The following is a 57671-nucleotide window of genomic DNA, read 5'->3' as shown; positions in this document are numbered from 1 at the left end:
GCGATGATACGTTTATTCACGAGTTAGGCCACAATTTGGGCTTGAACCATGCTCATGAACAGTACAATGGCGAACCCCATCTTTCAAATGGTACAGAGCAAGATGCGTATGGTTATGGGGTTCAAGGCCAATTTGCGACGACCATGGCTTATGGTTTCTTATTTGGTATTCATAGCCGTTCTTACACATTCTCTAACCCAAGCAAAGTGTGTAAAGGTCAAGCATGTGGTGTCACTGACTACGCGAACTCGGTGCGAGCGATTGGCCTGAGCGCGCCACACATTGCGGCGATTTATGCACGTCCAGATGGGAGTAATGACGGAGGAACGTCACCCACTGAGCCGACTTCACCCCAACAAGCCATCTATGATTTACAAGGGCCTTTTGCCATTCCCGATCATGCACAAGGAGAGTTAGCACTTCCGATTAATGTGACTTATCAAGGAAATGCGGAAACGGCCACTATTCAACTTGATATTGAACACCCATTTGTGGGTGATGTTTCAGTCAAGTTGTATGCACCTGATGGTGGCTATTGGAACTTAAAATCGTATAACCAGTATGATCGCAACACGGCTTATCGTGTTCGCTTTACACTCAGCGGAATGCAACAAATGAACGTGCAAGGCCAGTGGCGTTTAGTCGTGGCGGATCACTATCAAGGTTTAACGGGTGTATTAAATTCGGCACGCTTATCCTTTGAATAAAGGTTTGCTGTGATGTTGACCCTGCACCTATGTGCAGGGTTTTTAATTACTGGCCAAATTGGGTGGCTTTGAATTGATTCAGCAATCGATGGATCACATAGGTTGTAAGTAATGTGGCGACAATAGCAAACAAAATACTGCCGACTCGGTACAGGGCACTGAAAATTAAATCATTGCCCGGCGTCAAATATTGACCAAACAAGATCCCTAAGGTAGTCAATGAGCCAAAGCCGACCCCTGAACCGCTGGATTCTTTTACATGCCAGTAGCTAAAGAGCATCGCACCTATCCACAGCAGCGGAATAACAAATAAAAGCTGACCTGACCAATCGTAGAGCAGCAGTTGGACCGCAATACCGAAAGTGACACCAAGCAGAGTACCCATCGCGCGTTTGCGTGCGTAGCCTAGCGCTCCGTTCCAATGCATCGGGAAAAGTAGCAACAAGGTTGTGGCTTGCGCGGACATTGAATCTTGCAGATCGAATATTTGAAACACAACGAAAGAGAGTGTGGCAATGGTTGCGCCCATGAGCGCTTCATGGCGCATACGATGTGACTCTTTGGCCACGCTTGCATGAGCGGGAGGTTGCCTTTTCTGTGCGTCGGGAATACAGAATGTCACCAGATAAGCGACCATTACCGAAAGCAAATTCGCGATAAAGTTGCTGGTAATCAGATCGTTAAGATCAGTTGTGGGGTAGCTTGCAAAGTGCAGCATGATGCTCAAGCTCAATACGCTGTTCGCTCCAAATAAGAATAAGCTGCCTTTCGACATACAAGCAAATTTGTAGAGAAACAGTACAAAAGCGATCATCGTCATCAGTGCCGGATGAGCGCCAAACAGCCCCCCGAGAATGGCCACTTCTAAGCCACAAACGACGGCGGAAGCAAGCAGTTGCTTTGCGGCGTGCGCATTCATGACGGGCACCATGCCCAGTAACAGCATCGGTGTTACGGTAAAAAATACCCCGTAGTTCCAACCCAGTAGTTTACAAAAGGTAAAACCAAGCGTCGCACCTGTTGCTATTCTGACGCATTGGCGAAAGTCATTTTCAGATAATGGATGATCCCAAAGTCGCATTTTTTACTCCGCTTAATAGATGTAGTGCAGAGTGCTTAGAAACTGAATTTGCATTTTTGCCAGCCAAGCAAACGGGCCACTTTCTGGTAGCAACTGTACCGTCGCACGAGCACCTGAAGACAATGTTGACATCGTTTCATCGAGCGAAAGGTGCACACGCATGCGTTGTGCATCACGCACCCAGCGATTAGATTCTGTTGGAGTGGCTAAACGCCCATTCGCATCAAACTGACCAGTGCTTACCCCAGCATCAAGGCTACGAATACGCGCGGTAAAGACTTCGCCGGGTTTGCTGTCAAAAGCAACTAGGGCGCGGCTATTGTCTGGGAAATGGCGTAAGCTTTTTTCTCTAAAATCAGCAATCACGTCTACATCCGTCGCTACCAACGCAACTAACGGCATACCTGCTGCGGCGTAGGTGCCCGTTTCAAGCTGTAAGTTGGTAATGACACCATCTTGCTCTGCTAGCGTTTGTGTGTAGGCAAGGTTTAGCTTGGCTTGCGCCAATTGGTTCAAAGCGGCGCGAATGCTGACGTTACTTTCGTCACTATTACCTCGACTGACGTGCAATTCTTGCAGGTGAGCTTGCGCTGCAACCAAATTGGCTTTCGCGGCGGTAGCGCCACTTTGTGCATCGTCTTTAAGTTGTTGAGAAGTCCCATTGCGTGCAAACAGAGTGTTTAATCGGTTAGCTTCGCGCAACTTTTGATCGGCAACGATACGGCTTGCCGTGACATTAGCTTCTGCGGCTGCAATCGATGCATCCAATTGAGCGTTACCTTGTACCGCACGTTCATAATTGAGTTGGGCCTGCTCTACCGCCAGTTGATAGGGTTGTGGGTCGATGGTGAAAAGTACTTCACCCTTGTGTACGGTTTGATTATTAGTGACAAAAACATCACTGATTTGACCATTAACTCGGGGAGATATTTTGGTCACAGTCCGCGTTGCCATGGCTTGCGGTGTTAAAGGCATAGCCAAATCGGCCACCAAAAAATAGGCAAAGAGCGCCACAAAAGCGACGATGGAATATTTGATCCAAAGTGCAAATTTTTGATCAGGTGTCATAAGTAATTATTGTTCCTTTGAAGGTGTTGCTATCGGTTTGCTGAGCGTATCTAGAGCGTTGTGTGAGATTTGTTCGAGCGTAAGAGTCAGTTGGCGCAATTGTTGATCGTCAATATTACCCAGTAAGTTTTGGCGAACTTGCAAAATACGGGTTTCCATCTGCTTGATAAGAGCACGCCCGTTACTCGTCAAACTGACGATTCGAGCGCGCTTATCGTTGTGACAGCAGTGACGTTCGATCAGCGATTGTTCTTCGAGCTGCTTTAAAGTTCGCATCAAAGAAGCCAGTTCTATTTCTAACGCTTCGGCTAAGGTTTTTTGACTGACGTTGTCACCGAGACGCTGTAATTTCCACAATGCGGTCCAACGAGGATGGGTAAGGCCCAAGGGTGAGAGTTCTCGGTCCGCCACCATTTTCCATAAGCGTGAGAGACGAGCAAACTGCTCAGCGAGTGATAATTCTTTCAGGGTGTGCGTGTTTTCAATCATAACGAGTCACATATTACTTAGCGTGCTAAGTAATATAATTTAGTTAGCGCGCTAAGTAAATAGCTAATGACGAAGGCTGACATTTTCATACAAACTCAGGACAGCACCCCACAATGAAACACTGTACATTATTTTCAATGAGCGACTCCCCAATGTTTGAGGCTGTCCTAGCTGCTGAAATTCTGGTCCATACTATGATAATTGAAAATAAACTCGACTACCTGTTTAGCCTGTCTGAACTCTCCGAAACGATTTACCCCAATACCAAAGGCTGGTCTAAAATCAGGAAGAATATCCGTTTTTGTTTATGGGGCGTGACCAATGCCTATGCTCTAAAAAGTATGCTGAGGCTGTTTTCGTGCTCCGAGTTAGCGGAGGTATTGAAGCAATGCCCACAGTTTTTGGAAAAACCATTAAAACCTTATCTCTGCGTCAATTGGTCTGCCAAAGAGCGTACATGGCACATTAATCAACATTTTATCTACTTAGTTGAACAGTTTGGCTTTAATGCTGCGAAGTTTTTCTCAGAATCAGGCTTCTCTATTTTTGATTTTTACGACAAAAATGGGGCGAGTTATTCATTAAGCCTGTGCAGTGGAGAGATAAGAGAAGGCTCGTTGGGGCTGCAACTGACGGATGAAAAAGGGCAGAAAATTTACTCGATCAGTTTCAATGTTTCTGATCAAGGGCGCAGTATTTACATTGGTTCACTACAAGGTCCAAGCAGTGGTGTGACCGATCGTAATCAAATCATTAAAGATTTGACGCGCACGACTCACGGCTTAAGAACTAAAGCACTGATGGTTGAAATGATCATGACGCTAGCGCGTATTTTAGGGGTTGAAAACCTGTATGCGATTTCTAACCGCGGCCATATGTATCAAGCGTTGCGTTATATTGGCTCAAAGCGCAAATCAGTAAGCTTTGATTACGATGAACTGTGGACAGAGTACGAAGCAGAGAAAATGAGCAAATATTTGTACCGTTTGCCAACCACGCCAAACCGCAAAGGTGTTGAGACGCTAAATCGCAATAAACGCCGTCTATATACTAAACGTTATGAGTGGTTAGCCGAGGTGGAAACAGCCATGTCGGGCCGTATTGAACAGTTGAAACTTATGCCCAAGCATTTCGTGGTTTGATGGATCTACAAAATTAGAGGCTGATGTTATGGTTCAAAACGTCACTGTAGGCAACGCTTCAAACTCAGGTTTCGCAAAATAGTAGCCTTGCATGAGTTCAATGCCAAGTCGTTTTAGCCATAACATTTCTTGTTGAGTTTCAATACCTTCGGCGAGTGGACAAATCCCTAGCTCAATGAGCATTGCGACAGTATGACGGACGATTGCTTGCTTCGTGATGTCTTGATCGATATTACGCAGCAGTGACATATCTAATTTTACTATTTTAGTTTGGAAGTTAACCAATAGCCCAAGCCCGGCGTAGCCTGCACCGAAATCATCAATCGCGGTAGTAAATCCTAGGTTGGAGTAATAAGCGACGATCCGTTTTATGTGCGCTGTGTCTACGATTTTTTCCACCTCAGTAAATTCAAACATGATCCGTTCTGTCGGGAAACCGAACTGCTTTGCTGCCTCTAATGTGGTGCGGATACAGCGCTCTGGTTGGTAAACGGCATTAGGTAAAAAATTAATGCTCAAAATACCTGACAGTTTTAGTTTAGCCGCGAGTTTAATCGCTTTGATTCGACAAAGTTGGTCAAAGCGGTATCGGTTGTCATCACTGACTTGTTCAATGATGGAGTAAGCCGATTCATTATTCAGACCTCGTACGAGTGCTTCGTAGCCAAAGATGGTGTTATCTGCAACGTTAACTATGGGTTGGAAAGCCATGGTGAAGTCAAAAGGCAAGCTTTGTTTTTCTGAGCATTGCTGGCAAATACGTTGGTCCATATGGACTTGCTGTTGTTGCATAATCACTCACTGATATTTAATCGAATAGCATGATTATAGTTACTTGCAGCGTGCTCACCAAATTGCATAAATCAAAACGTGACCAGTAAACCGACGAACTACAGCTCTTCAATATGGTGTAGATAGTATTGAGCTTGAGCTAAGATTGCTTGTTGAGTGGCGTTTTCTGTGTTGTCCCAATTTTTATAAATCATGCCTATCCTTGGATTTTTGGCTAACCGTTCACGATGAGTGAGCATGAACTGCCAATATAAACTATTGAATGGACATGAATTTAGACCACTACGGCTCTTTACTTGGTAGTGACAATCTTTGCAGTAATCACTCATTTTATTGATGTAAGAGCCGCTTGCGGCATAAGGCTTGGTAGCAACAATTCCCCCATCAGCAAACAGAGCCATACCTCGGGTATTGGGCATTTCTACCCATTGCAATGCATCAATATAAATACCTAAGTACCAGTCATCCACCTCATCCGGCTCGCAACCTGATAGGAGTGCAAAATTACCCGTGATCATCAAACGTTGGATATGATGTGCGTAGGAAAATTCCAGTGATTGAGTTACGGCTTGTTTAACACAATACATACGAGTATCCCCTGTCCAATAATAGTGAGGAAGAGGTCGTTGAGCGTCAAGGGCGTTGTGCTTGGCGTATTGGGGCATGTTCGCCCAATAAATGCCTCGAATGTACTCACGCCAGCCCAAAATTTGCCTAATGAATCCTTCGATTTGTGCTAAATCCATCGTATTGTCATTCTCAAATCGCATGAGTGCACTTTGAATGACTTCTGCAGGCGATAGTAGTTTGCAGTTGAGTGCAAAAGAGAGCCGGCTATGGTAGAGGCTCCAACGGTGTGGGCTCTTTGCCGTCATTGCATCTTGAAAGCGACCAAACAGCGGCAAGCCGTACTGACAAAAGTGGGCCAATAATGACAGTGCTTGTGAGCGGTTAATCGGCCATAACAATGAAGGAGTATACAGGCCGAAAACGTGAATATTATGATGCTGTAAACGGTTATAAATTGCACTGACATCGTTTTGAAAGCTAAGTGGTTTGGGTAGGTTTTCTATGTCTTGCACGCTGAGCTTATTGCGATTTTGGTGATCAAAATTCCAACGTCCACCCAAAGGCATTTGATGATCATCTTGCAGAAGAATACCGAATCGCTTACGCATTTTGCGATAAAACGGCTCCATAATAGTGGTTTTGTTGGTATTAAAATGCTGAGTGATCTCGTCAAAAGGCAATAAAAAGTGTTCAGTATCAAAACAAGTCACTTGTGCATGAGAGAGGTTTAGCTCCTGCAACTGTTGCCAAACTCGGTATTCATCAGGTCGCTGATAGTGAAAGTATTCTGCGTTGATCTGATGACACAGATCACTAATCAATGGTGGTAGCTGCAAATAATCGGCAGTTTCATCAAGGGTCAAGTAGAGAACCTGATGTCCCTCACTTTGCAATAATTCGGCAAAAGCTTCCATCGCGGCAAAAAAGGCGCAGATTTTTTGAATGTGATGTTTTACATAGCCTGTTTCTTGTTTAAGTTCAGCTATCACGTACAGTACGGAATCATCCGTTTTGTTAAACCAAGAGTGCTTGATATTGAGCTGATCGCCTAGGATCAAGCGTAAGGTTTTGTACGTTCGCATGCTGTATACCGTTGAGATTGGTTATCGAACATCTTCTACGTTCCAATCAAAAAATCGATCATTGTTGCCGAATAACAAGCGCTGTCTTTCTGTTGCGCTTTGAGAGCCAATTAAGAACAAACAGAGCGATAACGTGAATGTGAGTAGGCTAACATCAATTGAGTGGCTTTATTGCCGAAGGATGAATGATCATTTCCTCTAAACCGCCGCCGTTATGTACTTGAGTGAATCCTTGCTCGAGTAAATAGGCCATGGCTTGGCCCGATCGATTGCCGCTGCGGCAGTAAACCACAATCGGTTGTTGTTTATCGATGTGAGAAAAAGCACTGCTAACAGTATCAAGTGGGTAGTTTAGCGCACCTTCAATATGGCCAGCTGCAAATTCTGCTGCGGTTCGAACATCGACTAAAAGCGCGCCATTTTCAATCCATTGCCATGCTATCGTTGAGCGCTCTGATGCCAATGCATCTGGGGTATTGGAGATCAGGCCTACACACAATAACGCTTTGGTCATCAGTGACTTTAACATGTTAGTTTCCTTCTTTTGGCTTAAAAATTAGCCTTCAAATGTGAATGGCGTTAATCAAGGGATTTCTTAAATCTCAACGACGCGACGATAATCCCACCGACGGTAAAGCTCAACATCCATAGCGCATCTCGCCATAGATCCATGAGGTTAGCACCGCGCAACACAATCCCGCGGATCATGCGCATAAAGTGAGTCGCAGGCAACGCTTCAGAAATCCACTGCGCTGCGACTGGCATGCCTTCGTAGGGAAACATAAATCCAGAAAGTAAAATCGAAGGCAGTAAAATAAAAACAGTCATTTGCATGGCTTGCAGTTGAGTGGAAGCAATGGTTGAAATCACCAAACCTAAGGTCAAACTGGCGGCGATAAACAGCAGTGTACCGAAGAGAATTTGGCTGATCGCACCATTAATGGGCACGTCAAAAATAAAATGCCCTAAGCCCAAGATGATGAAGACCTGAATTAATCCGACAAAAATATAGGGCACAATTTTGGCGACCATAAGCTCAATAGAGTGAATTGGCGTGGTGATCAGCAGTTCTAAATTGCCGCGCTCTTTTTCTCGCACAATCGCGGCACTGGTGAAGAGGATCATCGTCATGGTTAAAATGACCCCCAGTAAACCGGGTACGATATTGACCGCAGAGCGGCGAGTGGGGTTATAAAACAGCGTGACTTCAAAGGTTTTGACGGTAGCTGGACGAATGTCAAAATCAAAATCGGTCAGCGGCATGGATTGCAGACCTAAAATGGAGGCACTGATCATCGTATCGGAGCCATCAACAATCCACTGACCTAACACGCGTTTTTGCACCGCGCGCTGGGTGAGATCTTTTGGCAGGATCAGCGCTGCTCTCACGTTACCTTGTTCAATCGCATGTTCAGCTTGCTCTGCTGTGGCAAAAGTGTGTTTGACGCTCACAACCTGTGTGGCTTTGACTGACTCTACAATTAACCGTCCGAGGGTACTTTCACTTTGATCAACGATGGCGATCGGAATATTGCGTACGTCAGTATTGATGGCAAAGCCAAATAGCAACAGCTGGATCAGTGGGATCATCACTACCATGCCAAACGTAATTCTGTCTCGCGAGAGTTGGCGTATCTCTTTCACCATCACCGCTTTCATTCGAAACAGTGCTTTCATTGACGCCCCTTGCCAGTCACAGTGACAAAGACATCTTCCAAACTTGGGCGAGCTAGATTCATCTCAGCTTCAGCCAGTTCAGGGAAGGTTGTTTTTAGCCACGCGATAGGTTGTGTGACTTGTTGATGAATAAGGATCCGCAAGCGGATGCCAAGTTGCGCAGCAGAGCGAACCTCCGCCCGAGCCATGACTTTTTCTTTTAATTGGCGCAAATTATGGGCTCGGACTTCGACAATGTTGACGCCCATCGTGTTCATTAAGGTTTCTGGCTCACCATCTGCACGAATTAAACCCGATTCCATGATGGCTAAACGGTGGCAGCGTTCCGCTTCATCCATGTAGTGAGTGGTGATCAAAATGGTGGTGCCTTGGTCTGAAAGATCGAACAATTGTTCCCAAAATTCCCGTCTATTTTCAGGATCGACCGCCGACGTTGGTTCATCCAAAAACAGCAGTTCAGGTTTATGCATCGTGGCTGCTGCTAGTGACAAGCGCTGCTTTTGGCCGCCACTCATCCCACTTACGCGTTGTTTTCGGCGCTGATCAAGCCCATAAGTGCACAACTGTTCATTGAGTCGTTGTGCCAATGCTTTGTGCGGCATACCAAAAATTTGCCCAATAAATTGTAGGTTTTCCTCGACGGTTAAATCATCGTATAACGAAAATTTTTGTGTCATATAACCAATTTTTAGGCGCAATTGCTCGGATTGTTTTGGGATCGCTAACCCCAGCACATCAACACTGCCGGAGGTAGGGCTTAATAAACCCGTGAGCACGCGAATTGTGGTCGATTTGCCACAACCATTTGGGCCGAGAAAACCGTAAATGGTTCCTTTGGGGACACTCAGATTGATGCCTTCAATCGCAGTGAAATCCCCAAATCTTTTGACCACATTACGGGCGTGAATGGCGAGTTCAGTCACTATTTTTGCCTCGCTAAATCGACTTGCGCCGGAATGCCAGAAGGGAGCGATTGCGCGGATTCGGGCAGATCCACTTCGGCTAGATACATTAAGCGGGCGCGTTCATTTTCGGTCAGTGCGTAGTAAGGCGTGAAAGAGGGTTCCGTTGCCACCCAACGCACAGTGCCTTGCAGCGGCTCTTTTATACCGTCGATATGCACTGGAAACTGTGCGCCCGGCACGACCGCTAAACGATGTGGTGCGGGAACGTAGACGCGAGCATAAGGGATGCGGCTGGCTTGGATGATAGCGACAATGCCGTTGTTTGGGACGCGCTCACCCAAGTTGTATGGGAGGTTATCCAAAATTCCATCGCGGGTTGCGACAATGGTTAACTCGTCGAGCTTTTGCTGTTGCAGTGAGACGTCGGCTTTGGCGGCGGTCAGCGCCGCTTGCGCTTGTTCAATATCTTCAGGGCGAGTGCCAGCGGTGAGCTTAGCAAACTCTTCTTTTGCAGAATCGAGTTCGGCGCGAGCGGCATCACGCGTGGCGGTGGCGCTGTCTTTTTCTGATTGGCTGAGGAGCTTTTTACCAACCAGTTCTTCCACACGTTTGAAGTTTTGCAACGCCTCTGTCAGTTTGGCTTGCGCGCGATTGACTTTGGCTTGTGCGGCCGCCGTGTCTTCTTGGCGTTCACCATTGCTCAGTTTGAGCAAATACGCTTGCGCTTTAGCCGCCTCTGCGAGTGCATGGGCCAGCACCGCCTGCTGATTTTTGGTATCCAGTCGAACCAATACTTCGCCAGCATGCACTGCGCTGCCTTCCGCGACAGGAAGCGCGCGAATGATCTCATTGGCGGTGGCGGAAAAAGTGATGCGGTCTCGCTCTAAAGTGCCCAATGCTTGCGCGCTATTTTCCGGCGAGCAAGCATTGAGAGTTGACAGTAAAAGAGAGATAAAGGCAATGCGGTGTTTCATGCTCATGGCGAGAGGCTCGGTTAACTTATTGTCTTCATACTAGAAGTTTACCGCCAGCGCCTCAAGCTACATGGTTCATCAAAAGTAGAGGATGTGATTAGCCCCACTTTAATATCGGCCATTGTTGGGGCTGAGCGTATTGGATGAGACGCGTGCATGGGTTGACCAAATAGGTGAAATCGGCGTGTAGACACAAAGGTAAATCATTGATCGAGTCAGTGAAAAAATGCACTTGACCCACGTATTGTGGGCGCTTAGCTAGCCATTCATTTAAGCGAGTGACTTTACCGTCTCGGTAGGTGGGTGTTCCCAAAATATGCGTGGTGTAATGGTTGTTCTCTATGACCATATCGATACCCATCGCCTCTGCAACGCCTATTTTACGAGCGACGGCTTTAACCAAAAAACTGACCGACGCCGAAATAATGAGCATTTGAATACGCTCGTCCGTTAACTGTTTAATGAGTGCTTTGGCTTGAGGAAATAGCCTAGGTACGATGCGTGTAGCGACACAATCGTCCGCTAAGCGCTGGACTTGCTCTGTGGTCAGGGTGAGCAAAGGTTGCATCGCAAAATCGAGGTAATCTTCCATGTCCATTTCACCGCTGGCATAGCGTGACATGATCAGCCTATCCTGCGTGACAAAATCAGGGTCGCTCGCTATGCCCTTATCGGCCAAATATTCGCTCCAAATCATTGCGCAGTCGCCGTCAATCAATGTGTCGTCCATATCAAAAACGTATAGAGGTGTCGGCATCTATTTAGGCTCTCACAGGTTGTATTTCGTTAAGGTTAAACAGTAATTCTAGCTGACTGCCAGTGGCAAATAATCGCTCTGATGAACGATTGAGTAAATCGACCGTGAGCTCGCAGCCTCGCACATCCACATGGTAGCGAATGACATTACCCAGTAATTGGTGATGCTTGATGGTGCCATGTTGCGGCGCAGAAACATGGGCACCATAGCTCCGCCCAGCTTCTTTGACGTAGATGGATTCGGGGCGAATAGCCACTTTCCAAGCCGTGTCTATGTTAAACAACTGCTTGGCGGTGGCCGCCTCTACTAAATTGTAATGGCCCATAAAACCAGCCACAAACTCATTGGCTGGCTGAGTATAAATGCTTTCTGGGGAGCCTTGCTGAACGATTTCACCTTGGTGCATTAAAAAAATACGATCAGAGAGAATCATCGCCTCTTCTTGATCATGGGTTACAAATACGGTGGTGAGATTGAGCTCTTTTTGAATATCACGGATCTGCTGGCGCAAGTGTTTGCGAATTTTGGCATCCAGTGCTGAAAGGGGTTCATCAAGTAGCAAAATACGCGGTTTGACCACTAAGGCGCGAGCTAAAGCGACGCGTTGGCGCTGTCCACCCGAGAGCTGGTTGGGATAGTGTTTTTCTTTCCCTATCAGCGAAACCAGTTCGACCACTTTTTGTACTTCGCGCGCGATGTAAGCTCTGTCTTGCCCTTGCATTTTGAGGCCAAAGGCGATGTTTTCAGCCACCGTCATATTCGGAAACAGAGCGTAGGATTGAAACACCATTCCAATGCCACGTTGCTGTGGTGTTTGGTTAGTGATGTTTTCACCGTTGACCCAAATTTCGCCGTCATCGACGGGATTTAAGCCAGCCAAACTGCGCAATAAGGTCGATTTTCCGCAGCCGCTCGGGCCAAGTAGCGTGACAAATTCCCCTTGCTCAATGGAAAATTCAATCCCTTCAAAAACGGTATTGTTGCCAAAACGTTTGGTGAGGTTGGCGACGTGGACGTAATCAGAGCGAGAGGTTGTGTGGGTCGTGGAATTCATTGAGTGGATCCTCGGCTAAAACGACTGGCGAGCCAAGTCAGTAAAAAGATAAATAGGAAGTAAGTCATCACTAACGCGGAGGTGAAGTGACCACTAGTCTGACGCATGTTGTAGAGATAAATCTGCAAGGTTTCATAGCGCGTGCCGACCAGAATGTTCGCAAATACAAACTCGCCAAGTAGAAAAGAGAAGGATAGAAACAGCGAAGCCATCAACCCTTTTCTAATGTTTGGCAGTACGATCAGTAAAAAAGCACGGCTGGTGCTTGCGCCGAGCAGGTGCGCGGCGTCCATGAGATCGTGTAGATGGATCGCCTCAAAACTGTTGGCAATTGCACGGTACATAAACGGCAGCGCAATGGTGAAATAAGTGCCAATCAAAATCCAAGGTGTACCCACAATTGGAAATTGGCTATCGGCGTACAGTTGCAGTAATCCAACTGAAGAGACGACAGGCGGCACTGCAAAAGGGATTAAAATCAGCAGGTTCATCACTTTATCGAGACGAGGGAAATAGTAAAACACCACGAAGATCGCCGGAATAATCAAAACCGCGCTGAGTGTCAGAGAAGCGATGCCAATCAGCAATGAGCGGCCAAATGCATCGAGAAAGCGAGGGTCGGTCAGCAGTTTGAGATACCAGTCAAAGGTGAAGCCATCGGGTAAAATCGTTGCGCCCCAGCGTGAAGAAAAGGAATAAACCAAGGTGGCTAAAATGGGCAGCAACATCACTCCCACGATGGAATAGACCACACTTTTATGAAAGGTGATTTTATCAAGGGTAGGATTAGCGTTTTGCATGGGTGTTCCTTGCGCTATAGCTTTTCGCAATTAGCCACTGATTGATCACAGTAATGAAGGCTAAAATTAGCATCAATACCACGGAAATGGCGGCGGCCAAATTGGGCTCTAAGAACAGATCTCCCGCCACTAAACTGGCAATGCGTACCGTAATGACGTTGTAGTTGCCGGATGTGAGTGCGTAGACGCTGGCATACGCGCCCATCGCATTGGCGATCAGGATAATCAAGGTACCGAGTAGGGCTGGTGAAAGCACAGGCAAGGCGATTTTCTGCCAATATTGCCATCCGTTGGCGCCCAGAGTAGACGCCGCCGCTTGCCAGTCATCACTGAGCGCATCAAATGCAGGATAGAGCAGCAGCACGCCAAGAGGGATCTGAAAGTAGATATACATCGCCAGAAGCCCCCATTTGCCATACAGGTTGAACTCTTCAATCAAACCGTATTGCTTTAGCAGCAAAGTCAGTGCGCCGTTGACCCCAAGAATAATAATGAAAGCGAATGCCAAAGGGACGCCAGCAAAATTACTGCTCATATTGGTAAAGGCGATCACACCATCGCGCAGCTTGCCATCGACTCGGCGTAAGGAGGCGACCAACATTGCCGCAATCGCAAGGCCCGCGACGCTGGACCATATGGCGAGCCACAAACTATTGCCCAACCCTTGCAAAATAAAGGATGAGCTGAAGATTTCGCGATAATGGTCCAGTGACCATTGATCGTCAGAGATAAAGCTGTTGAACAAAACCCACAGCATGGGGGCGAGCTGAAATAAGTAGAAAAACAGCGCAAAAGGAGTAAGCCATAACGCAGGTTTGAGTTTGCGTGCCCAGTGCGTTGATTGGCTCAGCACGGCGCTAGGCTTGCTAATTACTTGGCTACTGATCATGCTAAGCACTCCGCAGAAAAGGGCTTATTGTGATCAAGATTAAGCAGTTGGCAGCATAGGCCGCAGAGCTCAGTTTGTTTGATCTCACAAGCTTGGTGCGAAAATTGATCGCCCAATACAAACAGCGGGACGTTGCGCTCTTCGGTTAATATTCCGCCGTGTGACTTGTCATTGTTCATGCCGTGATCGCTGGTCACCATCACTTGGTAGCCATCGTTTAGCCAGCTTTCTAAAAAGTGAGATAACAGCGCATCGGCCATGCGTGCACTATTACGATACTGTCCTGAATCAAGGCCAAACTTATGTCCAGCATCATCGATATTCATTGGATGGATCAGTAAAAAATCAGGCTGATGAGTACGACGTAAGTGTTCGGCGTCTAAAAACAGTGCTTCATCGGGATAGTGATCCCAGTGATAAAAACAGCCATGCTGAATATTGAGTGTTTTATCACAGGTAAAACGATCGCGCGTTGCATCAAAAGGCGCGCGGTTATAGAGCTCGCTGATCCAATGATACGCCGCTGCGGCTGTTGTCAGCCCTTGCTCTTTTGCCAAACTGAAGATGGATTGATGATGTGAAAGGCGCACAATGTGGTTATGAACAATGCCGCTTTCGACAGGCTTTACGCCAGTGAGTAGACATTCATACAAAGGACGCGATAACGAAGGCAATTCACATTGTAGGGAGTATAAGGTTGCTCTTTGCTGCTCAATTAAGCCGTTTAAGTAGCCCATGCAATCACGGGCTACGGAATAATTGAGTCCATCAAGAACAACAAGGATCACCTTATTGTTCATGGTTGCCTCTTACTGCTGGTGGATAATGACATTTTCTTGCCATTGACGTGGCAATTGACGAGCTGATTTTTCCCAAGCATTAAAGTCGCTAATTGGGCTCACGTTCTGGTATTGATCGTTAGCAATCAATTTGCTTTGTACCGCAGCAGGCAGTGCAACGTTGCTGCGGATCGGGCGAGCATAGCCTTGTGCAAGGTTGATTTGGCCTTGATCGCTAAAGATGTATTCACGTGCTAGCTTGGCCGCGTTTGGGTTTTTGGCGTATTTATTGATGATGGTGGTGTAGCCGGAAATCACAGAACCATCTTGCGGAATGTTAACGGTAAAGCGGTTACGGTCAATTTGGTCACGGTAACTTAGGGCGTTGAAATCCCACAATACGGCCACTTCAACTTCACCTTTTTCGAGGTTAGCGATACTTGGGTCTGTAAATGATAAGCGCCCTTGCTTGGCGAGTTTGGCAAAAAATTCGATTGCCGGATCGAGGTTCTTTTCACTGCCACCATGAGCAAAAGCAGCGGCTAGTACGGCATTATTTGCTTGCGCAGCAACACCGACATTACCAATACTGATTTTGTAATCGCCTTTGAGCAAATCGTTCCACGTTTTTGGCGCATTCTTGACTAGATTATTGTTCGAGATAAATGAAATGGTGCCCGTATAAGCCAGAGCCCAGTGGCCATCTTTATCTTTGGCCCAGTCCGGGATCTCATTCCAAGTGCTCGGTTTGTACGCTTGAGTTACGCCTTTTTTCACCGCCACGCGAGCAAATGCAAAGCCAACATCACCGATATCGGCGGTCGCATTTTTCTTTTCGGCTTCAAACTTGGCAATTTCTTGCGCTGAGCTCATATCCGTATCTTGGTGTTTTAGGCCATAAATCTTACCTAAATCGCTCCACGTGTCTTGCCAGTTAGCCCAACTGCCGGGCATACCAACACTGTACACTTGGCCTTCTTGTTTCGCTGCGTTGATCAAAGATTGTAAATCAGCCTCTTTAGCAAAAGCCGAAGTTGAAAGAGTCAGCGCAAGTGCTGTGGCAGCCGTTGCGCGGGTAAATAAGGTTTTCATTGTCGCTATCCTTCTGGACTAGGTCAGTAAGTTCGATTTTTATCCTAGGGAAGAACTGTGACGTTTTCGGTGTAGTTATTTGACATTTTTGATGATTTTCTATTGCACTTTTATTTCAAATTCAATCAATTAGCCTGTCATAAATCTGTTATCTGCCTTAAGTAGTCTAAAAGACGTTTATTCACTCTGTATAATATTGGACTAGGTCACGCATGAGATTTCGCAGCCCTTTGCCAGTGGCAAATGCTCCTTTAGAAAAGACCCAACTTGGTAATATTAAAGGCACCCTTCGTGAGCAAATTTGCAGTGGGATGCTGAGCGACAGACAAAAACTGCCATCTGAACGTGAATTGAGTGAATTGTTTAATACAACGCGCATTACAATTAAAGACGCTTTGGTTTCACTGGAAACCGAAGGGTTGATTTACCGAGAAGAGCGGCGTGGCTGGTTTGTCTCTCCGGCGCGAATTCATTATAACCCGCTATCGCGTTGCCACTTCCACCAGATGATCCGCGAGCAGCACCGAATCGCAGAAACTAAGCTAGTTGCGGTACGCAGCGTGATGGCTTCTCGTGAGTATGCAAGAGCGATGGATATTGACCGAATTACGCCCATTCATATTATTGAACGGTTGCGCTCGATTGACGGGCGAGCGGTACTGTTTGTCGAAAACTGCCTGATTGCGCAGTGGTTTCCAAAGATATTAGAGGAAAATTTAACCGCTTCGTTAACGCATCTCTATCAGCAAAAATACGGTTACATCACCACGCGTTCTCGTTTTGAGGTGATCCCTACGGCTGCGCCTCTTCATGTGGCAAAAGCCCTTAACTTGGCTGCTGGCCAATCTGTAATGAAAATTTGTCGAGTTAATTACAAACAAGATGGCGAGATCATGGACTGCGAATTTGAGTACTGGCGGCCAGATTCAGTCCTGATCCGTATCGACAGTTGTGATGGAGAATGAATAGCTTTAGACTCGGCGCAACCTTTTTCACCCTGCTAGTCGTTTATGAATTTTTCTAAGCTTAACTTAAGCGCCCCTTTGATGGCTGCGCTGCCTGCGTCGCGACACACGGCGACCAAAATCCAACAATTGGCTATTCCAGCCGTACTTTCTGGGCAAGATGTGCTTGCCTTCGCGCAGACGGGCAGTGGTAAAACGTTAGCTTATGGTTTGCCTTTACTGCAACGGATTGAAGTTAATACTCTTGAAATTCAATCCGTTGTCATTGTTCCTACCCGTGAATTAGCACAACAAGTCAGCCAAGAGCTGAGTGCCGTGGCAAGCAAAATGGGCATTAGCTTATGCACTTTATGCGGGGGAGTGGCCCAAGAAGAGCAGCTTGCGCAGTTGGCCAAATTACCGCATTTAATCGTCGCGACACCGGGCCGCTTGCTTGATTTACTCATACGGCAACTGATCTCATTGGAGTCGATGCACTGTGTGGTGTTAGATGAAGCTGACAGACTGTTAGAGATGGGTTTTTGGCCGGATGTACAACGCCTGCTCAGTTTTATGCCCCAAACCAAACAAACGTTGCTGTTTTCCGCCACACTCGCCGCCGATCTCGAACAGATGGCATTGGCCGTGTTAAGTAACCCGGTAAAGATAGAGGCGAATCAAGCCAATCAAGTGGTGGAAGAAATTGAAGAGCAGCTCTACCTCGTGAATAAGGGCAGTAAAGCACAAGCATTAATTGCTCTGATTAAGCAGCGGGCTGGGCAGCAAGTATTAGTGTTCATTAGCGCTCGTGATAGTGCTGACGCGGTCGCGAAAAAATTACTCAAAGCGGGTATTCGTGCGGCGGCTTTGCATGGTGAAAAAGATCAAGTTATTCGCGAGCAAACGTTAGCCGATTTCAAAGCGAATCAAGTGGATGTACTGGTGGCCACCGATTTACTGGCGCGTGGTATTCACATTGACACGCTGCCAGTTGTGATCAATTTTGATTTACCGCCTAGTGCGCCAGTTTATATTCACCGCGTTGGCCGCACAGCGCGTGCTGGTCAAGGTGGTGTGGCGATTTCGCTGGTCTGCCATGGTGAAAGCCAAGCGCTGGAGGCTATCCGCAGCTTAACGCAGCGCGCTTTACCGCTGCAGGCATTGAGCGATTTTCCAGTGACAGACCAACCGACCAGCGGTGAACCGAAGCGCAAACCGCGCGATAAGCAAGCCAACCGCCGCAGTGCTCAAAAGCGCAGCGTGAAGCAGTTTCAACAGAAAACAAGCCATTAAGTAGCTCAATATACGCATGCTATTGTGCATTTTGATGGAGTAAGGAAACTAAGTGGCTCAGGAAATTTATGCATTTATCACGATTGAAATGGCATATTAATCGAGTTTATGTGTAAATTTTCAGCAGCTTATTGTGAACAACCTATCATTATTGGACTAAATCAAGAAAATGCAGTATTTAGTTTCATGAGATTATATTCACAATTTTAGAATCATTTCTAGGATAAATATTCTTTAATCCACGTTATTAACACGATTGTGGATAATTAGTCGTTAATCAATCATTATCAATATAAGCGATGACTTTCTAGTCAAATAATATTTTAATATATGTCACATTTACTGAAAATTTTTTAACTTACCATTTCGCCACTTTGATTGTTTTATCAAAAAACACTTATTAAATATAAATTCGTATTTCTACTAATAATAGGATAAATTTCGATATGGCTGCCGATATTGTAAAGGTTTCAAGAAACACAGAAAATGCACCTATATGTGCTGTCTCTACACAAACTGTCGCTTTTTCTCATTATAATAATATTTCAGCACAACTACCGATAGATCCTAAAACAGGTGAAATTGTTATTGGTTGTATAAATGACCAAACAAAGCAATGTCTGAATAATATACAGTCTATCGTAGAAAGTATTGGTCACGTTATGGATGATGTGGTCAAAATGAATATTTTTGTAAAGAATATTTCAGATATTGATGCCATCAAAAAAGTATACCCCACTTTTTTTCAGGGGCCGCTTCCTACAGTGACCATAGCGGCGGTTGCGGCTTTACCTGTCAGTGATGCTTTAGTGCAAATTGATGCTCTTATTTCAAACGGTGAAGGCACTGCTCCACAAGCGCCTTGTGAGCTCATCAAAGTGTCAAGGAATACTGAGCATGCACCTCAAGGTCTATACTCTCAAACCGCGGCCTTCTCTCATTATAATAACCTCTCGGCTCAATTGCCGATTGAACCTAAAACGGGAGAAATAGTACAAGGTGGTATTAAAGAACAGAGTCAACAGTGTTTGAATAATATTAATGCTATCTTAGAAAGTATTGGTCATACGATGGCTGATATCGTTAAAACAACGATATTTCTTAAAAATATATCTGATGCAGAAGCCATCAATGAAGTCTGTGGACAATTTTTCCCAAGTTATGTACCTGCGCGAAGCCTAGTTAGTGTTGCTGACTTGCCTATGAATGCATTGGTGCAAATTGATGTTGTTGTGTCACATGGTGATGGTACACCGCCACAGCTTCCTGAAGATACTCGCTTACTTGTGATTGAAGCAAATAATACCGTGAATGCACCTGAAGTCGACTATTCCCACTCTGTTGCTTTTTCTCATTATAATCATATTTCAGGTCAGTTACCTTTATCTCCAAAAAATAATGAAGTTGTTGCTGGTGGAATAAAAGAACAAGTTAAGCAGTGTTTAGAAAATATAAAGAATATTGTAGAAAGTGTTGAGCATGTTATGGATGATATTGTTAAAGTCAATATTCAAATAAAAAATATGGATGACATTAATATTGTCAATGAAGTTTACACAACCTTCTTTAACCATAAGCTACCTGCGAGAACCGTGATTGGTGTTTCAGAGCTGCCTATGGATGCGTTAATACAAATTGATGCTGTGGTTTCTAATTGTGAAGGTACACCACCTAAACATTAACGAATATTTCTTATTGACTAAAGAAGGGGGTATCAATGATATCCCCTTGTTACTTGTTAGCTATCTGTAATTGCAATACCAATATCACGCTGTTTAGTTATGGCAATCGAAATCAAACAGGCGGCGTATGAAAAACCGATCAATTACTGTTTTTTAGGGCCGTTAAAACGTGATGTAGTGAGGGGAGTACTTGGTGTCCAAGCGCCAAAACCTCTTCACTGGGTTCGACGAGATCAGGAATTTGGTAGGTGATCATATTCGCACTCACGGCGGATAGCACGCCGTTATTAGAATCTTCAAAGGCTAAGCATTGGGTTGGTTCAGCGCCAAGACGTTGCGCAGCGAGTAGATAAATCTCAGGATCGGGTTTGCCATGTGTCACTTCACAACCAGTTGTGAACGAGTCAAAGTATTGCTCAAGGCCTGAAAGGCGCAGCTTAATTTGTGCCACGTCTTTTTGGGTTGATGTTGCGACGGCAGTAGGAATACGATTGGCTTTTAACCATTGTAATAACTCGATAACCCCTTCTTTCACTGGGATCGCCTGGTGTTTCACCACGGCATCGTAACGTTTACGCCACTCCGTATGCAATACCGGATAGTCTAATTCTGGCCCGTAGCCTGCGCGCAGTGCTTGTTCAATGCCTGCCGCATTGCGACCAATAGCCGAGAGATAAACCTCTTTTAAAAATGGGACGCCAACTGCGTGGCAAGCTTGTTCGAATATTGTAAGGCAGACACGTTCCGTGTCGAGTAACAGTCCATCCATATCAAAAATGGCAGCTTGAAATTTCATAAGTACAACTTTAGGCGAGTGAAATGGAGTGGGCTATTTTCACATAAGTCGACCTATGGAGGCGATCTTTTTCCTGCACTTTTTCTTTTTCTCATACTTCAATAAAATCAGCCAATTATAAGCGCTAGTTTGTTAGCAATGAGTTATGCTTAATGTGAAAACCTTGTTGCGAGAAGAGGGGGAAGCAATTTGAATAGTGCATTTGTACAACAGTGGATGCCGGGTTTACACCAACTGAAAGACTATGAAACACGCTGGTTGATGGATGACGTACGTGCGGCGCTTTCTGTGGTTGCGGTTGCACTGCCTGTCGCGATAGCGTACGCGCAGCTCACTGGAGTAAGTGCGATTGTCGGCTTATATTCCTGCGTATTGCCGATGTTGGTTTACGCGATTTTTGGCACGTCTAGGCAGTTGATCTTAGGCCCAGACGCGGCAACTTGCGCAGTGATTGCGGCGGTAGTGACACCGCTGGCGATGGGCGATCCTCTCAAACACTGGCAGTTGGTCATGACAATGACGGCAATGACTGGTGTATGGTGTTTGCTGGCCAGTCGTTTCAAACTCGGTATTTTAGCCGATTTTCTCTCTCGCCCTATTCTACTTGGGTTGTTAAACGGTGTTGCTCTGACCATTATCGTGGGTCAATTTGCTAAAGTATTTGGGCTGAAATATGAGCAGCAATATCTACTAGAGCGTATCGTGGAAGCGCCATCCTTGCTGATTGATTTGCATTGGCAAACCTTATTGATAAGTGCGCTGACAGTGGTGGTTTATTTTCTGTGTAAGCGTGTCAGGCCCAATTGGCCAGCAGCGATGTTGGCTATCATCGCTGCTGCATTTTGGGTGTGGTTTTTTGGCGCTGAACATCTTGGCGTTAAAGTCGTTGGTTTAATCCAAGGTGGGTTACCGATATTCCAAACCCCTCTATTTGATCTAGGGGTGAGCCGTGAATTAGTCATGCCCGCTTTGAACTTAGCGATGGTGAGCTTTGTCAGTATGATGCTCACTGCGCGCAGTTTTGCGGCAAAAAATGGTTACGATATTGACGCCGACAAAGAGTTTCGCGCGCTTGGCTTAGCTAATATTGCTTCTGCATTTTCACAAGGTTTTGCCATCAGTGGGGCGGATTCACGTACGGCGGTGAATGACGCTAATGGTGGAAAATCGCAATTAGTTTCGATTATTGCAGCGATTGTGATTGGATTTGTCGCGATTGTGGCGTATCAGCCACTACAATACATTCCGATTGCTGCATTGGGGGTGGTGTTGATTATCGCGTCTATCTCGTTGTTGGATCTGAAAGGGATTTGGAGTTTACACAAGCGTGATAAAGACGCCTTTTATTTGGCAAGCTTAACCTTCATCGCTGTATTGGTCATTGGCGTTATCCCCGGCATCACTCTTGCGGTATTACTGGGTCTGTTCCAATTTTTACGCACCGTGATGCGGCCAAGTGATCAAACATTGGGTTTGGATGATAAAGGCACGATTCGCACGATTGATACGTCAGCGAAGGCGAAACCAATACCGGGTTTGGTGATTTATCGTTTCAACTCTCCGCTGACTTATTTCAATGCGCCTTACTTTAAACGTCGTATTTTATTTCACACTGAATCGGCGGGCATGAGTGTGGGGTGTGTGATTATTGATGCGGTGTCGAGTTTTACCCATTTAGATTTAAGCGTCATGGCGATGTTATCGGACGTGCAAAGCATTCTGAAAAAACGAGGTATTCGTTTAGTGCTAGCGGGGCGTAAACGCAGTTTGAGAAAATGGTGTGAGATCGCTGGAATTTCAACGGGTGATGGCGGCGTGGTGATTCGTGCGGACATGTATTTAGCCATTAAGCTAAGTGGATGTTACCAACACGCTGTAGAAGAAGGGCAAGTTCCACCAGTACAAAAAGAGCCGCAAAAGGATATTGAAGGTGAAATTGCGGCTGCTATTTAAAATAAGGTTGGCTCTCGTTAATAATATTGGTTCTCGTTAATAAAAGATAAAGAGCTCTTGAGTATCGAAAAGATGTAAGAAATCCCATTCAATCATGATGCTTTCCTTTTTCTGTGATGAGAGCGAGTGCTCGGCCTTTTGTTAAACGGTTGGTGCCTGTTTGGATAAGCATAGGTGAGCGTTATGCATTAGGCAAAATGGTACGGGTTATTAATCTAATATAGGTAGCCTATTGGCATGGTGGTTTTCGACGCTAGGCGTAGCGTGTCGGCAGGTAAACAGTTCGCTGTACTTGAGCGGCCAGTTTTCGATGAAACTGCAACATTGCACCTTCACCGCATGGCTGCCAAGTTAAGGCCTTGCCGACCACACCGTGATGTTGGAAGGCGTTGAGCCGAATGCTGACGTTCGTAGGCAACTGGTTAATCAGATGCGCCACTTCGGTAATTTCAGTCTCTAAATCACTTTTGTCCGGTATATGCAGCAGTCGCACTTCGTGCAGTTTATTCCGTTTAGCGAGGTGGAAAATAGTGCGTATCACTCTATGGTTACTGCGTCCGGTTAGCCACCGATGCGTTTCCTCTTGCCAAGCTTTTAAATCGATCATTGCGCCATCCAAATAGGGCGAGATTTTGTCCCATCCCGATTCTGATAGTGAGCCATTACTATCAATAAAACAGCTGAGATGTTTCAATTCTTCATCGTGTTTGATGGCTTTGAAAAGAGCGATGATAAACGGAAGCTGTAGTGTCGCTTCCCCCCCTGAAATGGTAATACCGGCTAAGAAATAATGATTTCGGCGGATAAGTTCCACGAGTTGTTCAACACTGTAGTGATGAATTTTGGGGTTTGATTGGTGCATGCAGTGCTCAATACAGCGATCGCAGTGAGTGCATTTCTCCGCTAGCCATTCGACTTGCTGGTCAGCATTGAGGCGCAGTGCTTGCGATGGGCAGGTTGGCACACAATCACCGCAATGGTGACAGTGACGAATCGTATGTGGGTTATGGCAAGACAAGCAATTGAAGTTGCAACCTTGCATAAAAATGACCAGTCGGTTGCCCGGGCCATCAACGCAGGAGAAAGTCAGCACTCGGCTGACTTTTGCTCGGAGCGGCTGTTTTCCACTCACCATTAGTTGACAGAGTTTGGTTGATAAGCCGATTGCATTTCATGGCTAACCACGCGTGCTTTTCGCTTGAGCACGGCCGTGTTTTTGGCCGCTTCTGCCCCAAGAAATGTGGTGTTGGTGCGTGATCCGCGCTGCTCAAATTGCGCTATTTCAGACAATTTCACCATGTAACCCGTAATGCGAACTAAATCGTTCGAAGCCACGTTGGCCGTAAATTCGCGATAGCCCGAGTGGAGGGCTCCTTTACATAGGTTGAACATCGCCTCTGGGTTGGCCTTTATGGTTTCATCCAGAGTTAAAATATCGCTGATACCAGAGGTGTAATATTGATGATGTCCAGCCGTTGCTTGCACATATTCAATCGGGTTGGGTTCGGTACCATAAGGGATGCGCACGCCCGGAGTGACATCAAGATCAAGGCTAATACCACCTTGTGCGTGCAGCAAAGCACGGCCGTTGAAGCCATATTTGACTGGTGAGTTTTGTACAATGTCGGCCAGCTTGGCGGAAATGGCGGTGCCTAATTGGTTGGCGATATCATCATGGCCATAACGAGCGTTACTCTGCTCCTTTTCCAGTAATAGATTAACGGCTTCAGCCATGCCATAAATGCCAAACATCGGTGCGAAACGAGATTCTTCAATCAACCCTTCTTGAGTCAGAAAACCTTCAAAAAAATGAGATTGTTGGTGCAGATGAGCAGCTCGAACGTCCATCAGCTCAATCATATATTGGCTGTAAGTGGGTAGAATCTGATCTAAGAATGTTTGGCGGTCACTGGCTTTCTTCGCGGCCTCTTTTAAATTCATTCTGACCAAAGTATTGCAGCCACCCGCTAAAGGAAGCGAGTTGTAGCAACTGACGATACCAAAACCTTGCTCGCCATAGGCGGTGGCATGAATCGGATAGTTGGCGATGTGCGGTTTACTGCATTGACAGATATTATCGGTCGCTTGGCGCAGTAAATCGTCAGGAGTGATGGAAGGGTCATACATGAAGGTAAGGTTGGGAGCGATCTGTTTCAGTTCAGCATCGACACGTAAAATAGTACGGCAAATAATATTGTCGCTCGGGCCGATGTTGGCGTGCATGAAAGCATCGGGAAGAGTGCGATCAAGCATGATCCAAAACAGCTTCAATTTTTGATAAATCGACGCTTCGCTCAGTTCGCCCACATAGGGCAATAACACGCTATCTAATTGTCCCAAATAGACAGGAATAGAGGTCACTGAAGGCACGTGATGGTACAAAATGGTCAGCATATTGAGTGCTTCATCAAAATTACTGGCAGGCGAAAGCTCTAAATACTCACTGCCTTGTGCTAAAAATTTGGCGTAGTCAGGCAACACGTAACGTGGTTTAAAAGGGGTATGACCTTCAAACATATCGCAGATAATGCCTTGTTCCATTGCACGAGCCAACTCAGCAGAGAGTTTCAGATAGGGCAAGCTTGCTTCGGCCTCTAGCGCAAGGAAGTGTGACTTTTGTTTAGGCGAGAGGTGTGCGTCAGTAACGATGGCTTGGAAGCGTTGCTGTGTATCGAGTGAATGGCTCATGAATTAAACCCTTATATTATTGTGGTTTAATCCTAATGTGTTTGGTTACTTTTCACTATTGATAATACATCAAGTAGTCATTTCCATTATGGAAATAAAAACGCCACTTCGTTATCGTCGAAGTGGCGTCATCAGGAACCTAAGGTTAGGCGTATTGCGCTTCGATTTGGTTCGATTTTAGATAAGCAGGGTGAGTGGCGAGCTGCTCTAAGTAACGTTCAATATTCGGGAAGTGAGTAATCGCTCCGTTGGTCAGCAATATTTCAGCAATGAATGACATCATGAAATCAGCGCCAGTGAGTTGATCGGCTACTAAGTAGCGTTTATCCGCTAAACACTGGTCAAAATAACTCATCACTTTGGCCGTTTCGCTTTCTGCATAGCCACCAAGGAAATTGGTTTGGCAGCCATCTTTGGCAACAAACATTTTTAATAGCAGCGGCAATATGGCAGAGCTTTCCGCAAAGTGGAGCCATTGCTGGTATTGCACATATTCCACGCTGCCACGCTGAGGCGCAAAGTGTTGGCCGTATTTTTCTATCAAGTAATCGGTAATGGCGCCAGATTCAGCAATCACCAAGCCATTGTCTTCAATCACAGGTGACTTACCTAACGGATGCACGCTTTTTAGCTCCGGCGGTGCCAGAAAGGTCACGCTATCACGTTGATATGGAACCACTTGATATTCAACCCCTAACTCTTCAAGTAACCAGATAATGCGCTTAGAGCGTGATTTATTTAGATGGTGAAGTTTGATCATTATGTGGTCCTTATTAAAGTGGTTGGTTGATTTGGATAACCAGTTTGCCAAAGTTTTTGCCTTCCAATAGACCAATAAAGGCTTGTGGTGCGTTTTCTAAACCGTCAATCAGTTGCTCGCGGTATTTCACTTTCCCTTCGCTTAGCCATTGAGTCATGTCAGTAGCAAATTCGTTATAGCGATGGCCGTAGTCATCAAAAATAATGAAACCTTGCATGCGGATTCGTTTGGTAAGCAAGGTGCCCATCAGCATAGAGAGACGATCAGGTCCTTCAGGCAGCGACGTTGCATTGTATTGAGAAATCAAGCCACACAGCGGAACTCGCGCTGCTGTGTTAAGCAGAGGTAAAACCGCATCAAAGACTTTGCCACCGACATTTTCGTAGTAAACGTCAATCCCTTGAGCACATGTTTTAGCCAATTGTTCGGCAAAATCGTCAGCTTTGTGATCAATACATTCATCAAAACCTAATACTTCTTTAGCGTAACGACATTTTTCCTCACCGCCAGCAATGCCGACCACGCGGCAGCCTTTGATTTTAGCAATTTGACCAACCGTTGCCCCTACTGGGCCAGTGGCTGCGGCGACTACCACAGTTTCACCTTGCTTCGGTTGGCCGATGTCTAGCAAACCCATATAAGCGGTAAAACCGGGCATTCCCATGATGCCTAGTGCGTATGAGGGTGAGGTTGGATTTTTACCGAGTTTGAGTAAACCTTCGCCGTTAGAAATAGCGTAATCCTGCCATCCGGTATAAGCGAGTACCCACTCACCTTGCTCAAATTTTGGGTGGTTTGATACTTCCACTTGACACACGCTCCCGCCTACCATGACATCATCAATTGCGACAGGATCGGCGTACGATTTAGCATCACTCATGCGGCCGCGCATGTAGGGGTCAAGTGAAAGATAAACACTACGCAGCAGTACTTCACCAGCGGCCGGTGTTGGTTTAGGCGCATGTTCTAAGCGAAAGTTGGCCGGCGTTGGTGCACCGACAGGGCGTGAAGCGAGTACAATGCGGCGGTTAGTTTGTTCAGTCATTGGAGAGTCCTTTATTATTTTAAATTAGACCAGTCGTCTAGTTTGGGTTTCAAAAAAACCGCTATCGAAATAGCGGGGTGAATCTTAACTAGGGCACTGGCCTTGCAAAATGTGTTCGGTGCTCGTAAGCGCTTGTGCAAGCCCTTGGTTATCTTGACGCAGTTTACTGAGCAAACTTGCGCCGAGCCAAAGGTTATAAAGCAATTCTGCGGTTTGCTGGCTGTGTTGTACGTGAATGGAGCCGTCGTCGATCCCTTGCTGGATACATTTTCCGACCGCCTCAATAATGCTATCTGCACCTTTAAGTAAAGCAATACGCATCGCATCAGACAAGTCTGAAACTTCAGCGCTTAATTTCACCACCAAGCAGCGCTGTGCGTTACATAAGCCATTGCTCTGCTCATACCAACATTGCCAGTAGTGCATCAGGTGTTGGTAGGCGTTGCCTTCTTCTTGGTTAAAAAGGGCATTAATACGCACTAAATAGTGCTGAAAGTAGTCCGTAATCAGTGCCTCGCCAAATTGCTCTTTTGACTTAAAGTAGTGATAGAAAGAGCCTTTGGGCACATCAGCGGTTTTTAATAATTCAGACAAGCCTACACTGGTGAAGCCTTTGGTTACGACCAGTTGGTAACCTACCTCAAGGATGTGTTGGCGAGTATCATGGGTTTTTGTATTCATGGACGGCACTATAATTTAAATTAGACCAGTCGTCTAGTTTTGTTTGCCCATATTGTATTTGTGCTACTGGCTATGGTTGTTGAATAACAGAAATGGACACTTCCTCCTTGAAGTGTCGCACTATTATTTATCTTTTAATGAGTTACTTATCTTTTAATGAGTTACTTATCTTTTAATGAGTGAGAGATGAGACTATTTTTCTGTCTTTAGCGTATCCGATGGCCAAATGAGGTTTTGCCCATTGCTGAGTTCAGCTTGAATACTCAAGGCTGGAACTATTTCCTTATCCTCTTTTTTATATGGCTGCGTAGAGAAATTGGCGGTAATTTTACTGCCATCACCAAAGGTTGTTTGTTGTACCATCCCTTGTTCATCAAGCCATTTAAAATCGACTAAAGGTTGGTTCCACACGACTTCATGGATTGGTGTAAACCCTTGTTGATAGCGGCGTAATTCGTTGACTCGAGCGCTGTTAGGCGTCGCTTCATCACGGCTAAGGTGAATCATCGCTGGGGTGTTATACAGCATGGCGATTAAATCTCGCTCCGCTTGCACGTTGGAAAACTTCAAACTATCGCTGTGCCAGTGGTGACTGTTGATCACCTCATCATGGAACACGGTTTGATAGAGAGGAATACGGTATTGCGGTGCAAATAACAGTGTTTTGTACGGCTCTTTGACTTGCGCGGGTTTGAAGAAAAAATCGGGCTTATTGTCTGGAAACCATGCCCCAAGAAAATAAGGCGATTGACGGTTAGTTTTCATATCCGGATCTGTCCAGCCAAATCCTACCGTTTCTAAACCATGAGCAAAGGCGAGCCCTTGTGTCGTCAGGCTGTTACCATCTTCAGAGCCGAGAACCACATTCTGTTCATTGGCTATCCAGCGCATGCGTTGATTAAATGCCTCCAGCATCGCGCTTTCTTTCATTCCTTGGCCTTCTTGGTATGAGTAATCTTCACGGGCCATTCCGGTTCCATCTACATCAAGAAACAGGCTGTTAAAGCGGCCATATTTTAAAATCGCCTCAATACGTTGTTGCACAAAACCTAATTGGCAGGCAGGGTTGAGATAAAAGCCGTTGCCACGAAACCCTTTTTGTTTTTTGCCGTCGGCGTTTTCTATCGCACATTGCTCACGCATTGCATCCGGTAGCTGCGCGGTAAGCCAACCATCGTTGATGCCTTTTGCAATGGCGGTATTGTAGGAGTCGTACACCCCAACTAAGTAGCCAGCTTGTTTTGCTTGGTCAACCACTTGTGGCTGGTAAAAGGCGGGCATCCAATTATCCAAACCTAACCATAAGTGTTGCAAACCAGCTGAGCTGAGTGCGTCGATCATGGAAGTCGATAGCCCCTGTCCCCAAGTGCTGGCATCACGTAGAAACGGTAGTTTCTGCTCTGCGAGCCATGCTTTTCGTGCCTGAGCGGCTTGATACTGGCTGGCGATCCCAGCCTCGTTATTTGAGGGCGACTCTTTGATCCAAGAGTTCAGCCCATTATTCACCTCTTCAATCAGCAAACGTTTATGATAGCGGCTTAAGAAATCTTTGCCCTTGATGAGCGGTTTGAGCTCTTTGAGCGCTTCGTTTGATGCTACCCACTGGGGCTGCTCAAAATACCAAGTTTTCAATGCCCAGAAGTCGCTAACATCTTGCTCAGAGAGTAAGTCTCTACCAAACAGATAGACATGGCTTGCGCCGATAAGCTCTTTTATGGCCGGATTTTGCTGCGCTTTCTGTTCGAGCGTTTGCGATAGTCCATTCTCTTTTCGCCACTGACGATAACGTTTTGCGCCATCTAACGGCGAGTTGCCAATAGAGATTTCCACCTCAAAAGGCTCATCTTTGTTGAGCAGAGTGAAAGCGTGCGTGGCTTGCATGTCCAGCTTGTTTTGCTTGGCGCTAAAATTGAGTTTGTTGTTGGTGGCGGTATTGAGTTGGTAGCTCACATACTGCTCATTGCCAGCTTCCACACTCCAAAATGGCATTTTGAGATCTTGGGTGGTATTGCTGGCAGAGCGTTCCGCTATGAGGTAGTTCACCCACTGTGGGTTATCAGTTGGAATCCGCATTCCTTCACTAAAAGGAAGAATGAGCGTTTTGCTTTGCTGCTCAGGCAGTTCAAACCACTGCACGGTTAACGGTTTAGCACGAGAGATTTTACTCTCGGCGCTCGCGGTAATCGACAGCTTCAATGTTTGTTGTAAATTGGCCTCGACCTTTAACTGGCTAGGAACAAGCAGCCAAGAGGCGTGATGTTGATTATCTTGTTGCAGTTGGCTGACTTGCTGTGGCTGGCCGTTAACGGTTAGCTGGCCTTGGTTAATGGTTAGCTGGGCATTTTGCTGCCAATCAATAGCAAAATTTTGTGGCTCTATTTGCACGGTTTGGTTTTGATTATGCAGTGTAATTGACGCCGGTTGTGATTGGCTAGCCAACGCCAAAAGTGGCGTACAAGTGATCAATAAAGAACAAAGTGGTTTATACATGGTTTGTCATTTCCAGTGTGTCTCGGTGTGTTGATTACATAAGAAATCGACAAATCAATTGTCACCCTGATGTCTTCATTGAGCCTGATTTGGCAGAGTCAAACGTTGTACATATTCCACTTTGATTGCTCCTTGATATTCGACAGTTTTGATCAGAGTACTGAGCCATTTAGCCGAGCTGGGGGATGAGCTTGGTTTGTCCAATAATTGCTGAGTATTACTCATAGCTACCATATCTTGCTGCTTGATTAACTGAAATTGGTCGTCAAACCATTGCCAAGCAAGGCTTGTTGGGGGGCAGTTTGTCAATGCTGTGGGGGACTCAAGCGCTAGTGGGTAGCCACCGTTGGGAGAGGCGGATTGCAACCATGTGGAGCCAAAAGGCATGGTAAGAACTAACCAATAGTGTTGTTTGTCGAGTGTCAGTCGATAAACGCCATCTTGTGGAGCAAAGAGCAGTTCTGGGCTTTCTAATTCTATGTAAGGGGCTGATGACGTTACTTGGCTCTGTGAGATGAACAAGCCATTGTCAGGGCCAAGAAGTTCAACCTGGCTAGGCAGCTTCGCTCCCTCCATTGATAATTTGAACTGGTAACCTTGCTGCATCACGTTGGTTTTTTTTTGTATCGAGACTTTGATCAGCGCCGCATTTGGTACCACATCGCTTAAGAGCTGTTGGCCACATTGGGTTTGTTCAATAATGGCATGCTTGACGCTTGCCCAGTGTGGCGTGGCAATGGTTTGGTTATTGAGTACGAGGATCAACTCTTGCCAGGCAAGCTGTGGCTGATGGTTCGCTAAAGCGCGATAGGTTGATTGCAGTGGTGTGGCCATAAACCAATCATCACTCACGGCGTGGCTTGGATTAACGACGAACAGTGCAAACAGCCAAAGGTTACGCATTGGACACCTCGACTAAACGATACCCAACGCCACGAACGGTTTCGATATTGAGTGAGGGTAACTGCTGCCTCAGCTGTAAAACATGATTATCGACGGTTCGAGTTGAGGGAAAGGCTTGGTAGCCCCACACTTTATTGAGTAGTTCATCACGGTGAAAAACACGTCCTTGGTTTTGAACCAGCAGCAGTAATAGCTGAAACTGTTTCGGTTTTAGCGTCATCAACTGCTCACCTAAGGTAACGCTGCGCTTTGAGAGATCAATGGCAATGTCAGCGTAGGAAAGCAAGCTTTCTCCTAATGGTCGCAGTTGCGCTTGAATTCGCGCCAGTAATTCTTGTTGCGAAAATGGCTTGGTGACGTAGTCTTTCGCCCCCGCCATCAGACCTGCTATTTTTTGCTCAACCTCGATTTTGGCCGTCAGGATGATCACTGGCACGGCTTTGGTCATTAGCCATTGAGGCAGATGATCCAAGCTGTCTCCTTGAGCCAGTTGTCTATCTAAAATCACCAAATCGGCGCGAAACCATGCTTTTTTGACTTGTGAGAGCTGCTGTACCCACAAACAATCAAAACCTTGCTGTAGCAAGTAATCATGCAAACCTTGCCCGAGTAGGGGATCATCTTCGACCAATAACAGTGTGTTCATAATGGTAATTCCAATTGGCAGCGAGTGGGGTGGGCTTTACACGTCAGTTTGCCACCCATTTTAAGCATCAAATGGCTCACAAGACGGAGCCCAATCCCCATATTGGAAGCCGTGCGAGAACGGGAAAATAGCCGTTTTAGACGAGAGGGAAACTCGCCTTCATCGCTAACGCAAAGCCGCAGTTGAGTGTCAGTCACGCTGGCCGTTATTGAGATTGTCCCTTGACCATGTTGCTTGGCATTACGGATCAAGTTATCCAAACAGATCCCAAGCCAGTAATACGGCAGTGTGAGCTCGATATCTTGTGTCAGTTCATAGCTGAGTTCGTGTTTCGCTACGCAGTGATCTAACCAATCTGAGAGATAAGCGGTTTGACATTGAAACGGCTCATTTGGGTCGCTACTCAAAAATCCTTTACTGGTCTGAGCAAGCTGAGCTAAACGTTGGTGATCGGCCAGTAAGCGGCCGAATGTATCTTGGGCCAGCTCTGGCAGAGTATCAAATTGCTGGCGAAACTGCTCAACGGTCAAGCCAAGACTGGTGATAGGGGTGCGTAGTTCATGCGTCAGCAACTGTAAAATAAAGCGTTTTTCTTTGGCTTGTTGGCGGCGTAACCAGAGCGTCCTACTCAGCGTTGTTGCGAGCAACAGCAGTAATATGACTGATACCCACAGTGAAATATTGGGTTTTTCTTGGCTAGAGACACACAGATTACTGTAGCGTAATTGGCAACTTTGAGTAGCCGCTGTGATGGCCGACAATACCAATTGCTGATCGAGCGCGACTTTTTTCCATTGCAATGCGCTTAGTACGCGAATACCGAAATCGCCACTGATCCATAGCCGTTGTTGACGGTCAATATAAGCGCGATAACCGCTGACCAAGGCATCTCGCCCTGCCGTTTCTAAATCGGTAAAAAAGGTGTACAGCGGATGATGAGGGTTAGAGAGAGTCGTGTAGGGCTGTAGCTCGGCGTTTTGCTCGGCCGTTATGTTATGAGTAGAAAAAGCTAAGTATCGCTCTGCGTAGCTCCCGCCTGCAGGATGCAGAAACGGAGCAGTCTTAAACCAACGGATGGGCAATTCATCGCCTTGGCATAAAGCGAGTTCAAACGACGCTGCTTTTTGCAATTCAGGGCGTGATGCCAAGGTTTTTGATAAACCGGGCGACAGTGCGCACTGTGAGGCTATCGCTTTGAGCTCGGTTATGGTTTGCCATGAATAACGGGAAAAATCAGGATAGGCGCTGGCGCTGAGCAGAAGATCGACAGGGTATGAGTTAATACTTTGCAATGGCAAGGCTCGTGCAGCCGATAGCGATTCGGCTTGGCGTAGAAAATGCTGCCAACGATCTTGCAGCGTTTGCTCTTGCCCGTGTGCTAGGTTTGATTGTCCTAGCACTGCGGTGAGTGTGATCAAAAGGTACAGCAGCCGTGTTCTCAACGTTAAGCACTTAGAAAAAGGTTCGCATTCACGAAATTATAGCTGTGCTAAGTCAGGATTTGTCACCTCAATGTCACTAAAGCGGAATGTCGATCAAAACTCGGCATCCACCGTGAATGTCATCCTTTGCTTGGTATAAGGATGATCAAAGCTCAGCGACTCAGCATGTAGATGTAAACGCGCTCCTTTCGTGCCATAAAGATCGTCGCCAACGATGGGCAGGTTGAGTCCTTCCACATGAGCGCAATGCACGCGCAATTGGTGGGTTCGTCCTGTTTTGGGGTAGAGGTAGACTTTACTGAATCCATCTCGGCATTCAATTAATTGCCAGTGAGTGTCAGCGGGTTTGCCATGTTCAAAACAGACCAATTGACGCGGCCTGTCATCTAAATCGCCCCGCAGCGGTAAGCGAATGTCACCATGCGATTGCTGTAATTCACCAGCGAGTAAGGCAAGATAGCGTTTTTCAACGCCGCGAGTAATAAATTGCTTCTGCAGGCTTTTATTGGCTCGGCGGGTGAGAGCAAACACCAATAAACCTGAAGTAGACATATCGAGGCGGTGGATCACAAAAAGCCCTTCATCTGAGCTAAACGTTTGTTGCAGACGAGTATAAACCGAGTCCTGAATGTTGACTCCGGGAACGGATAGAAACTCGGCAGGTTTGTTGACGACAACAATGGCTTCATCCTGATAGATGATGTCGATCTCTTTGCCTTGCGCTGGGTTATGCAATAGCGGGTTATCATCGAGCTTCAGCCCATCAAGCATGTGAGCCAAAATCGGTTGGCACTTGTTTTGACAAGCAGGATAGAATTTCTTGTGTTGACGAATTTCAGATTTTGGTGACGCTCCCCACCAGAATTCGGCGAGTGAAATCGGTGTCATCTGATGTTGAAACGCGTAGTGCAGCAATTTTGGTGCGGCGCATTCTCCAGATCCTGCTGGTGGAACAGGGTTAGCCGTAAGACGGAAAATCTCCCCCAGAGATTTTTCAGTGCCGTATTGATTGAGAAATCGATAGTGAGAAAAAAGTCGTTGCTGCAACGCATTAGAGAGATTTTTACGCTGCTCTTTTAACGCATCAATCTGTTCTTGAAATGCGTCTATTTGCGCTTGTAGTTCGTTGAGGTTGACGTCCCATTTTCGTTTTAATTGCTTGAGGAACGTTTTTTCAGCCACACTTTGTTTGGCGAGACAATCTAAGGTTTCACGCAATTGTTGGGCATCATTTGATTGTTCGGCAAGGATGCGTTGCTGTTTACGCTGTTCACGACCTTGAATCATCAGTTGGCGATGCGCTTCTAATTCATCTTGCGCCTGCTGTTGGGCCGTGGTCCATTGCTGCTGAAGTAGCGCACGCTGTGGATCGCACTCCAATTGTTCAACTTGCTGATTAATTTGATTGATTGGCACGCTGCCTTCCAAGAAAAAACCATCGTTAGTGAGCATGTCAAATATAGGCGGCACAAAATGCGGCAGCAGGTTTTGCTCAGCTAACTTCCCCGAGAATGCAGACAGGTACCCTAGCTCTCCACTTTGTTTACGCACCACTAAAACGCCAAACATTTTCCCGATAGCTTCCGGATGCTGGTTTAGCACGCCGTGATTATCGAGTCCAAAATTATGTTGCCAATTCTGCTGGTTCAGCAGGTGTTGTTGCAGCTGGCTTGCCGCTAATTCGCTTAGCGGATGCGGCTCGTAACAAAATGGGAAAGTAAAGCGCTCAGGCAGAGAGTAGCCTTCAATAGGTTTTTTAAAGGTAGTAAAACAGGGCGCTGGTGCTGGCATTTTCTCTGGCTCGCAGTGGATGGTGGTGGAGAACGCAGAATTGTACTGATTTGACCTAAAAATGCCAGTTTCTGGTTGAACGGCGATGATGACACGATTAATTAATGTAACTAGCTTATTAATATCATTAATATAGCCTAGTGAATCCCAAAAAAATAAGTTAACAGTGTCGATTTAACCTGATGCTATGCGTTTATTTAAAACATATAGAATGATTGGAGGATTAATTCATTTTATTTCTTTGCAAAGCAATGTCAGCTTTGTGTTAATTTTTTGTCATTAATTCTGTTTGTGGTGATTGGTTCCTGATTCTATTTAATTTAATGAGTGTATTGTTTTTAATTTTGATGGGTAAAGGCTGAGTATTGATTATCATATAGGCAATATTATGCCCGCTCGGGCAATTTGTTGCTCGGATGGGCAATTTTTTGCCCGCCCGGGCTGTGGGGCTTTATTCTTAAGTAAGCATAATTGAAGGGAATGATTTTTGCTTACGTGTTTATGGATAAATGGTTAGTCAGTTAAGGAAATATAATGAGTCAGAGTATTGTAGTGGGTAATATGGAAACGGTTCATGATGGATTTCTGCCAACGTCTATCATTGTGTGTTCCGCAAGCGTCAAGTTTGGAAGTCGCGTTAATGTGGATTAATAAAACATATGCCATTTTAGCGCTCTCCTTATTTCCTTCGATGGTGTTACATGCTGAGCAAGAAACGTCTGCAGCAGAAGTGTATGAAGTAGGAAATATGTCTCCAGAAAAAGCGTTTGCTACCGGACGACTGCTTCGAGCGCAATACAAAAATATGGAATCGCGACCATACCTCCAGTACGCGGCAGACAACGACAATTCGGATGCCGCCTTTCTCTACGCGATGGAGCTTTCGAACTACAAAACGACCATTAGAACGCCTCCTGAAGCGCGTGAATATCTGCTTAAAGCCGCAAAATTAGGCAATCGTCGCGCCATGAAACATCTTTATACTGATGCTAAGTGGTTAAGAGATCGCGATGTGCAGTATTGGAAAAGCCAGTATTACGATAGTTTGATTCGTCTAGGACGAGATGATCCTGCACAAGCCACTTACGAGCTTGCCCAGTTTTACAAAGGTATGGATAACGAGATGTATAGCTACTATCTCGATAAAGCGGTCAGTTTTAATCATCCACGAGCATTGATGGATAAAGCAAAGCAAGTTCAAGCGGGTGGAGGCGTGTTTTTAATGCCTGGAGAAAGGGAGACCAAGGTGAGAGAGCTCTATCTCGCGGCTGCGAAGACAAACTATATCCCTGCGATGAGACGCTACATCGGTATTTTAGAGAGCAAAGGCCGTTTTGAAGCTGCCTATCAATGGCGACTGATGGCGTTAGAGCAAGGTGATATTACCTCTTTAGCAACGGTAGTTAAGATTCTGCTCGGCGATAGCGCGCCCTATCATTTTGTGACTCCCGATCGGATCAAAGCGCAAGCCTATTTAGACTTGTACCTCGCTTACGCTGGTACTGAGCGCATGCAATCACTCTACTCTACGTTACAATTAGAGGAAGAAAGCCTAGCTGGTAAGATGAGTTATGAGGAAAAGCAGCAAGCTCATGATATATTTATTAACTATAAGAATAATCTGAGTTTTTATTATCATGATGTCTTTTGGGATATTAATTAGTTAAATTATACAGTATTAGAAACGGCATATTTTTTTGGGTGAAGATCATGTTTTTGTGATTTTTTATATTTAAAATGCTCCTATATGAATAGAATGTGCCGAGAATTTTAAATCCCAACGAAAAATATCGATAAATCTGATGGGGTAATTTAGGGAAGAATTTAACAGCTAATGCTCATTAATGAGTTTTATTTTTTAAGTGCTCATTAAAATCTACCAGATAATAAATATTAAGAGACTTGAGTTCTATTAGAACTTAAGTCCAATAGATTTAACTTTAATTTTTACAACGTTATGTAACCCTCGGCCTGAGTAAGTGGTAACTAAGTTTAGCTACGCTCTTGTCCGTAATTTTGACAATGATTGGCATAGGTATTGGAGACGTAATATGTCTAAAGAAGGAAGTGTAGCTCCTAAAGAGCGGATTAATATTAAGTATATTCCAGCAACGGGAGATGCACAGGCTGAAGTTGAGTTACCGCTAAAAACTCTGGTGGTGGGTGATTTTAAAGGCCATACCGAAGAGACCCCACTTGAAGAGAGACAGACCGTTTCAGTGGACAAGAACAACTTTGAAGCGGTTATGCGTGAAAGCGATTTGAAACTGACCACTACAGTGCGCAATAAACTGAGTGGCGATGAAAATGCTGAGCTTCCTGTTGAGCTTAGTTTCAAATCTCTTGCTGACTTCGAACCGGATTCAGTGGCAGCACAAGTTCCAGAATTAAATAAATTGGTTGAGCTACGCCAAGCTCTTGTGGCCTTAAAAGGTCCTTTGGGCAATATTCCCGCGTTTAGAGAGCGTCTACAAGAGCTACTAAATTCGGAAGAATCGCGTGAAAAACTTCTATCTGAGCTAAGCATAGTGAGCGGCAAAGAAGAAGAGCCTCAAGCATAAGGCTTGATCAACCCAACTTTTTATTTAATCAAATTTAGGAACGAAATTGATGTCTACTACTGAAGCCGTCTTAGAGAGACAAAGTGCCACCCAAGGCAGTTTACTTGATGAAATCATGGCACAAACGCGCATTGCACCGACTGAAGAAGGGTATGATGTTGCGAAGAAAGGGGTTGCTGCGTTTATTGAGAATCTCATCGGTTCGAATCAAACGGAAGAGCCGGTTAACAAATCACTCGTTGATCAAATGCTGGTTGAGCTTGATAAGAAAATCAGTGCTCAAATGGATGAGATTTTGCACGAAGAGCGTTTCCAGCAGATGGAATCGTCATGGCGTGGTTTGAAACTGTTTATTGACCGTACCGATTTTCGTGAAAACAACAAGGTCGATTTGTTGCATGTAACGAAAGGCGAGTTGCTTGAAGACTTTGAATTTGCACCAGAAACGACGCAATCCGGTCTTTATAAGCACGTTTATTCTTCTGGTTATGGCCAATTTGGTGGTGAGCCGACTGGCGCTATCATCGGTAACTTTGCTTTCACGCCATCAACCCCTGACATGAAGCTACTGCAATACATGGGTGCACTTGGTGCGATGGCTCATGCTCCATTCATTTCTAGTGTCGGCCCTGAGTTTTTTGGTATCGATTCTTTTGAAGAGCTACCAAATATCAAGGATCTTAAGTCAACATTTGAAAGCCCTAAATACACTAAATGGCGTTCTCTACGTGAATCAGAAGATGCGCGTTACCTTGGCTTGACTGCGCCTCGTTTCTTATTGCGCGTACCTTATGATCCAACAGAAAACCCAATTAAATCATTTAATTATGTGGAAAGTGTCAGCGCTTCACACGAACACTATCTATGGGGTAACACCGCGTTTGCTTTCGCTACTCGTTTAACCGATAGTTTTGCCAAGTACCGTTGGTGTCCAAACATCATTGGCCCACAAAGTGGCGGTGCGGTTGAAGATCTGCCAGTACACGTGTTTGAATCGATGGGTGCACTGCAAAGTAAGATCCCAACTGAAGTGTTGGTGACTGACCGTAAAGAGTTTGAATTAGCAGAAGAAGGTTTCATTGCTTTAACCATGCGTAAAGGCAGTGATAACGCCGCATTCTTCTCTGCAAACTCGATCCAAAAGCCAAAAATATTCCCGAATACCAAAGAAGGCAAAGAATCAGAAACCAACTACAAGTTGGGTACGCAACTGCCATATATGATGATCATCAATCGCCTTGCACACTACGTCAAAGTGCTACAGCGTGAGCAAATTGGTGCTTGGAAAGAGCGTCAAGATCTTGAACGCGAGCTTAATGGTTGGATCAAACAGTACGTGGCTGACCAAGAAAATCCACCAGCAGACGTACGTAGCCGTCGTCCTCTTCGTGCTGCAAAAATCGAAGTCATGGATGTTGAAGGTGAACCAGGTTGGTATCAGGTCTCTCTCTCTGTTCGTCCTCACTTTAAGTACATGGGCGCGAACTTTGAATTGTCATTGGTTGGTCGATTAGATCAAGCATAACCATGACTTATATTGCACCTGAAGAGAGTGCATTTGGTGTCGGCTTCTTTGAACGTTTAGAAGCTGGCACCAAGCCTATGTCTTTGACCCAAGGGCCAAATGCATGGGATGTGCTCCAATCAATCAAACGCAATGTTTCCAATATTTTGAATACTCGCATGGGTGAGGCACAAAGTGCTCCAACGTTAGGTTTAGTGGATTTTAACGATGCAACGTTAGAAACCTTAGACTTATCGCTGCGGATTAAGCTTGCGATACAAAGCTGCTTAGATGTGTATGAGCCCCGTTTACGAAATATTGTGATTCGATCCGAGTCGGACGTGTTTAGCCCTTTGATGCTGCGCTTCCATATTGTGGCCGAAATAAACAGTGATGCGTTACATGAGAAAGTGCAGTTCAACCTGCTACTGGATCAAAACCGAAAGTACCGAGTGTATTAGAAAATTATGGCTCAAGATAAGTACTTCAGAGAAGAGCTTGCTTTCCTTAAAGAACAAGGAAAGCATTTCACTGAAATTCATCCTCAACTCTCTCGCTTTTTACACGGTAAAACGACGGATCCTGATGTCGAACGTTTATTGGAAGGCTTCGCCTTTCTCACCGCTCGCTTGCGCGAAAAAGTTGAAGATGAATTTCCTGAGCTAACGCACTCCATCATCAATATGCTGTGGCCAAATTACTTACGTCCTGTGCCGAGCATGAGTATTGTCTCGTTCAAGCCGGATAAAAGTGTCAGTGATAAGCAGCAAATCGCTCGTGGCACTCAGCTCGATAGCAAGCCTGTTTTCGGCACCAAATGTCACTTTAGAACCTGTCGTGACGTGCAGATTTACCCACTGAAATGTACTGACGTCACTGCGCAACATACTAGAGAAGCGACCATCATCGAAGTGTCGCTTAATATGTTGGGTGAGATAAGCGTCGGTGATGCGCATCTTGATGCTCTGCGCTTTTACTTAGGTGGTGATAAATACAGCTCACAAATGCTCTATTTATGGCTCAACCACTACCTCGATAAGATTTCTGTTGAAGTCGCGGGGGTAGAATTTACGCTGCCGCGCAATAGCTTCCAAACGGTCGGGTTTGATAGCGAGCAGTCGCTTTTGCCCTATCCTTCCAATGTGTATGAAGGTTATCGCGTTTTGCAGGAATACTTGTCGTTTCCTGAAGCATTTCATTTTGTTGACATTACCCGTCTGGCTAGCGTAGTGCCGAAATCAGTGCATGGTGCGTTCAAACTGAAAATCAGTTTTTCGAAAACCTTGCCAGCGGACGTTCGAGTGCGTCAGGATAATTTCCAGTTGTACTGCACCCCTGTCATTAATTTGTTTGAACATGATGCCGATCCGATCGATTTAACGGGCAAGCGTTCAGAGTATCGCATTATTCCCTCTAGTCGTTACCCTTCTCACTATGAAGTGTTCAGCGTTGACGGCGTGTTCGGTTGGCAAGACAAAACTCAAGCCAGCCAACGAATTCGGGGTGAAAAACGTGTCTATTCAGCATTTGAAAGTTTTCAGCATGAAGTGGAGCGGGTTCGAAATCGTGAAGCGCTCTACTACCGCACACGAGTGAGAGACAGTATCCGTGGCGATGGATTTGATAATTTCATCTCTTTCATTCGCGGAGATGAAACGCAATCCATGCATGTCGATGAAGCCATCTCGCTCAAACTCACCTGCACCAATCGCTTATTACCGCTCGAACTCGGTGTCGGTGACATTTGTGAGCCGACAGACAGCTCGCCCCCCTTTGCCACTTTCAGCAATATTACCGTGCCTTCACAATCTCTGCGCCCAGTACTGGATGGCAGTCTATTGTGGGTATTGATTTCTAACTTATCGCTGAATTATTTATCGCTGCTGTCCAAAGATGCCTTAAGCAGTGTGTTGCGAGCTTACGATTTCAGAGCCTTGGTGGATCGCCAAGCGGAGCGTGTTGCGCGTTTGCGTCTTGAAGGGATCCAAAAAATTGAGTCGCAACCCGTGGATAAAATATTGCGCGGTTTGCCAGTGCGAGGGCTGCAATCGACGATTCATATTGATCAAAACTGTTTTGGTTCAGAAGGGGAGCTTTACCTCTTTGGCACAGTGCTTAGCCACTTTTTTGCCCTCTATGCCAGCATCAATTCGTTTCATGAGCTGATCGTTATTAACGCGTCCAATCAAGAGAAGTACACATGGGGAACACAGACAGGAATGCAGCCATTGATCTAGAGATGGCTGCGGCGGCTGTGCCGGAGCCTCTACTGGGTTTACCAAGCGATGTACGAACGTACAACTTCTACCAGTTGGTGGAACTGCTGCAAAAACTTAATGCGTTTAATCCTGAATCAGAAGATTGGGAGCGGACATGCCAGTTGGTATTCAGTGCCAACCCCAGTTTAGGCTTTGCACCAGCAGACGTAACGGATTTACGTGAGTTCGCGGATGAGCGCCTGATCTTACAAACCAATTTTTTTGGATTAACTGGGGCACAGTCACCGTTGCCTGGTTTTATTTTGCAGCAATTGGTCGAAGAAGATCCCGGTGGTTTCAAGCGGCCCTTTTTAGATTTTTTCAATAACCGGTTGATTAACCTTGTGTATCGCGTATGGCGAAAGTATCGCTATTACGTCCGTTTTCAAGCGGGTGCGCAGGATCAATTTTCATCACAGCTGTTTGCTTTAGTCGGTTTGGGTGATGCGGACTTGCGCGGCGAAACACCGATAAATTGGTGCAAGATGCTGGCTTATGCGGGCACTTTGGCTGGCCGAAGTCGTTCACCGCAAGTGGTGTCTGGCATCATCGCGCACTGTTTTGATCTACAAGAAGTCAGTATTCGCCAGTGGGTTCGACGCAAAGTCCGGATAGAGCCTTATCAGCAGTTTTGCTTAGGTAAGCAGAATGGTGAGCTTGGGATCAACAGCATGTTGGGTGAGTCAGTGATGGACTGTAACGGTAAGTTTGTTATCTGTATCAAAAACTTAACTCGAGAACGATTTGCCGATTTTTTGCCATCAGGCAAAGAACATCAACCGCTGTGTAAGTTGGTGGAGTTTATTTTACGAGAGCAGATGGCTTACGACCTTGAGCTGACCATGCACGAGAGCGAGGCTCCGGTGATGAGTTTATGTCATGACAGTGGTGTGGCTTTGGGTTGGTCATCATTTTTAGGGCGCGATTTGGCGGACAAAAGCGTGCTTATACAAGTAAGGCAATAGCGATATGCAGAAGAAGCAAACGCTTTCAATGGTAGTGACGAATGTGCAACTACTGGAATCAGGATTATCTGCACAAGCGATGTTTAATGTGCAAGGCGGTGTGATTGGCTCTGCAAGTGATGCGCATTGGCAGCTTCGTGACGGTAAAGGGAAAATTCAAAATCATCACTGTTCAATCCGTGTGATTGATGGTGCGTTTTGCATTCAAGATCTGGTTGGTAATACCTATGTTAATGGTTCCCATAAGCCGTTAGGGCAAGGTGCTTCGGCTAAGTTGGAGCATAAAGATGAGGTGGCCATTGGACCTTACCAAATTCGTGTCATTTTTGGTCAAGTGGGTGAAGACGATTCTCTGATTAATGGCTCTTTGGATCAGCTGTTTGCTAAAGAGGGGCTCGATCTACTCAAAGATGGTCCATTGGATGATATCAGCCGCGACGAGGATGAACCAGAGCCAAGTTCAATGGACCCTATCGCCGCTTTAGATGATTTATTGCAAGGCATTAAACAAGAAGAGTCGTTGCTTGAAGAGACGGAAAAACCACTCGCACAAGCACAACATTCATTAGTGCCAGAATACGATAGCCAGCAGTCGCAACTGCAGTTTACGCCTCAAGCTGACAGCGAGTATGAGATGACGTCATCGATTCGATTAAAGAAAATTCTCGGTTTTGGCAAAACCTCCACCGATTTACCACCTATTCCGGCTGTTGAGCACCATGAGACTGCGCAACCACCGACTCATTTGAACATTAATAACAGCATTTACAACGTACCTGAGGGCTTAGCGATGGACGATAAAGTATTAGATCTACTTGAGGAAGAAGTGGCGAGAAGCTACCACCCTCACTCCGAGCAACACAACAGCTCGTCAAACAATGCATCACACTTATTGACCGGCCCCATGCTCACCGGGTTAGGTGTTGACGTTGGCAATAGCCACGATATGGCGAAAATGCACATGCTTTCAGAAGAGCTTGGGCAATCGTTGCAAGCGTGTGTGCAAGGTTTGCTTGAGCTTCACCAGCAAGTGAGTGAAGGGCGTTTTGGTATGATGAATCGTAACTTGCAACCGATTGAAGATAACCCACTTCGCTTGGGGCTATCATACGAAGAAACCATTCGTACTCTGTATGATGCTGATAAAAGTGTGGTGCACTTGTCTGCCCCAGCGGCGATTGCCGAAAGCCTAAAAAATGTGCGCGACCATAACGAAGCAATGCAGCACGCCACTAGCGAAGCCCTAAATCAGATTCTTAATGCCTTTTCTCCTCAAGTGCTACTGCGCCGTTTCCAACATTACAAGCGCAATAGTGATGCACAGAATCACTCTTCAGATGCTTGGGCGTGGGAGATGTATTGCCACTACTACCAAGAGCTCACTTCTAATCGCCAAAAAGGATTTGAGAAACTGTTTTGGGAAATTTTCGAGCAGTCTTACGACAAGAAAATTCGTGAAAAACAGCTGGAGCTATAACGGTGAACAAGCGGTCTTTTGTCCTGCTGATGCTACTGACGGTATTAACCGCCTGTAGCTCATCAGAAAAGTATGAGCCAGCCACACAGCCGACCAAGGTAACGTTCAGTCTCGTTAGTGATGAAGGTACTAACCCCAATATTTGGGGTGAAGCGTCGCCGATAGAGGTTCAAGTGTTTGAGCTCAAAGATGATTCGATGTTTATGTCTGCTGATTATGACCAAGTAAAAGCAGACTACAAAAAAGCGTTACGCAGCAATTTTATCGCCAATTACGATTATGTAATGACACCAGGCCAGTTTAAGTTTGTGAACGCGTTCGAGATTGATGAAGGCACGAACTACATTGGGGTCATAGCGCATTTTGCTGAACCTGAGCTGAGTGAATGGAAAAAGGCCGTCAAAGTGCTTAACAAAGGTAGGGAATACCATCTTTTGATGTATTTCAAAGACTACGATGTAAAACTGGAAAGGGTGGAATAACAAGATGTTTGCGCGTAATCGTGTCATTTGGAATGAAGGTCTATTCATTAAACCGCAGCATTTCCAGCAGCAGCAACGCTATTTTGAATATCATATTGATGAACGCATCTCATCAGTCAGTGGCTATCTTTACGGAGTATCAGAGTTATCACTTAACCCTGAATATCTCTCTTTTGGTCGTATCGCGATCGAACGTGCGGTAGGCATTATGCCTGATGGAACCGTTTTCCGTATTCCTCAGGAAGATGTGTTGCCAGATGCGCTCGAGATTGCCGATGCTTCGCTTGCAAACCAGTTGGTCTATTTAGCGGTGCCACTTCGCAGTGAATCGTTAATGGAGATTAACTGGCCTGAAGAGCGTGGAACAGGGCGTTACTTAAGCAATCGTTTAGAAGTGCGTGATGTGCATACCGTGCGCGGTGACACCACGACGCTAGATGTCTCACCTGTTCGTGTGCAGTTGATGCTTGAAAAAGAAGACAGAAGCTCTTATGCCTCAATTGCGATCGCTCGTATTTTAGAAAAACGTCCTGATGGCAGTGTCGTACTCGATCCGGACTTTATTCCGTGCCATCTTAATGTTGCGAGCAATGCGGCTTTGCACCGTTTTATTAACGAAATATCCGGGTTAATGCGCGAACGTGCCAAAAACATTGCTCAACGTATCAGCTCTCCCTCTCAAGGCGGGGTCGCGGATGTGTCTGATTTTATGCTGTTGCAAGCCCTGAATCGCTTACAACCCCAGATGCAACACTTGGCAGAGCTACGCAGTTTGCACCCGGAACGTTTATTTGAGTGCCTGTCATGCGTATGTGGAGAATTGGCTACATTTACCGATGAAAGTCGTTTACCACCGAGCATCCCGAGCTACAACCATGAAATGCCGACCCACTCTTTTGGGCCGCTGATCCGCAACTTAAGACAGAGCCTAAGTATCGTGCTTGAGCCTAGAGCGGTCTCGATTCAGTTGGATAAACGTAAGTACGGCCTGATGGTTGCCCCAATCCACGACCCTCAACTGGTTGAAAGCGCAGAATTCATCATCGCGGTGAAAGCACGCATGCCATTAGATGAACTGCGTCGTCTCTTTACTCAGCAGACCAAAGTATCGTCAGTGGAGAAAATCCGCGAGCTCATTTCACTGCAATTACCGGGCATTCCAATTACACCGTTACCAGTGGCACCAAGGCAGCTGCCTTACCACGCCGGTTATACCTATTACCAATTGGATAAAACCAGCTCAGCATGGTCGATGTTAGGTCGCTCAAGTGGTTTTGCTTTCCATGTCGCGGGTGCGTTTGAAGATCTTGACCTGCAATTCTGGGCGATTAGGAGCTGATGATGGCCATTGATAAAAAAAACACCCAATACAGCGGTCTGCTTTTTGACAGCGTCGAGCAGATCAACCACGACCAAGATTACTGGTTTCAACTGCGTGGTGATAACCCTAATGTTTTGATTGATGCAGCTACCCCTCTGTTTGGTTTGTCGCTGCGGGTACGCAGCTTGTCAGAGTGCGAAAACATTGAGCAGATCTACAAACAGACGGTAGAAGAGATTAAAGCGATTGAAATCGAGCTTGCCGAGCAAGGGTTTGAGCATGCGATTTTGATGGCTTATCGCTACATTCTGTGTGCGTTTTTGGATGAAGCCGTCATGGGAACCGAGTGGGGTGCATCCAGTGTGTGGGCTGAACATTCCATGCTGTCTCGTTTCCACAGTGAGACTTGGGGTGGCGAAAAAGTGTTTACCATCTTAAGTCGCTTGGAAGGTGAACCTAAACGTTATCGCGCGTTGCTAGAGTTTATCTATCAATGCCTAGTGTTAGGTTTTGAAGGTAAATACCGTGTGATGGAAAGTGGCCACAACGAGCGTGAAAAGGTGATCAGTCGTTTACATGACACCGTCAGTTCGTTGGATGAAAACGAGCCGAAGGAACTGACCTCCGCCACCGACCATGTGGTGAAATCAAAATATAAGTTAAGCAGGCAGTTACCGGTTTGGTCAGTACTGCTTGGTTTTGTCATTATTTGGGTCGGTGTGTTTTTAGGCTATTCCTATTTACTGCACAGCCAATCGGCAGACGTATTAAACCAATTGAACCAAATACTCTAATTATAAAAGGCTAGGTGATTGTAGTGATCCGTATTGAATTACCCACATTAATTTCAAAACTCAATGAACAGAGTAAGCTAGCCCTAGAGCAAGCCGCTTCATTATGTATTGAACGTCAGCACCCAGAAGTGACCTATGAGCATTTCCTGCATGTGCTGTTAGAGAACCCACTTTCGGATGTGCGTGTGATAGCTAAGCACGCTAACTTAGATGTGGAAACCGTAAAACAAGCCATCAGTGCAAGTTACGCTCGTGAACAAGTGTTAGATACCTATCCAGCATTCTCGCCACTGTTGGTTGAGCTATTGCAGGAAGCTTGGTTGCTTTCCACTACCGAGTTGAATCAGAACCAGTTGCGTTCTGGTGTGGTGTTTTTAGCCGCGTTGATGCGCGCTGATCGTTATCTACCAATTAAACTAATCCGTCTTTTTGAACACATCAACAAAGAGAGCCTAAACAAAGGGTTTGATACGCTGCTGCAAGACTCTTCCGAGTCGGCGGTTGAAAAAAGCAAAGCGGGTTCTCAAGCTCCTGCCGCGCTGGATGCAGCGTCATCTTCGCCACTGCATAAATACTGCACCAATGTCACGGCGCAAGCGCGTAACGGCGAACTGGACCCAGTATTGTGTCGTGAAAACGAACTCAATTTGATGATCGACATCTTGTGTCGTCGTCGTAAAAACAACCCCATCGTTGTGGGAGACGCTGGTGTCGGTAAAAGCGCCATGATTGAAGGGCTTGCATTGCGCGTCGTTGCGGGCAATGTGCCGACACAGTTGCAAAATGTAGAGTTGTGCTCACTCGATCTAGGCTTGTTACAAGCGGGTGCTTCAGTCAAAGGTGAATTTGAAAAACGTCTTAAAGGCGTGATTGACGCGATCAAAACCTCGCCTAAACCGATCATTTTGTTTATCGATGAAGCGCACACTTTAATTGGTTCTGGCAACCAAGAGGGTGGCAGTGATGCGGCCAACTTGCTCAAACCAGCTCTTGCGCGAGGCGAGCTCAGTACTGTCGCAGCCACCACATGGAAAGAGTACAAAAAGTATTTTGAAAAAGATCCTGCGCTGACTCGTCGTTTCCAGTTAGTGAAATTAGAAGAGCCGAGCATCAGCCAAGCAGTAGATATTCTGCGCGGCTTGAATCGTGTTTACGAAAAAGCCCATAACGTATTGATTACTGATGATGCATTGAAAGCCGCCGCCGAGCTTTCAGCGCGTTACATTTCAGGTAGACAACTGCCGGATAAAGCGATTGATGTGTTGGATACTGCTTGCGCGCGTATTGCAATTAATATCACCACACCGCCGAAGCGCTTAGCGCAACTAGAGACCGCTTGCCATCAACGTCAACTTGAAATTGATATGCTTGAGCGTGCTCAATATTTAGGTCAAGTGGTTGATTCGCATCGCTTGGATGAGCTATGTAGTCAAGAAGTGGCCGATGAAGCTGAAAAAGCGGCCTTGACTCAAAGCTGGCAAGAGCAAAAAGCGATCATTGAGCGCATTATTACCCTACGCGATCAGCTCTTAGATGGCGATGAGGATCATGGTGAGCAGACCCAAGTTGAGCGTGATGAGTTACTTGTTCAATTGCAGGAGCAATATCGAGCTTTAGAAGAGATCCCTCATAATGATCGCCTCATGCATCCACAAGTCGATGCTCAGCAAATAGCGGAAGTTATTGCGGACTGGACGGGCGTGCCCGTTGACCAAATGAACAGCGATGAGCTGCATAAAATCACCCACCTGACGGCTATTTTAGGTGAGGCAATCAAAGGGCAAGATACTGCGATTGAGCGTGTTCACCGTAACTTATTAACGGCGCGTGCGGATTTGCGTCGTCCGGGGCGTCCAAAAGGTTCCTTCCTACTCGTGGGTCCAAGTGGCGTTGGTAAAACCGAAACGGTAGTCCAACTGGCGCAACAACTTTATGGTGGTAAACAATTTTTAACCACTATTAACATGTCGGAATATCAAGAAAAGCATACCGTTTCACGCCTGATTGGTTCGCCTCCGGGTTATGTTGGTTATGGTGAGGGTGGCATTCTTACCGAAGCGATTCGTAAAATGCCGTACTCTGTGGTGCTGTTAGACGAAGTTGAAAAAGCGCACCCAGAAGTGCTTAATATTTTCTACCAAGCCTTTGATAAAGGTGAGTTAGCCGATGGCGAAGGTCGAGTGATCGACTGCCAAAACATCGTCTTCTTCCTCACCTCGAATTTAGGTTACCAAACCATAGTCGATTACGCGCAGCAGCCTCAGTTGCTTGATGAGCAGCTTTACCCAGAACTTGCGGCTTTCTTCAAACCCGCCTTACTGGCTCGTATGGAGATTATTCCGTATCTACCGCTCAGCAAAGACGTGCTAGAGCAGATTGTTCGTGGCAAGTTAACCCGCCTTGAGCAGCTCTTTAAACAGCGTTATGCCGCTGACGTGGTGATTGAAGATAGCTTGATCGAAGAGATCTTAAGCCGTGCCACGCGCTCTGAAAATGGGGCTCGTATGCTGGAAGCGATCATCGAAGGTCAATTACTACCACCGATTTCATTAGCTTTGTTAAATAAATTGGCTGATAAACAACCAGTGCAACGCATCTATTTAGCGGCGGAAGAGGGTGAGTTTATTGGAGAGGTTGAGTGATCATGAGTCACTGGTTAGCTTACGCAACCGAGCTTGTTGTCGCGAGAAAGCCTAGCCAATTGGCCGCATTGTTTGTAGAAACGCTGCGCCGAGAGCTAAGGCTCGATACTTGCTTGTTACTGGTTCCCAGTTCAGACGGCCGTACCTTAGTGCCACAGGATAACCCGCTGAATTTAAGCTGGTCGGTCACCGATTTTGATTGTCCGTTTGCCCATGTATTGCAATCGGCCAAATCGATGCACTTAACCGCTGATGAATTGGTTTTTTGGCAATCTAATCGCCTGTTTAGTCAACTCACTAGCCGGGTCGGCATGCTAGATAGCGTGGTTGTACACCCGTTACCGAATGGGGATACACAAGTTCAGTCTATTTTGCTGTTGATTGGTGAAACCCATACCTTGGAAGGCCTATTTGAGCAGCCAGATTTTATCAAGTATGTGGATGTTTTTTGCCATCAGTGGTCGTTGCTTAATGAGATGCAACGGGAAGAAAAAAATCGACAAAACTTATCGGAATCCTTGTCTGACGTCCAGCGAGACAACGCTCGTCGCTCATTAATTGCGAGCCTCTCTGAAACCTTAATCGGTAACAGTTTGGCGATGAAAAAATTAAGAGAGCAGATCATCAACGCCGCGCCATCACAGCTTTCAGTGATGGTGCAAGGTGAAACAGGGACAGGTAAAGAGTTGGTCGCGCAAGCGGTGCACCAACTCTCGCCCCGTAAACAAGCGCCATTTGTTGCTATTAACTGCGCGGCTATCCCTGAAAACTTATTGGAAAGTGAACTGTTCGGCTACTGCAAAGGGGCGTTTTCCGGCGCGGATAGCGATAAACAAGGGTTGATTGCGCAAGCCGATGGCGGAACCCTGTTTTTGGATGAAATCGGTGATATGCCCTTGAGCCTGCAAGCCAAATTACTGCGGGTGTTGGAATCTCGATCTTTTCGGCCGATTGGCGGTAAAAACGAACAATCTTCTGATTTTCGTTTGGTTTCAGCAACGCATGTCAATCTCCTCGAACAAGTGCGTAATAAATCGTTTCGTCAGGATCTTTATTACCGCTTATTTCAGTACCCGATCACTTTGCCACGCCTTGCGGCAAGGATGGATGACATTGAACGGCTTAGCCAACATTTTGTGCGCAGCTTTAATGAGCAGCATGCAACCAACATTCGGGGTGTGCACTATAAAGCGATCGATTGCCTAAAACGTTATGACTTTCCCGGTAACGTGCGTGAACTCAAGCACCTTATTGAATTTGGTTGTGCGCAAACACTGGATGGCACACAGGTGGAGGAGTCCTGCTTTACACAACGTTTAGCATACACTAAAGCCGATCAGCAGCCAGAGACTGAACGACATGGGCATAAGGTCGCTAAAGCTGAGCCCGGTGTCAGCCGAGTGGTGGATGATTTAAAACAAGCGGTGAATGAATTTGAGTCTCGTATTATCCGTGAGCGCCTCCAATACTTTGCTGGTGATAGGGCCAAAGCGGCCCAAAGCCTCGGTATACCCAAGCGGACCTTGGCCTATAAATGCCAAAAATTGGAGATTAAAACACCATGAATAAACGGTTGTTTAGGCTCACAGTTTGCCTCTCTATGACGCTGTATTTTCCCATGGCAAATGCGGAAAATGACGCTGTAGCACAAGCAGAGCAATGCACTACGATAACATCTCGGTTAGAGCGATTGAGCTGTTTTGACCACCTGTTTAAAACGCCTTCTGACGTGGTGATGCCTCAAGCGGCAACGCCCAATGCGCCGCTATCTTGGCAACGTGCCTTTGATAGCATCAGCCAGTATCACGACGGGGAAGCAAGTCACTTAACCGTTGAGGGCGACGATGATAAAGGGAATGCGTGGATTACTTTGGTTGCGTTAAATCAAAATACAAAGTTTGACGATAACGCTAAACCTGTGCTGCTGATGAGCTGTATCGACAATTTGAGTCGAGTGGAATTGGCGTTTCCTAGCGCGATTGATGACCCTCGCATCCAAGTGTCGATTGCTAATATGCAGGCACAATCTTGGCGTAGTGACGATTTAGGTTTGCTCTTTTCCTCAGGCAGAGGCATGCCAGCGATTGAGATGATGAAAGCGATGGCGCGAGAAAATCGCCTTGTGCTGCGTTCAAACTCTCCTTTTGTTGATGGATTGCAGTTTGATGCGAGCGAGCTTTCGCAATCATTAACGGCACTAAAAACACGCTGTGGTTGGTAAGGAGTTCCAATGGAGTTAACCGATTATCGCCGCTGTATTACTCAGCCTATTCAAGCCGATAACCCTGTGGGTGAGCGCCTGATTGATGATCCACTGTTTGATTTTGTTGAAGATCAAATGATGAAAGTGGGGTCACTCTCCCACGCTAGTGTGCAATGGGATGAAGTCGAACACAGTACGCTCAAACTGCTCAGCGAAAAAAGTAAAGATCTCAAATTATTGATCTACTTGTTGCAGTGTTTACATAACCAAGTCACACCGCTACGTTTCACCACGTCGCTGCAGCTGCTGAGCGATTTCATGTCCCTTTACTGGGAAGATTGCTTCCCTGCGCCAGGCAAAAGAGGCAGTTTGCCACGTCGCAAATTCTTCAGCCAGATTGTGCAGCGGTTAGCCTTAGTCATCGACAAGTTAGATTTCGCACAATTTGATGGACCAGATCGTGATGAGTTAAACACCGCGATCGACGCGCTACAGCAAGCGACTACTCAAGCCGGACTGATGTCTGAAAGCGTTGAAAGTCTAGTGGCTAAAGTTCAAGCCCAACTGCGCCGTGCAACAGAACGTGAGCAAGCGACTCAACATGTGCAAGAGACTCCGGCGGTTGAACGTAAAACCACCACCCAGAGCGCCATCTCAGTCGACAGTTCAAGTGATAAAGCCACTAAGCAGACCTTACTAAAGGTAGCTGAGTTTTTGTCTGAACAAGAGTTCGGTATTGCCTTGGCAATACGAGTCAGGCGTTTTGCCGTGTGGTCAAGTATTACCTCATTACCTGAGCACGACGTCAGCGGTGAAACACTATTACGGGCGATGGCGCAAGAACGAATCAAAGAGTATCACGACCAAATGCGTAGCCCAGATTTAGCCTTATGGCGCAAGGTAGAGCAGAGTTTGACCATGGCACCTTACTGGTTTGAAGGGCAGATGATGAGCTATCAAATCGCGCAAAGCTTAGGCCAAAAGGCGTGGAGTGAAGCCATTTTGAGTGAAAGCCAGCAGTTTGTGGTACGTCTACCTGCGCTGCTCGAGTTGAAATTCAAAGGAGGCGAGCCTTTTGTCAATGCGAGCGTAAAAGAGTGGCTACTCAGCCAGCAGCAAAGTAGCGCCCAAGGCCAAGTAGCAGGTGATTGGCAAGACAAACGCAAAGAGGCGTTTAGCTTAGCGAAAGAGGGAGGCATTGCGGTGGCGCTCTCTATGCTCAACGATGGTCTGGTCAGCGCCAGTGAGCCAAGGGATAAATTCTATTGGCGGTTATTATCGGCTGATTTGTTAAATAGCAATAATTTAGATGCGATGGCGAAAGAACAGTACCAAACGTTACATGCTCAGGTTAGCACCATGAGCGTTACCGATTGGGAACCCTCATTAGTTGAGCAATTAGAACAATACACAACGTCAGAGTAAACGAAGGACACAAACCCATGTGGAAATTTATTGTTGGGATCGCAAGAAAGTTAACACCGGGCATTGCCGCGGCGATGCCTATTTTGCTATTTAGCACATTCATTCTATTGAATGTTGCGATTTGGTGGGCAGGCCCTTGGCTAGAGATCGCGGGGAATAAGCCACTTGAATCGATAACCGCTCGCGCAGTGGCAAGTAGCTTGTTCACTTTAGGTGCATTGGCCGTTTGGGGTGTGTGGCAGTGGCGAAAATTGCAAGGTTTTAAAGCCGAGCAAAAGCGTGAAGATCAGCTTCGCCAAGATCCAATTAAAGCCTATGAAGAGCGCCAAGAGGTTGAGCTGAACCAAGTGATGGTCAGCATGAAAGAGAACCTCAATAAACGTAATTATCTTTATGCGTTGCCATGGTATTTAGTGCTCGGTTTGGAAAATGCCGGTAAAACCAGCCTCATCAACCGCTCTGGGCAAAACTTTGTTTTTTCTTCGGTAATGCGAGCCTCGGGTCAAAAAAGTGAAAACCCGTATTCGTTTGATTGGTGGATTGGCGATGAATCGGTATTGATCGATCCAGATGGAGAGCTACTGACACAAGGTAACCACAGCAATGATAACGATGGTGCGATGGAACGCCGTTTGTGGCTTCATTTTGTTAATTGGTTGGAGAGAACGCGTAGCCGTCGTCCACTCAACGGTATCGTTTTAGCGTTAGACGTTTCTCATTTAGCAACCGCAACTGCAACCGAGCGTAAAGCTTACGCCAATTTATTGCGTGCTCGTTTACGTGAACTGATGGAGACGTTATCCACGCGTTTACCTGTCTATATTGCATTGACGAAATTGGATTTATTACACGGTTTTGAACCTTTCTTTAAACATTACTCGCGCAGTCAGCGTGAAGATGTGCTGGGCTTTACCTTTTCGCTCGACTCTATTGATGACTTGGATAACTGGCTCAACGAGTTTTCAAAAGACTACAGTCAGTTTGTTGAGCGCATTAATGATGTACTGCCGCACGCCGTTTCTGTGCCGATGGATTTGGAAGAGCGCAATGCTATTTATAGCTTCACGCGTCAAATTTCTGGTTTAAAAGAGATCTTATTACAATTTTTCAACGATGCATTGGCCAGTGATCAGTTCTCTACGTCGGCTTTGGTGCGTGGTGCGTATTTCACTTCTGTGTATCAACAGGGCGTACCCACAAACGCATTTGATGATGCCGCTTCACGTCGTTACGGGCTAGATCATGCCATCAACAAAGCGCAGCAAGCCAAAAACTCAACGGTTTATTTCACACAAAAACTGTTTAATAACATCATCTATCCTGAAGCTGGGCTTGCCTCAGATAATTTTCGTGTTGCGAAGCAAAAACGGCGCTTGATTGGTTTGTCAGTAGTGGCCGGCTCTATTGCAACTGTGTTATTAGTTGGCACTTGGCATCGTTATTACCTTAGTAACGTGAAGCACTCTGATGCTGTGTTAGCGAAAGTAAACGAGTACAAAAACGAGTTCCCCTCTAATCTTTATTTAGCCTCTCAGCAAGATGTTCTCGTGCCGCTCAATAAAATTCGAGAGGCGACATTGGAGTTTGGCTTCTTCCGTGATAAACCACAGTACATTTCCGATTTTGGTTTGTACCAAGGCCACACGATTGGTCCAATGGTTGAAGCGACCTATTTGAATCTATTGGAAAACCGCTTTTTACCTCTGCTCATGGCTGATGTCGTTGTGCAGCTTAACCAAGCCAAAACAGATGAAGAGAAACTGGCCGTGCTGCGTGTTTATCGCATGATGGTAGATAAAAGCGGCCGCTATAAGGATTATGTACTCGATTATTTCTCCAAATACTGGCAGCAAGAGTTCGCTGGGCAACGCGTGATCCAAGAAGAACTACTGGGGCATTTAGACTACGCCATGTTACACACGGATTTAGCGGGTGATCGCGCTCGCGGTGATCGCAATGCAGAGTCGGTGATGAAGCCTTATGATCAGGTGGTGGCGAAAGTGCAGTCTGATCTTGGTTCTATGCCTAACGATCAACGTGTTTACCGTAATTTGAAGTTGAATGCACAAACGGTTCTTGGCCCCTCGATCAATTTACGCAACTTGATTGGCCCCGTCTTTGATGTGGTTTTTGAAGAGCGAGTGGTCAACAGCAGCTCGCTGTATATTCCGCAAATGCTCACCAAAAAAGGGTTTGAAGATTACTTCATGCCGCAATCAGAATCCGTTTCTGAGCTGGCCTTGATCGACAGTTGGGTACTAGGGCAATCCAAATCGGCTCAATTTAGCGAAGCGGATAAGCATGACCTTCGTAACAAAATCCGCAGCTTGTATGTGGCGGACTACACCAATACCTGGCGTGCGGCTCTTAATGAAATCAGCGTTAAGTATTTTAGCGACATCAATGACGCGGTGTCAGTATTAGAAAACTTTACTGGCAACATTGAACCGATGCAGCGTTTGCTTCGCACTTTAGAAAGCAATACTCAAATGTATGCCAGTGTGCCTAAAGATGAAGCCGCGCAAAAAGAGCTGTTAAAAAATCCAAAATATAAAGTTGCTTCGCAGATTGATGCGCCCTTTGCTGAACTAAACGCTATGCTCAAGCCAGTCGGTGATAAGCCAGCGTACATCAATGAAGTGTTAGTGGCGGTGGAAGAGTTACAAAACTACCTAAAATCTATTCAAGAAGCGCCAGATGTTGGTATGGCTGCGCTTGATGCCACCAAAGCACGCGTAAAATTAGTGAACGCTGATCCAATTTACACGGTGAAACGTATTGCATCAGGTTTGCCTAAACCGCTCGATACTATGGTGTCTAAACTGGCGGATGAGAGTTGGTATGTTGTCAAACAAGAAGCGATTAAGCACCTTGAAGTTCGTTGGCATGATGATGTTTACAAAACCTTTGAAGAGAAATTGGCTGGGCGCTATCCATTTAATGAGTCATCCAACAAAGACAGTTCTCTTTCTGACTTTGAAGCGTTTTTTGCGCCCAACGGCACATTAGACAACTTCTACAACAACCAGCTAAGAATGTTTGTGGAAGAAAATATTGCGGTCAATGATGACGATAACGCGCAGTCGATTATTCGCAAAGACGTTCTAGAACAGCTCAAGCAGGCGAAGAAAATTCAGCAAGCTTTCTTTAACCGCAAAGGGGTCTTAGACGTTAGTTTCTCGGTTGAACCACTACGCTTGAGCAACAACAAACGCCGCAGTGTGCTGAATGTTGATGGTCAATATCTCGCTTATAGTCACGGCCCAAGAGACAGTGTCGAGTTGATTTGGCCAAATACGCTGCGTGATTCTGCGATCTCTAAAGTAACGTTAGTGCCGACTAAAAATAATATGTCGCCACGAAGTATTAATATCCAAGGCCCGTGGGCATTTTTCCGCTTGCTTGAACAAGGTGATGTGGTGGGTGCTAGTTCCACGTCGGTTGACTTTAAGTTTGCAGTTGACGGTGGTGAGATGATTTATCGACTCAATTCAGAGGCAGATATTAACCCATTCACCGAGCGGTTATTTAAGTCATTCAAACTCTCGAAAACCCTTTACTAAAATAATAGTGAGGAGCGATTGGTCATCGCTCCTCAACTCACTTAGGACGCTGTAGTCATGTCCAATATTGTATTTATCGACCACGCTCGTTTTCATTTGATAGATGATGCTGCCGCTGTTCGTCACATTGATGCCTACCAAAAGGTGAGAGATGAGATCAATCGTCGTAACAACCCATTATCAGGTGGTCCAGACTGGGCTGTGGTGAAAGTTGCTTGTGAAACATTAGCAAAAGGCCCGGGGATTGACCTTTTGCTGTGCGGTTATTACACCGTAGCCTGTTTAAAAATGCAGGGCTTAGCGGGATACGCCAATGGTGTTGAACTGCTGTGCTGCTGCTTAAGTAATTTGCCAAAACCGGACGTAAAATCGGCGAAAATGCGCAAGGAAGTGCTCGATTGGGTTAATGCTCGTGTAGTGCGGGAGTTAAAAGATCTGCGTCCGAATCATGAAGCACTGCGTGATTTATACCGTTGTGAGCGCTTTTGTGAGCGCATGCATGCCATTTTAGAGCTGCAACAGCCCGACTATTTGGTTGATTTCGAAGGAGTAGGTTTTGCTATTTTTGAACATATTGATCGTTTAGAAACGCAATATCATTCGCTGCTAAAGCGCCATACTCAAACGGAACAGGTTGAGCAGGTGCGTAATCAAAAGCGCTCACGTGTTACGCATGTGGCCGCTTTTATATCCGGTGTTCTTGGTGTTGTGATGGTGTATGGGGCCGTCACTTATTTGCCGTTTTTCAACTCAATGTCTTATGCAACCAACCTAAGGTTACCTGCTTTACATACGCCAGAGCAGGTCAATGCGTTTCAACAGGCTAACTCGCCAGCCAAGCTTGAACAGTTGTCAAATGAGATTGTGCCATTGTACCGAGAGGCGATTGAGCAAAAAATGGCGCGCTCTTTTGAATCGGCTCGTGTTGAAGCCCAGCAAGTGTTGGATGCGTTATTGCAACTTTATCCCCAAACCGAATCGGTGCTGGAGGTTGATCAAGCGTTTGCCGATGCTAAGCGTGAAGCTCTGCAACAAACTGAGCGCTTTATGGAGCGTTTTAGTGAAACGCGAACCAAGATGGCTAACATCGCGCTGCTCGCGCAAAAAGGAAAATTAACCGAACTGCAAAGACAAACCAAATCGTTGGAGGAGTTCGCTATTAGTTTGTCTCCTATTTACGGGAGAGCTGCATATGTCGAAGAGTTGCTCAAAAAAGGTGATGTTGTACAGGCTGAACAGGAGTTTATGATTCTGAAGCAGCGGCTTAATAATTTGAGCTGGAAAATGGCCGAGCTCGACAAGCAGTTTGAGCATTTGACTGTGACACATAATCAGGAAGCTCAGACTCAATAAGCTGAGCAACAATTGGTTATTGAAGGGCAACTTTTTGCTCATATCAGGCAGTTTGTTGCCTTTGTCAATCGAGCTGTTTATAAGCTCATGAATATAAAAGAAAAATATCTGGCACTGCACTTGCTGTACTAGTGTTATTTTGCGATGAAAG

48 protein-coding genes (1 of these 48 running past the window's edge) are annotated in these 57671 nt (G+C 46.0%); 22 read left to right on the top strand and 26 right to left on the bottom strand.

Going from position 1 to position 57671, the window contains the following annotated elements:
* Positions 1-707, top strand: partial view of a zinc-dependent metalloprotease family protein gene (locus NB504_RS06960; protein WP_094128589.1) — the 3' portion only. The gene continues 529 nt to the left of window position 1, outside the view; the window shows 707 of its 1236 coding nt (coding positions 530-1236); the start codon falls outside the window, past its left edge; the stop codon is at positions 705-707.
* Positions 708-753: 46 nt separating this feature from the next.
* Here NB504_RS06960 and NB504_RS06955 read toward each other — a convergent pair whose 3' ends face one another.
* From NB504_RS06955 to slyA, 3 genes are read right to left on the bottom strand one after another with little or no spacing between them, the layout of a single operon-like run.
* Entirely contained in the window at positions 754-1788 is a 1035-nt protein-coding gene (locus tag NB504_RS06955; protein WP_258428555.1) for a DUF2955 domain-containing protein, read from the bottom strand.
* Positions 1789-1800: 12 nt separating this feature from the next.
* Positions 1801-2856, bottom strand: a complete 1056-nt coding sequence (locus tag NB504_RS06950) for an HlyD family secretion protein (RefSeq protein WP_258428554.1) — start codon at positions 2854-2856, stop codon at positions 1801-1803.
* 6 nt (positions 2857-2862) lie between these two features.
* Entirely contained in the window at positions 2863-3345 is a 483-nt protein-coding gene (slyA, locus tag NB504_RS06945; protein ID WP_017046843.1) for a transcriptional regulator SlyA, read from the bottom strand.
* Positions 3346-3458: 113 nt separating this feature from the next.
* Here slyA and NB504_RS06940 point away from each other — a divergent pair, with 113 nt between their 5' ends.
* Positions 3459-4487, top strand: a complete 1029-nt coding sequence (locus tag NB504_RS06940) for a VirK/YbjX family protein (protein ID WP_017046842.1) — start codon at positions 3459-3461, stop codon at positions 4485-4487.
* Between the two features lie 33 nt (positions 4488-4520).
* Here NB504_RS06940 and NB504_RS06935 read toward each other — a convergent pair whose 3' ends face one another.
* The 12 genes from NB504_RS06935 to NB504_RS06880 all read right to left on the bottom strand — a co-directional run bounded on the left by NB504_RS06935 (position 4521) and on the right by NB504_RS06880 (position 15858).
* Positions 4521-5279, bottom strand: a complete 759-nt coding sequence (locus NB504_RS06935; protein ID WP_026027758.1) for an EAL domain-containing protein — start codon at positions 5277-5279, stop codon at positions 4521-4523.
* 98 nt (positions 5280-5377) lie between these two features.
* On the bottom strand, positions 5378-6931 hold the full coding sequence (locus tag NB504_RS06930; protein ID WP_258428553.1) for a cryptochrome/photolyase family protein: 1554 nt from the start codon (positions 6929-6931) through the stop codon (positions 5378-5380).
* A gap of 154 nt (positions 6932-7085) precedes the next feature.
* The gene (locus NB504_RS06925; protein ID WP_017046839.1) at positions 7086-7460 is read right to left on the bottom strand and encodes a rhodanese-like domain-containing protein; all 375 of its coding nucleotides are present in this window, start codon (positions 7458-7460) and stop codon (positions 7086-7088) included.
* Positions 7461-7510: 50 nt separating this feature from the next.
* Positions 7511-8608: an ABC transporter permease gene (locus NB504_RS06920; RefSeq protein WP_013868268.1), complete on the bottom strand. Its 1098-nt coding sequence runs from the start codon at positions 8606-8608 to the stop codon at positions 7511-7513.
* Positions 8605-9531, bottom strand: coding sequence for an ABC transporter ATP-binding protein (locus NB504_RS06915; protein ID WP_258428552.1), 927 nt, complete (start codon positions 9529-9531; stop codon positions 8605-8607). Before NB504_RS06915 ends, NB504_RS06920 begins: the two co-directional genes overlap by 4 nt.
* Positions 9531-10493 carry an HlyD family secretion protein gene (locus NB504_RS06910; RefSeq protein ID WP_017049314.1) on the bottom strand — a complete coding sequence of 321 codons (963 nt, stop codon included), beginning with the start codon at positions 10491-10493 and terminating at the stop codon, positions 9531-9533. Before NB504_RS06910 ends, NB504_RS06915 begins: the two co-directional genes overlap by 1 nt.
* 91 nt (positions 10494-10584) lie before the next feature.
* Positions 10585-11244 carry an HAD family phosphatase gene (locus tag NB504_RS06905; protein WP_258428551.1) on the bottom strand — a complete coding sequence of 220 codons (660 nt, stop codon included), beginning with the start codon at positions 11242-11244 and terminating at the stop codon, positions 10585-10587.
* 4 nt (positions 11245-11248) lie between these two features.
* Positions 11249-12298, bottom strand: a complete 1050-nt coding sequence (locus tag NB504_RS06900; RefSeq protein WP_017046834.1) for an ABC transporter ATP-binding protein — start codon at positions 12296-12298, stop codon at positions 11249-11251.
* Positions 12295-13098, bottom strand: coding sequence for an ABC transporter permease (locus tag NB504_RS06895; protein WP_010318639.1), 804 nt, complete (start codon positions 13096-13098; stop codon positions 12295-12297). Before NB504_RS06895 ends, NB504_RS06900 begins: the two co-directional genes overlap by 4 nt.
* Entirely contained in the window at positions 13085-13984 is a 900-nt protein-coding gene (locus NB504_RS06890; protein WP_026027756.1) for an ABC transporter permease subunit, read from the bottom strand. The genes NB504_RS06895 and NB504_RS06890 overlap by 14 nt, the downstream gene beginning before the upstream one ends.
* Entirely contained in the window at positions 13984-14787 is an 804-nt protein-coding gene (locus NB504_RS06885) for an alkaline phosphatase family protein (protein ID WP_258428550.1), read from the bottom strand. Before NB504_RS06885 ends, NB504_RS06890 begins: the two co-directional genes overlap by 1 nt.
* A 9-nt stretch (positions 14788-14796) precedes the next feature.
* Positions 14797-15858 (bottom strand): ABC transporter substrate-binding protein, encoded by a 1062-nt coding sequence (locus NB504_RS06880; RefSeq protein ID WP_258428549.1) that lies wholly within the window; start codon positions 15856-15858, stop codon positions 14797-14799.
* Positions 15859-16070: 212 nt separating this feature from the next.
* Here NB504_RS06880 and NB504_RS06875 point away from each other — a divergent pair, with 212 nt between their 5' ends.
* From NB504_RS06875 to NB504_RS06865, 3 genes are all read left to right on the top strand, one after another.
* A complete protein-coding gene (locus tag NB504_RS06875) occupies positions 16071-16823 on the top strand; it encodes a UTRA domain-containing protein (protein WP_017046832.1) in 753 nt (250 codons plus the stop codon).
* A 45-nt stretch (positions 16824-16868) separates the two neighbouring features.
* A complete protein-coding gene (locus NB504_RS06870; RefSeq protein WP_258428548.1) occupies positions 16869-18095 on the top strand; it encodes a DEAD/DEAH box helicase in 1227 nt (408 codons plus the stop codon).
* Positions 18096-18541: 446 nt separating this feature from the next.
* Positions 18542-19777, top strand: a complete 1236-nt coding sequence (locus NB504_RS06865; protein WP_170889194.1) for a RidA family protein — start codon at positions 18542-18544, stop codon at positions 19775-19777.
* Between the two features lie 139 nt (positions 19778-19916).
* Here NB504_RS06865 and NB504_RS06860 read toward each other — a convergent pair whose 3' ends face one another.
* Positions 19917-20573 (bottom strand): HAD family phosphatase, encoded by a 657-nt coding sequence (locus NB504_RS06860; protein ID WP_258428547.1) that lies wholly within the window; start codon positions 20571-20573, stop codon positions 19917-19919.
* A 216-nt stretch (positions 20574-20789) separates the two neighbouring features.
* Between NB504_RS06860 and NB504_RS06855 the strand changes: the two genes are divergently transcribed.
* Positions 20790-22526: a SulP family inorganic anion transporter gene (locus NB504_RS06855; protein WP_050934249.1), complete on the top strand. Its 1737-nt coding sequence runs from the start codon at positions 20790-20792 to the stop codon at positions 22524-22526.
* A 253-nt stretch (positions 22527-22779) separates the two neighbouring features.
* On the opposite strand, the gene NB504_RS06850 is transcribed toward NB504_RS06855, so the two are convergent.
* The 10 genes from NB504_RS06850 to NB504_RS06805 all read right to left on the bottom strand — a co-directional run bounded on the left by NB504_RS06850 (position 22780) and on the right by NB504_RS06805 (position 34972).
* The gene (locus tag NB504_RS06850; RefSeq protein ID WP_258428546.1) at positions 22780-23661 is read right to left on the bottom strand and encodes a YjjW family glycine radical enzyme activase; all 882 of its coding nucleotides are present in this window, start codon (positions 23659-23661) and stop codon (positions 22780-22782) included.
* The gene (locus NB504_RS06845; RefSeq protein WP_258428545.1) at positions 23661-25214 is read right to left on the bottom strand and encodes a YjjI family glycine radical enzyme; all 1554 of its coding nucleotides are present in this window, start codon (positions 25212-25214) and stop codon (positions 23661-23663) included. The genes NB504_RS06850 and NB504_RS06845 overlap by 1 nt, the downstream gene beginning before the upstream one ends.
* Before the next feature lie 145 nt (positions 25215-25359).
* Positions 25360-25974: a glutathione S-transferase family protein gene (locus tag NB504_RS06840; protein ID WP_064626559.1), complete on the bottom strand. Its 615-nt coding sequence runs from the start codon at positions 25972-25974 to the stop codon at positions 25360-25362.
* A gap of 13 nt (positions 25975-25987) precedes the next feature.
* On the bottom strand, positions 25988-27019 hold the full coding sequence (locus NB504_RS06835) for an NADP-dependent oxidoreductase (protein WP_017046824.1): 1032 nt from the start codon (positions 27017-27019) through the stop codon (positions 25988-25990).
* An 84-nt stretch (positions 27020-27103) separates the two neighbouring features.
* Entirely contained in the window at positions 27104-27700 is a 597-nt protein-coding gene (locus NB504_RS06830; RefSeq protein ID WP_038169460.1) for a TetR/AcrR family transcriptional regulator, read from the bottom strand.
* Positions 27701-27892: 192 nt separating this feature from the next.
* Positions 27893-30190 (bottom strand): glycoside hydrolase, encoded by a 2298-nt coding sequence (locus NB504_RS06825; RefSeq protein WP_258428544.1) that lies wholly within the window; start codon positions 30188-30190, stop codon positions 27893-27895.
* 75 nt (positions 30191-30265) lie between these two features.
* On the bottom strand, positions 30266-31093 hold the full coding sequence (locus NB504_RS06820) for a DUF2861 family protein (protein WP_258428543.1): 828 nt from the start codon (positions 31091-31093) through the stop codon (positions 30266-30268).
* Positions 31086-31739 carry a response regulator transcription factor gene (locus NB504_RS06815; protein ID WP_017044992.1) on the bottom strand — a complete coding sequence of 218 codons (654 nt, stop codon included), beginning with the start codon at positions 31737-31739 and terminating at the stop codon, positions 31086-31088. The genes NB504_RS06820 and NB504_RS06815 overlap by 8 nt, the downstream gene beginning before the upstream one ends.
* Positions 31736-33181, bottom strand: coding sequence for a sensor histidine kinase (locus tag NB504_RS06810; RefSeq protein WP_258428542.1), 1446 nt, complete (start codon positions 33179-33181; stop codon positions 31736-31738). Before NB504_RS06810 ends, NB504_RS06815 begins: the two co-directional genes overlap by 4 nt.
* 93 nt (positions 33182-33274) lie before the next feature.
* Positions 33275-34972 carry an RluA family pseudouridine synthase gene (locus tag NB504_RS06805; RefSeq protein WP_258428541.1) on the bottom strand — a complete coding sequence of 566 codons (1698 nt, stop codon included), beginning with the start codon at positions 34970-34972 and terminating at the stop codon, positions 33275-33277.
* A 574-nt stretch (positions 34973-35546) separates the two neighbouring features.
* Between NB504_RS06805 and NB504_RS06800 the strand changes: the two genes are divergently transcribed.
* From NB504_RS06800 to NB504_RS06725, 16 genes are all read left to right on the top strand, one after another.
* The gene (locus NB504_RS06800; protein WP_258428540.1) at positions 35547-36635 is read left to right on the top strand and encodes a sel1 repeat family protein; all 1089 of its coding nucleotides are present in this window, start codon (positions 35547-35549) and stop codon (positions 36633-36635) included.
* A 388-nt stretch (positions 36636-37023) separates the two neighbouring features.
* Positions 37024-37533: a type VI secretion system contractile sheath small subunit gene (gene tssB / locus NB504_RS06795; RefSeq protein WP_170899005.1), complete on the top strand. Its 510-nt coding sequence runs from the start codon at positions 37024-37026 to the stop codon at positions 37531-37533.
* A gap of 49 nt (positions 37534-37582) precedes the next feature.
* Positions 37583-39058 carry a type VI secretion system contractile sheath large subunit gene (gene tssC / locus NB504_RS06790; RefSeq protein ID WP_258428539.1) on the top strand — a complete coding sequence of 492 codons (1476 nt, stop codon included), beginning with the start codon at positions 37583-37585 and terminating at the stop codon, positions 39056-39058.
* Between the two features lie 2 nt (positions 39059-39060).
* A complete protein-coding gene (gene tssE, locus NB504_RS06785; protein WP_013868295.1) occupies positions 39061-39498 on the top strand; it encodes a type VI secretion system baseplate subunit TssE in 438 nt (145 codons plus the stop codon).
* Positions 39499-39504: 6 nt separating this feature from the next.
* Entirely contained in the window at positions 39505-41274 is a 1770-nt protein-coding gene (tssF, locus tag NB504_RS06780; RefSeq protein ID WP_258428538.1) for a type VI secretion system baseplate subunit TssF, read from the top strand.
* The gene (tssG, locus tag NB504_RS06775; protein WP_026028436.1) at positions 41238-42260 is read left to right on the top strand and encodes a type VI secretion system baseplate subunit TssG; all 1023 of its coding nucleotides are present in this window, start codon (positions 41238-41240) and stop codon (positions 42258-42260) included. The genes tssF and tssG overlap by 37 nt, the downstream gene beginning before the upstream one ends.
* A gap of 4 nt (positions 42261-42264) precedes the next feature.
* A complete protein-coding gene (gene tagH / locus NB504_RS06770) occupies positions 42265-43737 on the top strand; it encodes a type VI secretion system-associated FHA domain protein TagH (RefSeq protein ID WP_258428537.1) in 1473 nt (490 codons plus the stop codon).
* A gap of 2 nt (positions 43738-43739) precedes the next feature.
* Positions 43740-44219, top strand: coding sequence for a type VI secretion system lipoprotein TssJ (gene tssJ, locus NB504_RS06765; protein ID WP_258428536.1), 480 nt, complete (start codon positions 43740-43742; stop codon positions 44217-44219).
* A gap of 4 nt (positions 44220-44223) precedes the next feature.
* The gene (tssK, locus tag NB504_RS06760) at positions 44224-45558 is read left to right on the top strand and encodes a type VI secretion system baseplate subunit TssK (RefSeq protein ID WP_017044997.1); all 1335 of its coding nucleotides are present in this window, start codon (positions 44224-44226) and stop codon (positions 45556-45558) included.
* 2 nt (positions 45559-45560) lie between these two features.
* Positions 45561-46334, top strand: a complete 774-nt coding sequence (icmH, locus tag NB504_RS06755; protein WP_026028435.1) for a type IVB secretion system protein IcmH/DotU — start codon at positions 45561-45563, stop codon at positions 46332-46334.
* Between the two features lie 23 nt (positions 46335-46357).
* Positions 46358-48976, top strand: a complete 2619-nt coding sequence (tssH, locus tag NB504_RS06750) for a type VI secretion system ATPase TssH (RefSeq protein ID WP_258428535.1) — start codon at positions 46358-46360, stop codon at positions 48974-48976.
* 2 nt (positions 48977-48978) lie between these two features.
* The gene (locus NB504_RS06745; RefSeq protein ID WP_258428534.1) at positions 48979-50541 is read left to right on the top strand and encodes a sigma-54-dependent Fis family transcriptional regulator; all 1563 of its coding nucleotides are present in this window, start codon (positions 48979-48981) and stop codon (positions 50539-50541) included.
* Entirely contained in the window at positions 50538-51197 is a 660-nt protein-coding gene (gene vasI / locus NB504_RS06740; protein ID WP_094123807.1) for a type VI secretion system-associated protein VasI, read from the top strand. Before NB504_RS06745 ends, vasI begins: the two co-directional genes overlap by 4 nt.
* Positions 51198-51206: 9 nt before the next feature.
* On the top strand, positions 51207-52604 hold the full coding sequence (tssA, locus tag NB504_RS06735; protein WP_258428533.1) for a type VI secretion system protein TssA: 1398 nt from the start codon (positions 51207-51209) through the stop codon (positions 52602-52604).
* 17 nt (positions 52605-52621) lie between these two features.
* Positions 52622-56167: a type VI secretion system membrane subunit TssM gene (gene tssM / locus NB504_RS06730; protein WP_013868305.1), complete on the top strand. Its 3546-nt coding sequence runs from the start codon at positions 52622-52624 to the stop codon at positions 56165-56167.
* A gap of 57 nt (positions 56168-56224) precedes the next feature.
* The gene (locus NB504_RS06725; protein WP_222715894.1) at positions 56225-57520 is read left to right on the top strand and encodes a type VI secretion system ImpA family N-terminal domain-containing protein; all 1296 of its coding nucleotides are present in this window, start codon (positions 56225-56227) and stop codon (positions 57518-57520) included.
* Positions 57521-57671 lie beyond the last annotated feature (151 nt).

This window comes from Vibrio sp. RM-69-4 (assembly GCF_024743775.1).
Classification (GTDB): domain Bacteria; phylum Pseudomonadota; class Gammaproteobacteria; order Enterobacterales; family Vibrionaceae; genus Vibrio; species Vibrio anguillarum.
The sequence above is the reverse complement of the archived record's forward strand: the minus strand, read 5'-3'. Positions and strand labels throughout refer to the sequence as shown.

Bases quoted from the DNA above. Each gene is read 5' to 3' on its own strand.
- NB504_RS06955 (WP_258428555.1), bottom strand. From the start codon at position 1,788: ATGCGACTTTGGGATCATCCATTATCTGAAAATGACTTTCGCCAATGC.
- NB504_RS06950 (WP_258428554.1), bottom strand. From the start codon at position 2,856: ATGACACCTGATCAAAAATTTGCACTTTGGATCAAATATTCCATCGTC.
- slyA (WP_017046843.1), bottom strand. From the start codon at position 3,345: ATGATTGAAAACACGCACACCCTGAAAGAATTATCACTCGCTGAGCAG.
- NB504_RS06940 (WP_017046842.1), top strand. From the start codon at position 3,459: ATGAAACACTGTACATTATTTTCAATGAGCGACTCCCCAATGTTTGAG.
- NB504_RS06935 (WP_026027758.1), bottom strand. From the start codon at position 5,279: ATGCAACAACAGCAAGTCCATATGGACCAACGTATTTGCCAGCAATGC.
- NB504_RS06930 (WP_258428553.1), bottom strand. From the start codon at position 6,931: ATGCGAACGTACAAAACCTTACGCTTGATCCTAGGCGATCAGCTCAAT.
- NB504_RS06925 (WP_017046839.1), bottom strand. From the start codon at position 7,460: ATGTTAAAGTCACTGATGACCAAAGCGTTATTGTGTGTAGGCCTGATC.
- NB504_RS06920 (WP_013868268.1), bottom strand. From the start codon at position 8,608: ATGAAAGCACTGTTTCGAATGAAAGCGGTGATGGTGAAAGAGATACGC.
- NB504_RS06910 (WP_017049314.1), bottom strand. From the start codon at position 10,493: ATGAGCATGAAACACCGCATTGCCTTTATCTCTCTTTTACTGTCAACT.
- NB504_RS06905 (WP_258428551.1), bottom strand. From the start codon at position 11,244: ATGCCGACACCTCTATACGTTTTTGATATGGACGACACATTGATTGAC.
- NB504_RS06900 (WP_017046834.1), bottom strand. From the start codon at position 12,298: ATGAATTCCACGACCCACACAACCTCTCGCTCTGATTACGTCCACGTC.
- NB504_RS06895 (WP_010318639.1), bottom strand. From the start codon at position 13,098: ATGCAAAACGCTAATCCTACCCTTGATAAAATCACCTTTCATAAAAGT.
- NB504_RS06885 (WP_258428550.1), bottom strand. From the start codon at position 14,787: ATGAACAATAAGGTGATCCTTGTTGTTCTTGATGGACTCAATTATTCC.
- NB504_RS06880 (WP_258428549.1), bottom strand. From the start codon at position 15,858: ATGAAAACCTTATTTACCCGCGCAACGGCTGCCACAGCACTTGCGCTG.
- NB504_RS06875 (WP_017046832.1), top strand. From the start codon at position 16,071: ATGAGATTTCGCAGCCCTTTGCCAGTGGCAAATGCTCCTTTAGAAAAG.
- NB504_RS06870 (WP_258428548.1), top strand. From the start codon at position 16,869: ATGAATTTTTCTAAGCTTAACTTAAGCGCCCCTTTGATGGCTGCGCTG.
- NB504_RS06865 (WP_170889194.1), top strand. From the start codon at position 18,542: ATGGCTGCCGATATTGTAAAGGTTTCAAGAAACACAGAAAATGCACCT.
- NB504_RS06860 (WP_258428547.1), bottom strand. From the start codon at position 20,573: ATGAAATTTCAAGCTGCCATTTTTGATATGGATGGACTGTTACTCGAC.
- NB504_RS06855 (WP_050934249.1), top strand. From the start codon at position 20,790: ATGCCGGGTTTACACCAACTGAAAGACTATGAAACACGCTGGTTGATG.
- NB504_RS06850 (WP_258428546.1), bottom strand. From the start codon at position 23,661: ATGGTGAGTGGAAAACAGCCGCTCCGAGCAAAAGTCAGCCGAGTGCTG.
- NB504_RS06845 (WP_258428545.1), bottom strand. From the start codon at position 25,214: ATGAGCCATTCACTCGATACACAGCAACGCTTCCAAGCCATCGTTACT.
- NB504_RS06840 (WP_064626559.1), bottom strand. From the start codon at position 25,974: ATGATCAAACTTCACCATCTAAATAAATCACGCTCTAAGCGCATTATC.
- NB504_RS06835 (WP_017046824.1), bottom strand. From the start codon at position 27,019: ATGACTGAACAAACTAACCGCCGCATTGTACTCGCTTCACGCCCTGTC.
- NB504_RS06830 (WP_038169460.1), bottom strand. From the start codon at position 27,700: ATGAATACAAAAACCCATGATACTCGCCAACACATCCTTGAGGTAGGT.
- NB504_RS06825 (WP_258428544.1), bottom strand. From the start codon at position 30,190: ATGTATAAACCACTTTGTTCTTTATTGATCACTTGTACGCCACTTTTG.
- NB504_RS06820 (WP_258428543.1), bottom strand. From the start codon at position 31,093: ATGCGTAACCTTTGGCTGTTTGCACTGTTCGTCGTTAATCCAAGCCAC.
- NB504_RS06815 (WP_017044992.1), bottom strand. From the start codon at position 31,739: ATGAACACACTGTTATTGGTCGAAGATGATCCCCTACTCGGGCAAGGT.
- NB504_RS06805 (WP_258428541.1), bottom strand. From the start codon at position 34,972: ATGCCAGCACCAGCGCCCTGTTTTACTACCTTTAAAAAACCTATTGAA.
- NB504_RS06800 (WP_258428540.1), top strand. From the start codon at position 35,547: ATGATGGATTTCTGCCAACGTCTATCATTGTGTGTTCCGCAAGCGTCA.
- tssB (WP_170899005.1), top strand. From the start codon at position 37,024: ATGTCTAAAGAAGGAAGTGTAGCTCCTAAAGAGCGGATTAATATTAAG.
- tssC (WP_258428539.1), top strand. From the start codon at position 37,583: ATGTCTACTACTGAAGCCGTCTTAGAGAGACAAAGTGCCACCCAAGGC.
- tssE (WP_013868295.1), top strand. From the start codon at position 39,061: ATGACTTATATTGCACCTGAAGAGAGTGCATTTGGTGTCGGCTTCTTT.
- tssF (WP_258428538.1), top strand. From the start codon at position 39,505: ATGGCTCAAGATAAGTACTTCAGAGAAGAGCTTGCTTTCCTTAAAGAA.
- tssG (WP_026028436.1), top strand. From the start codon at position 41,238: ATGGGGAACACAGACAGGAATGCAGCCATTGATCTAGAGATGGCTGCG.
- tagH (WP_258428537.1), top strand. From the start codon at position 42,265: ATGCAGAAGAAGCAAACGCTTTCAATGGTAGTGACGAATGTGCAACTA.
- tssK (WP_017044997.1), top strand. From the start codon at position 44,224: ATGTTTGCGCGTAATCGTGTCATTTGGAATGAAGGTCTATTCATTAAA.
- icmH (WP_026028435.1), top strand. From the start codon at position 45,561: ATGGCCATTGATAAAAAAAACACCCAATACAGCGGTCTGCTTTTTGAC.
- NB504_RS06745 (WP_258428534.1), top strand. From the start codon at position 48,979: ATGAGTCACTGGTTAGCTTACGCAACCGAGCTTGTTGTCGCGAGAAAG.
- vasI (WP_094123807.1), top strand. From the start codon at position 50,538: ATGAATAAACGGTTGTTTAGGCTCACAGTTTGCCTCTCTATGACGCTG.
- tssA (WP_258428533.1), top strand. From the start codon at position 51,207: ATGGAGTTAACCGATTATCGCCGCTGTATTACTCAGCCTATTCAAGCC.
- tssM (WP_013868305.1), top strand. From the start codon at position 52,622: ATGTGGAAATTTATTGTTGGGATCGCAAGAAAGTTAACACCGGGCATT.
- NB504_RS06725 (WP_222715894.1), top strand. From the start codon at position 56,225: ATGTCCAATATTGTATTTATCGACCACGCTCGTTTTCATTTGATAGAT.